At 73.0% G+C, this 55868-nt stretch carries 51 protein-coding genes and 2 pseudogenes (1 of these 53 running past the window's edge); 34 read left to right on the top strand and 19 right to left on the bottom strand.

Annotated elements, in window-relative coordinates; genetic code table 11:
- Positions 1 to 97: 97 nt before the first annotated feature.
- Positions 98 to 730, bottom strand: a complete 633-nt coding sequence (locus ACZ6BG_RS30770) for a TetR family transcriptional regulator (RefSeq protein WP_469007499.1) — start codon at positions 728 to 730, stop codon at positions 98 to 100.
- A 71-nt stretch (positions 731 to 801) separates the two neighbouring features.
- Between ACZ6BG_RS30770 and ACZ6BG_RS30765 the strand changes: the two genes are divergently transcribed.
- A complete protein-coding gene (locus ACZ6BG_RS30765) occupies positions 802 to 1680 on the top strand; it encodes an alpha/beta fold hydrolase (RefSeq protein WP_469007498.1) in 879 nt (292 codons plus the stop codon).
- Positions 1681 to 1778: 98 nt separating this feature from the next.
- On the opposite strand, the gene ACZ6BG_RS30760 is transcribed toward ACZ6BG_RS30765, so the two are convergent.
- The 3 genes from ACZ6BG_RS30760 to ACZ6BG_RS30750 form a co-directional block, all read right to left on the bottom strand.
- Positions 1779 to 2825, bottom strand: coding sequence for a methyltransferase (locus ACZ6BG_RS30760; RefSeq protein WP_469007497.1), 1047 nt, complete (start codon positions 2823 to 2825; stop codon positions 1779 to 1781).
- 126 nt (positions 2826 to 2951) lie between these two features.
- On the bottom strand, positions 2952 to 3599 hold the full coding sequence (locus ACZ6BG_RS30755; protein WP_469007496.1) for a dihydrofolate reductase family protein: 648 nt from the start codon (positions 3597 to 3599) through the stop codon (positions 2952 to 2954).
- Positions 3600 to 3737: 138 nt separating this feature from the next.
- Positions 3738 to 4484, bottom strand: a complete 747-nt coding sequence (locus ACZ6BG_RS30750) for a DUF1838 family protein (RefSeq protein WP_469007495.1) — start codon at positions 4482 to 4484, stop codon at positions 3738 to 3740.
- Between the two features lie 319 nt (positions 4485 to 4803).
- On the opposite strand from ACZ6BG_RS30750, the gene ACZ6BG_RS30745 reads away from it, so the two are divergent.
- Entirely contained in the window at positions 4804 to 5955 is a 1152-nt protein-coding gene (locus ACZ6BG_RS30745) for a hypothetical protein (RefSeq protein ID WP_469007494.1), read from the top strand.
- Between the two features lie 332 nt (positions 5956 to 6287).
- Here the strand turns inward: ACZ6BG_RS30745 and ACZ6BG_RS30740 are convergent, their stop codons facing one another.
- Complete coding sequence (locus tag ACZ6BG_RS30740) at positions 6288 to 7763, bottom strand: amidase (protein WP_469007493.1); 1476 nt, start codon at positions 7761 to 7763, stop codon at positions 6288 to 6290.
- 129 nt (positions 7764 to 7892) lie between these two features.
- Between ACZ6BG_RS30740 and ACZ6BG_RS30735 the strand changes: the two genes are divergently transcribed.
- Together ACZ6BG_RS30735 and ACZ6BG_RS30730 are read left to right on the top strand one after the other, a co-directional pair.
- Positions 7893 to 8495 (top strand): TetR/AcrR family transcriptional regulator, encoded by a 603-nt coding sequence (locus tag ACZ6BG_RS30735; protein WP_469007492.1) that lies wholly within the window; start codon positions 7893 to 7895, stop codon positions 8493 to 8495.
- Between the two features lie 713 nt (positions 8496 to 9208).
- Positions 9209 to 10099, top strand: coding sequence for a glycoside hydrolase family 19 protein (locus ACZ6BG_RS30730; protein ID WP_469007491.1), 891 nt, complete (start codon positions 9209 to 9211; stop codon positions 10097 to 10099).
- A 72-nt stretch (positions 10100 to 10171) separates the two neighbouring features.
- Here ACZ6BG_RS30730 and ACZ6BG_RS30725 read toward each other — a convergent pair.
- Positions 10172 to 10633: pseudogene (locus tag ACZ6BG_RS30725) on the bottom strand (formylglycine-generating enzyme family protein); the annotation flags it as partial.
- Between ACZ6BG_RS30725 and ACZ6BG_RS30720 the strand changes: the two are divergent.
- From ACZ6BG_RS30720 to ACZ6BG_RS30710, 3 genes and pseudogenes are all read left to right on the top strand, one after another.
- Positions 10625 to 10975 (top strand): annotated as a pseudogene (locus ACZ6BG_RS30720) (response regulator transcription factor); the annotation flags it as partial. The pseudogenes ACZ6BG_RS30725 and ACZ6BG_RS30720 overlap by 9 nt on opposite strands.
- Before the next feature lie 65 nt (positions 10976 to 11040).
- On the top strand, positions 11041 to 11949 hold the full coding sequence (locus ACZ6BG_RS30715; protein WP_469007490.1) for a chitosanase: 909 nt from the start codon (positions 11041 to 11043) through the stop codon (positions 11947 to 11949).
- A gap of 158 nt (positions 11950 to 12107) precedes the next feature.
- Positions 12108 to 12443, top strand: a complete 336-nt coding sequence (locus tag ACZ6BG_RS30710) for an MmyB family transcriptional regulator (RefSeq protein ID WP_469007489.1) — start codon at positions 12108 to 12110, stop codon at positions 12441 to 12443.
- Here ACZ6BG_RS30710 and ACZ6BG_RS30705 read toward each other — a convergent pair.
- Positions 12440 to 12907: an RDD family protein gene (locus ACZ6BG_RS30705; protein ID WP_469007488.1), complete on the bottom strand. Its 468-nt coding sequence runs from the start codon at positions 12905 to 12907 to the stop codon at positions 12440 to 12442. The two genes, ACZ6BG_RS30710 and ACZ6BG_RS30705, sit on opposite strands and share 4 nt — an antisense overlap.
- 402 nt (positions 12908 to 13309) lie before the next feature.
- Between ACZ6BG_RS30705 and ACZ6BG_RS30700 the strand changes: the two genes are divergently transcribed.
- The 7 genes from ACZ6BG_RS30700 (at position 13310) to ACZ6BG_RS30670 (ending at position 22424) form a co-directional block, all read left to right on the top strand.
- Positions 13310 to 14764, top strand: a complete 1455-nt coding sequence (locus ACZ6BG_RS30700; protein ID WP_469007487.1) for a glyceraldehyde-3-phosphate dehydrogenase — start codon at positions 13310 to 13312, stop codon at positions 14762 to 14764.
- 162 nt (positions 14765 to 14926) lie between these two features.
- Positions 14927 to 15502: a TetR/AcrR family transcriptional regulator gene (locus ACZ6BG_RS30695; RefSeq protein ID WP_469007486.1), complete on the top strand. Its 576-nt coding sequence runs from the start codon at positions 14927 to 14929 to the stop codon at positions 15500 to 15502.
- Positions 15503 to 15606: 104 nt separating this feature from the next.
- On the top strand, positions 15607 to 16827 hold the full coding sequence (locus ACZ6BG_RS30690) for a GDSL-type esterase/lipase family protein (protein WP_469007485.1): 1221 nt from the start codon (positions 15607 to 15609) through the stop codon (positions 16825 to 16827).
- Positions 16828 to 17085: 258 nt separating this feature from the next.
- A complete protein-coding gene (locus ACZ6BG_RS30685) occupies positions 17086 to 17886 on the top strand; it encodes a GAF domain-containing protein (protein ID WP_469007484.1) in 801 nt (266 codons plus the stop codon).
- A gap of 203 nt (positions 17887 to 18089) precedes the next feature.
- Complete coding sequence (locus ACZ6BG_RS30680; protein ID WP_469007483.1) at positions 18090 to 19649, top strand: alpha/beta hydrolase; 1560 nt, start codon at positions 18090 to 18092, stop codon at positions 19647 to 19649.
- Positions 19646 to 20884, top strand: a complete 1239-nt coding sequence (locus ACZ6BG_RS30675; RefSeq protein WP_469007482.1) for a serine hydrolase domain-containing protein — start codon at positions 19646 to 19648, stop codon at positions 20882 to 20884. The genes ACZ6BG_RS30680 and ACZ6BG_RS30675 overlap by 4 nt, the downstream gene beginning before the upstream one ends.
- 247 nt (positions 20885 to 21131) lie before the next feature.
- A complete protein-coding gene (locus ACZ6BG_RS30670; RefSeq protein ID WP_469007481.1) occupies positions 21132 to 22424 on the top strand; it encodes an aspartate aminotransferase type Ic in 1293 nt (430 codons plus the stop codon).
- 6 nt (positions 22425 to 22430) lie between these two features.
- Here the strand turns inward: ACZ6BG_RS30670 and ACZ6BG_RS30665 are convergent, their stop codons facing one another.
- On the bottom strand, positions 22431 to 22631 hold the full coding sequence (locus tag ACZ6BG_RS30665) for an FAD-dependent monooxygenase (protein ID WP_469007480.1): 201 nt from the start codon (positions 22629 to 22631) through the stop codon (positions 22431 to 22433).
- A gap of 185 nt (positions 22632 to 22816) precedes the next feature.
- Positions 22817 to 23410, bottom strand: coding sequence for a TetR/AcrR family transcriptional regulator (locus ACZ6BG_RS30660; RefSeq protein ID WP_469007478.1), 594 nt, complete (start codon positions 23408 to 23410; stop codon positions 22817 to 22819).
- A 76-nt stretch (positions 23411 to 23486) separates the two neighbouring features.
- Here ACZ6BG_RS30660 and ACZ6BG_RS30655 point away from each other — a divergent pair, with 76 nt between their 5' ends.
- On the top strand, positions 23487 to 24308 hold the full coding sequence (locus tag ACZ6BG_RS30655) for a class I SAM-dependent methyltransferase (RefSeq protein ID WP_469007477.1): 822 nt from the start codon (positions 23487 to 23489) through the stop codon (positions 24306 to 24308).
- Here the strand turns inward: ACZ6BG_RS30655 and ACZ6BG_RS30650 are convergent.
- Positions 24295 to 25113 carry an NAD(P)H-dependent oxidoreductase gene (locus ACZ6BG_RS30650; RefSeq protein WP_469007476.1) on the bottom strand — a complete coding sequence of 273 codons (819 nt, stop codon included), beginning with the start codon at positions 25111 to 25113 and terminating at the stop codon, positions 24295 to 24297. The two genes, ACZ6BG_RS30655 and ACZ6BG_RS30650, sit on opposite strands and share 14 nt — an antisense overlap.
- Before the next feature lie 113 nt (positions 25114 to 25226).
- Here ACZ6BG_RS30650 and ACZ6BG_RS30645 point away from each other — a divergent pair, with 113 nt between their 5' ends.
- Together ACZ6BG_RS30645 and ACZ6BG_RS30640 are read left to right on the top strand one after the other, a co-directional pair.
- On the top strand, positions 25227 to 26243 hold the full coding sequence (locus ACZ6BG_RS30645) for a helix-turn-helix domain-containing protein (protein ID WP_469007475.1): 1017 nt from the start codon (positions 25227 to 25229) through the stop codon (positions 26241 to 26243).
- Between the two features lie 92 nt (positions 26244 to 26335).
- On the top strand, positions 26336 to 26929 hold the full coding sequence (locus ACZ6BG_RS30640; RefSeq protein WP_469007474.1) for a hypothetical protein: 594 nt from the start codon (positions 26336 to 26338) through the stop codon (positions 26927 to 26929).
- 262 nt (positions 26930 to 27191) lie between these two features.
- Here the strand turns inward: ACZ6BG_RS30640 and abc-f are convergent, their stop codons facing one another.
- On the bottom strand, positions 27192 to 28865 hold the full coding sequence (abc-f, locus tag ACZ6BG_RS30635; protein WP_469007473.1) for a ribosomal protection-like ABC-F family protein: 1674 nt from the start codon (positions 28863 to 28865) through the stop codon (positions 27192 to 27194).
- Positions 28866 to 29145: 280 nt separating this feature from the next.
- Between abc-f and ACZ6BG_RS30630 the strand changes: the two genes are divergently transcribed.
- From ACZ6BG_RS30630 to ACZ6BG_RS30620, 3 genes are read left to right on the top strand one after another with little or no spacing between them, the layout of a single operon-like run.
- On the top strand, positions 29146 to 29826 hold the full coding sequence (locus tag ACZ6BG_RS30630; protein ID WP_469007472.1) for an ABC transporter permease: 681 nt from the start codon (positions 29146 to 29148) through the stop codon (positions 29824 to 29826).
- Positions 29823 to 30500, top strand: a complete 678-nt coding sequence (locus tag ACZ6BG_RS30625; RefSeq protein WP_469007471.1) for an ABC transporter permease — start codon at positions 29823 to 29825, stop codon at positions 30498 to 30500. Before ACZ6BG_RS30630 ends, ACZ6BG_RS30625 begins: the two co-directional genes overlap by 4 nt.
- A gap of 59 nt (positions 30501 to 30559) precedes the next feature.
- Positions 30560 to 31522: an ABC transporter substrate-binding protein gene (locus ACZ6BG_RS30620; protein WP_469007689.1), complete on the top strand. Its 963-nt coding sequence runs from the start codon at positions 30560 to 30562 to the stop codon at positions 31520 to 31522.
- A gap of 40 nt (positions 31523 to 31562) precedes the next feature.
- On the opposite strand, the gene ACZ6BG_RS30615 is transcribed toward ACZ6BG_RS30620, so the two are convergent.
- From ACZ6BG_RS30615 to ACZ6BG_RS30595, 5 genes are all read right to left on the bottom strand, one after another.
- Complete coding sequence (locus ACZ6BG_RS30615; RefSeq protein WP_469007470.1) at positions 31563 to 32099, bottom strand: GNAT family N-acetyltransferase; 537 nt, start codon at positions 32097 to 32099, stop codon at positions 31563 to 31565.
- Complete coding sequence (locus tag ACZ6BG_RS30610) at positions 32068 to 33231, bottom strand: ABC transporter ATP-binding protein (protein WP_469007469.1); 1164 nt, start codon at positions 33229 to 33231, stop codon at positions 32068 to 32070. The genes ACZ6BG_RS30615 and ACZ6BG_RS30610 overlap by 32 nt, the downstream gene beginning before the upstream one ends.
- A 94-nt stretch (positions 33232 to 33325) precedes the next feature.
- Positions 33326 to 33982: a LutC/YkgG family protein gene (locus tag ACZ6BG_RS30605; RefSeq protein ID WP_469007468.1), complete on the bottom strand. Its 657-nt coding sequence runs from the start codon at positions 33980 to 33982 to the stop codon at positions 33326 to 33328.
- Complete coding sequence (locus tag ACZ6BG_RS30600) at positions 33979 to 35562, bottom strand: lactate utilization protein B (RefSeq protein ID WP_469007467.1); 1584 nt, start codon at positions 35560 to 35562, stop codon at positions 33979 to 33981. The genes ACZ6BG_RS30605 and ACZ6BG_RS30600 overlap by 4 nt, the downstream gene beginning before the upstream one ends.
- On the bottom strand, positions 35559 to 36314 hold the full coding sequence (locus ACZ6BG_RS30595) for a (Fe-S)-binding protein (RefSeq protein WP_468481917.1): 756 nt from the start codon (positions 36312 to 36314) through the stop codon (positions 35559 to 35561). Before ACZ6BG_RS30595 ends, ACZ6BG_RS30600 begins: the two co-directional genes overlap by 4 nt.
- Positions 36315 to 36529: 215 nt before the next feature.
- Here ACZ6BG_RS30595 and ACZ6BG_RS30590 point away from each other — a divergent pair, with 215 nt between their 5' ends.
- The 3 genes from ACZ6BG_RS30590 to ACZ6BG_RS30580 all read left to right on the top strand — a co-directional run bounded on the left by ACZ6BG_RS30590 (position 36530) and on the right by ACZ6BG_RS30580 (position 39555).
- Entirely contained in the window at positions 36530 to 37831 is a 1302-nt protein-coding gene (locus ACZ6BG_RS30590; RefSeq protein ID WP_469007466.1) for an alpha/beta fold hydrolase, read from the top strand.
- 63 nt (positions 37832 to 37894) lie between these two features.
- Positions 37895 to 38653, top strand: coding sequence for a PIG-L deacetylase family protein (locus ACZ6BG_RS30585; protein ID WP_469007465.1), 759 nt, complete (start codon positions 37895 to 37897; stop codon positions 38651 to 38653).
- Between the two features lie 65 nt (positions 38654 to 38718).
- Positions 38719 to 39555, top strand: a complete 837-nt coding sequence (locus ACZ6BG_RS30580) for an enoyl-CoA hydratase/isomerase family protein (RefSeq protein WP_469007464.1) — start codon at positions 38719 to 38721, stop codon at positions 39553 to 39555.
- 87 nt (positions 39556 to 39642) lie between these two features.
- Here ACZ6BG_RS30580 and ACZ6BG_RS30575 read toward each other — a convergent pair whose 3' ends face one another.
- A complete protein-coding gene (locus ACZ6BG_RS30575; RefSeq protein ID WP_469007463.1) occupies positions 39643 to 40620 on the bottom strand; it encodes an SDR family oxidoreductase in 978 nt (325 codons plus the stop codon).
- A gap of 118 nt (positions 40621 to 40738) precedes the next feature.
- Between ACZ6BG_RS30575 and ACZ6BG_RS30570 the strand changes: the two genes are divergently transcribed.
- From ACZ6BG_RS30570 to ACZ6BG_RS30530, 9 genes are all read left to right on the top strand, one after another.
- The gene (locus ACZ6BG_RS30570; RefSeq protein ID WP_469007462.1) at positions 40739 to 41425 is read left to right on the top strand and encodes a helix-turn-helix domain-containing protein; all 687 of its coding nucleotides are present in this window, start codon (positions 40739 to 40741) and stop codon (positions 41423 to 41425) included.
- Positions 41426 to 41592: 167 nt separating this feature from the next.
- Complete coding sequence (locus ACZ6BG_RS30565; protein WP_469007461.1) at positions 41593 to 42570, top strand: NADPH:quinone oxidoreductase family protein; 978 nt, start codon at positions 41593 to 41595, stop codon at positions 42568 to 42570.
- Positions 42567 to 43748 carry an acyl-CoA dehydrogenase family protein gene (locus ACZ6BG_RS30560; RefSeq protein ID WP_469007460.1) on the top strand — a complete coding sequence of 394 codons (1182 nt, stop codon included), beginning with the start codon at positions 42567 to 42569 and terminating at the stop codon, positions 43746 to 43748. Before ACZ6BG_RS30565 ends, ACZ6BG_RS30560 begins: the two co-directional genes overlap by 4 nt.
- On the top strand, positions 43745 to 44860 hold the full coding sequence (locus ACZ6BG_RS30555) for an acyl-CoA dehydrogenase family protein (RefSeq protein WP_469007459.1): 1116 nt from the start codon (positions 43745 to 43747) through the stop codon (positions 44858 to 44860). The genes ACZ6BG_RS30560 and ACZ6BG_RS30555 overlap by 4 nt, the downstream gene beginning before the upstream one ends.
- Positions 44861 to 44971: 111 nt before the next feature.
- Complete coding sequence (locus ACZ6BG_RS30550) at positions 44972 to 46564, top strand: ABC transporter substrate-binding protein (protein WP_469007458.1); 1593 nt, start codon at positions 44972 to 44974, stop codon at positions 46562 to 46564.
- A 101-nt stretch (positions 46565 to 46665) separates the two neighbouring features.
- The gene (locus tag ACZ6BG_RS30545) at positions 46666 to 47631 is read left to right on the top strand and encodes an ABC transporter permease (RefSeq protein WP_469007688.1); all 966 of its coding nucleotides are present in this window, start codon (positions 46666 to 46668) and stop codon (positions 47629 to 47631) included.
- Positions 47624 to 48562 carry an ABC transporter permease gene (locus ACZ6BG_RS30540; protein WP_469007457.1) on the top strand — a complete coding sequence of 313 codons (939 nt, stop codon included), beginning with the start codon at positions 47624 to 47626 and terminating at the stop codon, positions 48560 to 48562. The genes ACZ6BG_RS30545 and ACZ6BG_RS30540 overlap by 8 nt, the downstream gene beginning before the upstream one ends.
- Positions 48563 to 48756: 194 nt before the next feature.
- On the top strand, positions 48757 to 49683 hold the full coding sequence (locus tag ACZ6BG_RS30535) for an ABC transporter ATP-binding protein (RefSeq protein ID WP_469007687.1): 927 nt from the start codon (positions 48757 to 48759) through the stop codon (positions 49681 to 49683).
- A complete protein-coding gene (locus tag ACZ6BG_RS30530; RefSeq protein WP_469007456.1) occupies positions 49676 to 50395 on the top strand; it encodes an ABC transporter ATP-binding protein in 720 nt (239 codons plus the stop codon). The genes ACZ6BG_RS30535 and ACZ6BG_RS30530 overlap by 8 nt, the downstream gene beginning before the upstream one ends.
- A 316-nt stretch (positions 50396 to 50711) precedes the next feature.
- On the opposite strand, the gene ACZ6BG_RS30525 is transcribed toward ACZ6BG_RS30530, so the two are convergent.
- Together ACZ6BG_RS30525 and ACZ6BG_RS30520 are read right to left on the bottom strand one after the other, a co-directional pair.
- On the bottom strand, positions 50712 to 52226 hold the full coding sequence (locus tag ACZ6BG_RS30525) for a caspase family protein (protein WP_469007455.1): 1515 nt from the start codon (positions 52224 to 52226) through the stop codon (positions 50712 to 50714).
- A gap of 33 nt (positions 52227 to 52259) precedes the next feature.
- Complete coding sequence (locus ACZ6BG_RS30520) at positions 52260 to 53063, bottom strand: DeoR/GlpR family DNA-binding transcription regulator (RefSeq protein ID WP_469007454.1); 804 nt, start codon at positions 53061 to 53063, stop codon at positions 52260 to 52262.
- Between the two features lie 272 nt (positions 53064 to 53335).
- Here ACZ6BG_RS30520 and ACZ6BG_RS30515 point away from each other — a divergent pair, with 272 nt between their 5' ends.
- Positions 53336 to 54640, top strand: a complete 1305-nt coding sequence (locus ACZ6BG_RS30515) for an MFS transporter (RefSeq protein ID WP_469007453.1) — start codon at positions 53336 to 53338, stop codon at positions 54638 to 54640.
- A gap of 5 nt (positions 54641 to 54645) precedes the next feature.
- Positions 54646 to 55868 carry the 5' portion of an FGGY family carbohydrate kinase gene (locus ACZ6BG_RS30510; RefSeq protein WP_469007686.1) on the top strand. The gene runs 331 nt beyond the window's last position, so the window shows 1223 of its 1554 coding nt (coding positions 1–1223); the start codon lies at positions 54646 to 54648; its stop codon lies beyond the right edge, outside the window.

Genomic DNA, 55868 nt, shown 5'->3' with positions numbered 1-55868 from the left:
CACGCCCGAGGACCACCCGACCTTCGCCCGGGTCCCGCCCGGCCGATACGAACGGCGAGGCGTGGTTCGAGGTCCCGCGTCTCCTCGGCGCCGACCGTCACCGGCCCTGCCCGGTGGGCGTGCCGTCCGTTCCGGCGAGGGTGGAACGCAGGGTCTGGGTCCACCAGTGGAGCGTGCGGTCGCGCGCGGCCGCGTCCAGTGCGACGCTCCTGCGGAACTCGGCGCCGAACAGGGGCTCCATCGCGACGGCCTGATGCAGTGCGGCCACCGTGAGCTGGACGGTCTCGCGGGCAGGGGGCGTCCGGCCGGTGTCGGCGCAGGTGGCCCGCGCCTGGGCGTGCAGGCGGTCCACGGTCTCGTCGAGCAGTCCGCTGCCCGCGTCCCGCCAGCCCGACTGGTGCAGCGCGAGGGCCAGTTCGGCGTAGCCGTCGGTGTAGGGCGCGGACAGCGCCCGCACCAGGTCGGCCGGGTCGGCGGGCCCGTCGATCCAGGTGTCCAGGGCGGCGCGCAGCTCGGACTTGAGCTTCTTCCCGCCGAAGCGCAGCAGCGCCGACAGCAACTGCTCGCGGTTGCCGAAGTGGTGGTTGACCGCGGCGTCGGACACCCCGACCGCGGCGGCCACGGCCCGCACCTGCACGGCCGCCGGGCCGCCCGCGGCGAGCAGTTCGCCCGCGGCCTCCAGGATCAGTCGCTTGGCCTCGTCGGGTGTACGTCGTCTACGGGTAGCCACGCCACAAGCTTACCTTGACGGTCCAAGGTAAGAGGCTTACCTTGGGGCCTCAAGGTAAGGGGGGCGGTGCGGTGAACGAACAGACCTCGGTCCCGTCGATGACCGATCTCGCGGCATCGCTGGGCGTACGGATCCACGATCCGGCACCGCCGCGCGACCTCTTCCACTCCCGCGCGGGATGCCGCCTGCACGGATTCGACTGGGGCGGCCCCGGCCCCGAAGTCCTGCTGTTGCACGGCGGCGGACTGAACGCGCACACCTGGGACTTCGTCTGCCTCGGCCTGCGCGGCGCCGCGCGGCTCGTCGCACTGGACCTGCGCGGCCACGGCGACAGCGACTGGTCCGACGACTACCGGATCGGCGCGATGGCCGAGGACGTGGTCGCCGCGGCGGACCACCTCGGCTTCGACCGGGTGCGCCTGGTCGGCATGTCGCTCGGCGGCGTGGTCGCCGCCCACGTCGCCGCCGCGCACCCCGGCCGCGTCGAGCGTCTCGCGCTGATCGACGTCGCACCCGGCGTCGACTTCGAGAGCACGAAGCGGGTACGGACCTTCATGGCGGGTCTCGGCCCGGTCGACGCACTCGACGCCGTGGTGGACGCCGCCCTGCGCGTCAATCCGCGGGCCGACCGCGGATGCGTCACGTACCGGATGCGCGCGCTGTTCCGCCGCGCGCCCGGCGGCGCGTGGGTGCCGAAGAGCGATCCGCGTCCGCCCGACTTCCCCGCCATCCTCGCCGCCATCGACCGGCTCGCCGCCCAGCTCACGGGCCTGCCGGTGCTCCTCGTGCGCGGCGGGCGCAGCAAGGTGCTCCCGCAGTCCACCGCCGAACGCCTCGTCGAGCGCGTACCCGACGGCGAACTCGTGGTGGTGCCGGACGCGGGTCACAACGTGCAGGAGGACAACCCGGCCGCGCTGATCACCGCGCTGCACGCGTTCCTGACGTCCTGACGCCCTGACGCTCTGACGCCCTGACGTCAGGGGGCTCCGAACACCGAGCGGAATGCCGGACTCCGCACGGCGCGCCGCTGTCGGCGACCTCGTGCGAGTCAGCGATCCACCCTGACCGCCTCGATGACACACATGGGGCCCGCAGTCTCGACGGTGCGGGTCAGCTCGAATCCCGCGCCCGCGAGCAGTCCGCGCCAGTCCTCCAAGGTGCGCTCGCGCCCGTCGAGCATGCCCATCATGGTCAGGTCCAGCATGGTCGCGATCTCGGGCGCGGGGCCGCGCCCGAGGACGGTCTCGACGAGCAGGAGCCGGGCGCCGGGGGCCGCCGCCTCGTGGACGCGCTCCAGGATGCGGGTGCTCTGCTCGTCGTTCCAGTCGTGGAGGATGAAGCAGGCGAGATACGCGTCGGCGCCCTCCGGGACGGCCTGGAAGAAGTCGCCGCCCCGGGTGTCGACCCGGTCGGCGACGCCGGCCCGGCTCAGGGTGGCGTGCGCGGCCCGTACGACATGAGGCAGGTCGAAGACGGTGCCGCGCAGGTGCGGATGGCGCCCCGCGAGGGTGGCGAGGCCCGTGCCGTCGGCTCCGCCGATGTCGACCAGGTGGCCGACGCCGGTCAGGTCGAGGGCGTCGATCGCGTCCCGGCGGACGGCGCGCATCAGGTCGCCCATGGCGGAGCTGAAGCCCGCGACCCGGTCCGGGTCCTCGCCGAGCCAGTCGAAGAACGGCTTGCCCAACTCCCGTTCCGCGGCGGGCACTCCGTCGTGCAGCGTGGACCACAGCCGGCCGAAGGGCCGGTAGTGGGTCTCCATCCACATGAGGGCGACGTCGCGGACGGACTCGTCGGTGTCGCTGCGCAGGGTGTGCCCGAGCGCCCCGAGGGCCACGGAGTCCCGCTCCTCGTCGTAGGCGAAGACCTGCTCGGTGGCGAGGGTCCGCAGGAGTCGGCGCAGCAGGTCGGGCCGGAGCCCCGTGGCCTCGGCCACCGCGCCGACCGGCCGGGGCCCGCCGACCAGCTCGTCGGCGACCCCGGCGCGGGCCGCGACGTACAGGGCCTGCGAGATCTGGAAGCCGCCGAGCAGCCGCAGTATGGCGACAGCGGGGGTGCGGGTGGTCGTGCCGGGGGCGGATGCGCTCGTCGCAGTCATGATCACATCCCTACCCGGCAGGAACGCGCATGCCTCGACGGGAAGCCCCTTCCCCGCAGTCGCTCACCACGATCGGCCGAATCACGCCTGCCGCCCCTCACCTCCGCACGCAGTGACCGAGGCGGTTCACAGGCCCGCGCGGGTGAACATCAGGTGCGTGACTCCGCTGGGCGTGGAGACGGCCTCGACCTCGTAGTCCTTCTCCAGGCCCTCAAGACCGTCCCAGAGGCGCACGCCCCGGCCGAGCAGGATCGGGACCACCACGAGGTGCATGTGGTCGACGAGACCGGCGGCGAGGAAGTCGCGAATCATGGTGGGACCGCCGCCGAGGCGCACGTCCAGGCCGCCCGCGGCCTCGCGGGCCTGCTCCAGCGCCTCGGCGGGCGAGGCGTCGATGAAGTGGAACGTCGTGCCGCCCTCCATCTCGATCGAGGGCCGCGTGTGATGGGTGAGGACGAAGACCGGCGTGTGGAACGGCGGGTTGGGGCCCCACCAGCCCTTCCACTCAGGGTCCTCGTGCCAGCCGGGGTGGCCGAACTTCCCGGCCCCCATGATCTCGGCGCCGATCCCGGGAGCGAACAGCCGCACGAGGGCGTCGTCGACGCCGCCCGTGCCGCCAGTCCGGCCCAGCATCCGGCGGCCCCACCGAGTGGCGAACATCCAGTCGTGCAGCCGATCCCCGGCGTGGCCGAACGGCGCGTCGAGGCTCTGGCCCTCACCGGTGGCGAAACCGTCGAGGGAGAGGGAGACGTGCTGGACGCGGGTGAGTGACATGGCGGGTGGTTCCTTTCCTGTTCTGCGGCCGGTTCCTGTTCTGCGGTCGGTCGGAACGGATTCCTGTCCTTGGGGCGGTCGAGTTCCCATGGTCGGCGGAGTTGCGCGGTCAGGGGCGGCGGTGGGGCGGCGCGGCGGCTACTTCGGCGGGTTGAGCTTCCGGAAGTACGTCCAACTGGTCTCGTTCGGCTCGCTCCACTCCCGCGGGGCGCAGGCGAACTTCGGCTGGTGGTCGGCGATGTAGGCGCGGGTGCGCTCGGGGACCTCGGCGTACGAGGCGAGCTTGCGGCCCCGGCAGTGGAAGGTGAGACCGCCGGGCCGCTGCCCCCGGGCCATCCAGGGGAGCCACGGGGACATCCGCGTCCACGACATGGCGGCCGGGACGCCGGGCGCCGGGCCCGCGAGGTCGGCGCGGTCGGCGAAGAACTGGAAGAGCTCAAGGGCCTTGTACGTGTCACCGGCCGAGTGCACGGGATACTGGGCCACCGGCAGGGGCGAGGGGTAGGACAGCGGGATCTCCAGGCTGAAGCAGACCTGGCCGCCGAGCTCGGTCGTCGGTATCGGGAAGGGGCGCCACTTCTGGTTCGCCGGGTCGTTCCAGATGTGCGTCACCGGCAGGTCCTGCCAGGTCTCCAGGATCTCGCGGGTGCCGGGGTCCAGGAAGAAGGCCGCCTCGCGGGTGAGCAGTTGATACGCGTCAGGACCGGCCTCGGCGTCCTGGACCAGGCGGGCGACATTGAGCCCTTCGAAGCCGAACACGCGCTGGTACGGCTCGTCGGGCGCCCAGGAGTGCACATCCCCGGACCACCAGTACGTGACCTCCTCGCCGTCGAGCGAGGCGCGGGTGCGGGCGAAGGAACGGAGCAGCTCTGCGGGAGTCGTCATACGGACCACTCTGCGCGGTCGCGGCAGGGCGGGATCAGCCGGGGCGCGATCGGCCGGAAAGAGTCGGCAAGATCCACAGCACCCCGGCGCACGAGCAGGGGTGCGCGCCCCACGCCGACACTTGCCGCCCCGGTCGGCCGCACGCCCGGGCCCGGGCCGATTTTCGGGCCAAGGCCCCCGACTCCATGAGAGGGTGACTTCTTTGAGGCCGATGTCGGCGGTTTGCTGATCCCCCTTGGGGTGGAAGGGTTCTGACCTGGGAAACTCAAGCGTTCACGGACCATACTGGTCGGGCCCCGATCACCCACAGAACGATTTCATGGCCAAAAACACCACCTCATCGACCACCGCCCCCGACACCGCGTGGCTGGGGCGCGGGCGCCACCTCGGACCCGAGCCCGAGCAGGACGTCCGGCGCAACCTGATCGCCCTCAAGGCGGCCGGGGTGCTCGACGACTTCCTGGACCTCGAACCGGCCGAGGCGGCCCGCGCCACCGTGCTGCACCCCCGGGACGAGTCCGCCGACCCCGGCCCCCTCGCCCGCCGTCTCTTCGAGGCCCGCTGGCGCGTGGACGACGACGTCACGGTGCGCGCCCAGCTCACCACGTACGACCCGGAGAGCCGCCGCAAGGACGGCGACGGCGTCACCTGGATCCTCGCCGCCGAGGCGGAGCGGGCGTGGGACGCGCGTTGGCCCTCGCCCGCCACCATGTTCTGGCCCGACAGCGAGCAGGTCCCCTGGGACCACGACACGGTGCCGGACGTGCGGATGCGGGCGGCGAACCACCTGCCGAAGGACGACGACGAACTGCGCCGCAGGCTGCGGGACTGCACCCGGCAGAGCTGGTTCATCCACGTCGTGGTGCACGAGGCGATGACGCCGGACGCGGTCGGGCAGCAGCCGATCGCGACGTTCCTGCCGCCGGGACTGCGGCACCGGGTGATCGAGCACCGGGGCACGCCGGAGCAGGCGCAGATCGCCGACTTCGCGATGAAGCGGGAGCTGGGCGTGGGGATGCCGCGCGGCGGCGCCGTCGTCCTGTCCATGGTGCCGCGGAGCGAGGACTACGACGCCGACCGCTTCACGGTGCGCAGCGTCTTCCTCGACGGCTCGGAGCCGACCGAACTCCTCGACCGGATCCAGGAGTTCGCCGCCCTGCCGCGGCCGCTGCACGCCGAGGCCGAGCGGGCCCTGACGCGACTGCGCCACGGCTGGCACCTGCTCACCCCGGACGAGGAGCTGGTGCACGCCCAGGGCATGGTCACCAAGTACGCCGAGGCGCTGGACGCCATGACGAAGTCCCGTGACCTGTACCGCGAGGCGGCCGAGGCAGCGCAGGCCGCGCTGGCCGAGGTGACCGGCGGCGACGGCGCGGCCCTGCCGCCCGGCGCGGGGGCCGCCAAGACGGACGGCTCGCCGCTGAAGGCCCTCTCGAAGGCGTTCGGGCGCTTCCGGGACCCGAAGAAGTAGGGCCTGCCGCCACAGGCGGCCGGTGCCAGGGCGCGTTCGCTCCCGTCACGAGCGGCGAGTACGACGGCCGCACCTGTCGCGGCAACGGCGGGTTGAGCGCCGTGTGTTCGGCGGCCGCGTGGACCACGCGGCCGCCCACCACGGTCAGGGCCGACGCCGTCTCCGGGACGCGCTGCGCGGGCACGGTGAGGTAGTCCTCGCGGAGCACGTACCGGCCGGGGAGAGGGTGCCGTTCTCCCAGCCCTTGTCGGCGAGGGCGGCGCTGCCCCGGGGCGGCAGGCGCAGCGCGGTGCAGCATGCGGGTCGACTTGGTGAAGCCGAGGACGTCTTTGTCAGGCGGTGCCGGCCCAGACGGCGGGTGTGCGGTCGGACCAGGGGGCGGCTCGTTCGAGTTGCGAGGCGAGCCGGAACAGGGTGTCCTCGCGGCCGTGGGCGGCGGCGAACTGCAGGCCTACGGGAAGGCCCGTGGTGGGGTCGGCCGCCAGGGGGACGGACATGGCGGGGGTCCCGGCGACGTTGAAGGCCGCGGTGAAGGGGGAGCGGTCGAGGAGCCGGTCGACCCAGCCGAGGCCGTCCAGCTCCTCGACGCCCTCGGCGAACACGCCCAGAAGCGGCGGCAGTTCGGGCAGCGTCGGGGTGAGCAGCACGTCGTACCGGTCGAAGCGGCGGCCGATGGCGCGGGCGACGGTGTTGCGCACGCCGAGCGCGCCGACGAAGTCCGCGCCGGAGACCCGGCGGCCCCAGGCGTGGCTGGCGAGTATCTCGGGCTGGACGGTGGACGCGTCGACGGGCCGGTCGAAGGCGGCGGCCAGGGCGTCGATCCAGGGGACCAGGTTGGCCGTCCAGAGCCGGGCGTTGGCCAGGACGAACTCGTCCCAGCTCACGCCGATGTCGAGGGTGGCCTCCTCGACGTGGTGGCCGAGCGAGGTGAGGAGTTCCGCGGTGCGGGACACGGCGTCGAGGACCGGGGGCGCGGTGCGGCGGCGGCCGTCGCCCTGGGTGAGGACGCCCACGCGGAGGCGGCCCGGGTCGCGGGCGATCTCCTCGGTGTAGGGGCGCTCCGGCTCCGCGGCGAAGTACGGGTCGCCGCTCTCCGGGCCCCGGACCGCGTCGAGCAGCGCCGCGCTGTCCCGTACCGTACGGCTGACGCAGCCCTGGACGGCCAGGCCGTTGAAGATCTCGTCGACATCGGGGCCCATGGACACCCGGCCGCGGGTCGGCTTCAGACCGAACAGGCCGGTGCTCGCCGCCGGAATGCGGATCGAGCCCGCCGCGTCCGTGGCGTGCGCGACCGGGACGACGCCCGCTGCGACGGCGGCCGCCGAACCGCCGCTGGAGCCGCCCGCCGAGCGGTCGGGGTTCCAGGGGTTGCGGGTCGGCCCGTACAGGACGGCCTCGGTGGTGATGCCGTAGGCGAACTCCGGGGTCGCGGTGCGGCCGAAGGTCGCGAGACCGGCCGCGCGGAAGCGCCGCATCAGGTGCGAGTCCCCGGCGGCGACATTGCCCTCGGCGAGGCGGCTGCCCAGCTCCGTCCGCTTTCCGGTCATGGTGACGCCCAGGTCCTTGAGCAGGAAGGGGACTCCTGCCAGCGGCGCCCCGGCCGATGCGCTCCCCGCCGTCGGCGTCCCCTCGCCGGGTGCCACGCCTCCCTCTGCGGGCCAGGTCTCCACCACCGCGTTGAGCAGCGGGTTGACGGCGGCGACCGCCTCCAGCGCGACGCTCTCCAACTCGGCGCCGGTCACCTCGCCGCGGGCGACCAACCCGGCGAGCCCGACGGCGTCATGCGTCACGTACTCCGACAGCTTCATGCGAACCCCTCCGACCTGCGGAACCGATAGGTCCTGGACGATACCGATCGGTATCACCCGAGACTGCTCGGTACCGTAACATGGGGGTGGTGCGGCCTGAACGGCCGGAGCGGCGGGGAAGGATGGGGCATGACGGACACGGTGCGGCCGGGCCGGGCGGAGCGGGTGGCCAAGCTGCCGCCCCGTGAGCGCATCCTCGACGCGGCCGAGGAACTGTTTGGCTCCGAGGGCATCAGGGGCGTCGGCGTGCAGGCCGTCGCGGACCGGGCCGGGACCACGAAGGCCGCCCTGTACCGGCACTTCGGCACCAAGGACGCGCTGGTGGCGGAGTGGCTGCTCATCGTCGCCGCCGAGTACGCCGACGCCTTCGACCGCATCGAGCAACGATGGCGGGACGACCCCCGGGCGCAGATCAGGGGCGTGGCCGCGTTCGTCGCCGACGGCCTGTCGGCGATCTCGCACCGCGGCTGCCCCTTCGTCAACTCCCTCGCCGAACTGCCCGACGCGGCACACCCGGCACGTCAGGTGATCGAGGCGCACAAGGCGCGGCAACTGCGCCGCCTCACCGCCATGTGCGTCGCGGCCGGACTCACCGATCCCGAGGAGGCCGCCGCGGAGATCACCTTCGCGCTGGAGGGCGCGCAGGTCAGCGTGCAGAACGGAAGTGTGGAGCGCGTCGGCGAGCGGGTGGTCGCATTCGTCGACGCGGTGATCGCCTGGCACGGGGGCTGAGCGGGGGCTTGGCGCCGGGCCTTGGTGGTGGGTCGGCGCGGGGTGCGCTCAGCGGAGGCCCGGCGCGGGGTCGGGGTGACGGCCTGGCACGGGACCGGGCCGGCGGGGCGCGAACTCGCTGCTGTCGCCGGGCTTCTGGCTGAGGACTTCGGCGGGCTGGATGGGCGAGCCCGGGCGGCGAAACGTGCGTCCGCCGCGCGCTGCCGAGCGCACGGGCTGCGACGCCGAGTCCGGGGGCGGTGTCGACCGGGTGGAGGGCGCGCCGTCGGTCCACGCCCCGTCCGGGGCGCCCCGGGGGCGACGGCGGCGATGGCCGGGGCGCTGCCAGGTACTGTGCCACGGACGCGGAGGGGGCCGCGTCTTCACCTCGGATCCGCTCACGCGCGTCGAACGCCGTCAACTGGTCCGGTTCGTCCGCCTCTCGGTCGTGGATCACGGCTGTGCGAAGCCCACGCTGCCCCGGTCGGCGGTGCGTTGACCCGGGCGCGGTCGGGTGCCGCCGTGTCCGCCAAACCGCCTACGCGCGGACCGAGTTGACGCCACCGTCGCCCACCCCCAACACCTCCATCGGTCCGGATGATGGACGGATTCCGCGAATTTCGACCTCAGTTTGGTCTAGACCTTGACAGGTCCAGACCATTTTCGCTTGAGTCGCGGCACCCCCGATGGCGGGGCGGGAGACGGCTTCCGCTCTGCCCGTAAGGAGAGTTGGCATGATCAGACGCATCACCAGCTTCATGGCCGCGGTGGCCACGATCGGCGCGTTGATCGTCCTGGGTCCGGGTGCCGCCTCGGCGTCCGCTGCCGAGTGCGCCGCGCCGTGGAGCTCCTCGTCCGTGTACACGGGCGGCAAGTCGGCCTCGTACAACGGGCGCAACTGGACCGCCAAGTGGTGGACGCAGAACGAGACTCCGGGCCGCTCCGACGTGTGGGCGGACCAGGGCGCCTGTGGTGGTGGGACGGACCCGGGCGACCCCGACCCGTCCGGCTTCATCGTCAGCGAGTCGCAGTTCAACAAGATGTTCCCGAACCGGAACCCGTTCTACACGTACAAGGGCCTGACCGACGCGCTCGGCGCCTACCCGGGCTTCACGAACACCGGCAGCGACACCGTCAAGCGGCAGGAGGCGGCGGCGTTCCTCGCCAACGTCAGCCATGAGACGGGCGGTCTTGTCCACATCGTGGAGCAGAACCAGGCGAACTACCCGCACTACTGCGACAAGACCCAGCCCTACGGCTGTCCCGCCGGACAGGCCGCCTACTACGGCCGCGGCCCCATCCAGCTCAGCTGGAACTTCAACTACAAGGCCGCGGGCGACGCACTCGGCATCGACCTCCTGAACAACCCGTACCTGGTGGAGCAGAACCCGGCCATCGCCTGGAAGACAGGCCTTTGGTACTGGAACACCCAGAACGGCCCCGGCACCATGACCCCGCACAACGCCATGGTCAACGGCGCCGGATTCGGCGAGACCATCCGCTCCATCAACGGCGCCCTGGAGTGCAACGGCGGCAACCCCGCCCAGGTCCAGAGCCGCATCGACAAGTACAAGGCCTTCACGCGGATCCTCGGCACGACGCCGGGCTCCAACCTGAGCTGCTGACGCCCCGGCCGCGCGATCCGTCCCCGCGCGCGGCCCCGACCCCACGGGCCCGCCCGGCACGCGTCGCGGAGGTCACCCATGGTGGCCTTCGCCGACGTCCCGCGCGCGGCGGAAGCCGGTGTGGCCGCCCCCGCCGCCGACGGCGTCGGCCGTGCGGGCGGCGACCCGGTAGCGGTTGCAGTGCGAGTCGTGGCACATGTGGGAACCGCCGCGGACGACCTTGACGGTGCCGGTGGGCGGGCCCTTGGGGTTGTGGCCGGGGCGCGCGGCGGCGTGCTCGGTGGACCACCAGTCGGCGCACCGCTCCCAGTCGTTGCCCGACATGTCGTACAGCCCGAAGCCGTTGGGTTCGAAGGCGTCGGCAGGGGCGGTGCCGCGGTAGCCGTCGGCGGCGGTGTTCTTCGTGGGGAAGGCGCCGCGCCAGATGTTGCAGCGGTGCTCCCCGCCCGGGGCCGGTTCGTCGCCCCAGGGGTAGCGCCGCTGTTCCAGGCCGCCCCTGGCCGCGTACTCCCACTCGGTCTCGGTCGGCAGCCGGTCGCGGAAGCACGGGGCCCGCTCACCGAGGCCCTGGAGACCTGCCGTCGCCTGGGCGCCCGCCCGTGGAGCGAGCGCGCTCGGGCCGAGGCGCGCGCCGCCGGCCTCGACGTCACGGCCCCGGCCCCCGACGCGCTGGCCGAACTCTCCCCGCAGCAGCGGCAGATCGTCCAGCTCGCCGCCCGCGGGCTGACCAACCGCGAGATCGGCGAGGAGCTCTTCCTCTCCCCGCGTACGGTCGGCTCGCACCTCTACCGCGGCTGCCCCGAACTGGGCATCACCGCCCGCACCCAGCTGCGCGACCTCATCGAGGGCCCCATCGGGACGGCCGGTCACCAGTAGGTGAGGGGGCAGCCCCCGGAAGGTCCGGATACGCTAGGAGGTCCGGCCGGATCTAGGCTCCTCGTATGGAAGCCCCCGCCCCACCCGCACGCCGCCTCGCCCTGGCCGCCGCCGCTCTCCTCGCCGTCGCCGCCGTCGTCCTTGGCGTGACCCTCACCAGCGGCGACGGCTCGGACAGCGGTGGCCGGGACGGCGCGCGCGCCGCCGCGGACGGCGGGCTCAGCTCCGAGCAGCGCCGCCGGGCGGACCAGATCGTGAGCGTCTTCGAGAACGGCACCACCAAGATCCAGTACGCGTACGCGGAGAACCTCGACGACGGCCGGGGCGTCACCGCAGGCCGGGCGGGCTTCACCACCGACGACGGCGACGCCCTGGAGGTGGTGCGCGCCTACACCGACAAGAAGCCGGCCAACCCGCTCGCCCGCTTCATCCCCGCACTCCAGCGCCTGGCCGACGGGGAAGGCCCGGAAGCCTCGGACGGGGCCGACGCGGGCGGCTCGAACGGCTCCCGCCCCCTGTCCGACGCCGCCTACATCGCCGCGTGGAAGCGCGCCGCCGCCGACCCCGTGTTCCGCGAGGTGCAGGACGCCCAGGTCTACGAGCGCTACTTCACCCCGGCCCTGCGGGCCGCCGACAAGGCAGGCCTCCGCAGCCCGCTGGCCGTCGCCGAGCTGTACGACGCCTCGATCCAGCACGGGAACGGCTCCGACGGCGACGGCCTGCCCGCCCTGGTCCGGCGGACGACGGCGAAGGTCGGCACCCCCGCCGAGGCGGGCGAGAAGGCGTGGCTGGACGCGTTCTTCGACGTACGCGTCCACGATCTGACCCACCCCGTGAACGCCGACACGGCCGACGAGTGGCGCAGGTCCGTCGACCGTGTCGAAGCGCTGCGGCGGCTCGCCAAGAGCGGCCATCAGGAGCTGGACGGCCCGTTCACCGTCACTGCCTTCGGTAGCCGCTACTCCATCCGCTGACTGGCGGCTGCTGCTCCAGTCGCTGACCGGCAGCCGCTACTCCATCAGCTGACCGGCGACCGCGGGGCCGTCAGCCGACCGCCCCCGCTGGGCTCTCAACTGACCTGCGGCCGCTGGGCCGTCGGCCGGGTGGGAGCGCCGGAGAGCAGCGAGGCGACATGAGCCAGGCTGTCCGGGGCGTGCGGCGGCTCCCACCACACCAGATGGGCTGCCGCCTCGGCCGCCAGCTCGCCGCCGCCCCCGACGCCGAACTCACCGCGCTCTACGAGGAGTTGCTGGCCCCCGAAGCCGAGGACGCGGGCCCGCACGTCGAGTCCGACGTCGTGATCCCGATGATCATCCGCTTCGACGGCCGTGAACTGCGGCTCTTCTCGACCATCACCACCTTCGGTACGCCCATGGACATCACCCTGGACGAGGTCGCGATCGAGTCGTACGACCCGGCGGACGCGGAGAGCGCCGCGTACTTCACGGCGCCGGGGGCCGGGAGTTAAGGCTGGCGTGCCGGTCGGCGGACCGTGCGCAGCCCCACCGCGTCCTGCTGCTCCACATCGCTGTCCGCGAGCACGTGGACGGGCACGAACACGACGGCCCAGTAGAACCCGAACAGCCAGCGCCCCAGCAGCCGCCCGAGCCCCGGCCGACCGCCGTCGGCGACCCGGACGATCCGTAGCCCGCACAGCAGCTTGCCCGGACTGGCCCGGGCGACCAGGCCGAGCAGGACGTGATCGACGAAGGACACACCGAACAGTGCGCCGACCGCCCCGCCCCACACGGCGGGCGACCCCGGCCGCAGCTCGACCACGCCGTCCACGATCTCGACCCCCGCCGCCACTCCGGCGGCGAGGCCGCACACCAGGGCGATCAGCGCGTCGACGACCGCCGCGGTGGACCTGCGTGCCGCGGAGGGGGCCGTCTGCGCAGCCGGGGCGGTCGGCCGGACGTGGCTGTCGTTCAAGTGGAACTCCCGGTGGGGCAAGGGGGTGAGAGGGGGCGGCGAGCCACATGAACGTACTGAAAGGGTGCGCGAGTTCGCCACCGTGAACCGTGTGAGCTGTGAAGCAAAGGAGCGAGCCCCGGGCGGGGCAGGGCAGGGCGGAGCAGGGCGCCGATGCCGGGACGGGCGTTCTGCTGCTTCTGCCGCGACAGCACCACTGACTCTTCAAGCGGAAGTGCGAGGGGATGATGCCCGCGGACGGCGGCGGCGTCGTGGACGGGTTCCGCAGGGTTCCGGGGCGGGGCTCCGCCTGGGGTCGGGCGGGCACCGACGGCATCCGGAAGGGCGTCGGCGGCACCCGATGGAAGATCGAACTTGCGTCGGGTTAGCATATGAGCGCCGCCTAGCTCGAAAGATACTCCTGTGACTGTCAATGACGACTCGTTCACCAATTGGAAGAACCGCGAGGAGATCGCGGAGTCGATGATCCCGATCATCGGGAAGCTGCACCGCGAGCGGGACGTCACCGTCCTGCTGCACAGCCGCTCCTTGGTGAACAAGTCGGTGGTCAGCATCCTCAAGACCCACCGATTCGCCCGGCAGATCGCCGGTGAGGAGCTCTCGGTCACCGAGACGCTGCCGTTCCTGCAGGCCCTCACCGCGCTCGACCTCGGCCCTTCGCAGATCGACATCGGCATGCTGGCCGCGACGTACCGGGCCGACGACCGCGGTCTGACGGTGGCGGAGTTCACCGCCGAGGCCGTCGCGGGTGCCACCGGCGCCAACAAGATCGAGTGCCGCGAGGGCCGTGACGTCGTCCTGTACGGCTTCGGCCGCATCGGCCGCCTCGTCGCCCGGCTGCTCATCGAGAAGGCGGGCTCCGGCAACGGCCTGCGGCTGCGCGCCATCGTCGTCCGGCCGGGTGGCGGACGGCCCGCGGACGACCTCGTCAAGCGCGCCTCGCTGCTGCGCCGCGACTCCATCCACGGCCAGTTCCAGGGCACGATCACCGTCGACGAGGCGAACAGCACGATCATCGCCAACGGCAACGAGATCAAGGTGATCTACGCGGGCGATCCGTCGGAGGTCGACTACACGGCGTACGGCATCAAGGACGCCATCCTCATCGACAACACCGGCAAGTGGCGCGACCGCGAGGGCCTCTCCCAGCACCTGCGCCCCGGCATCGACAAGGTCGTCCTGACCGCCCCCGGCAAGGGTGACGTGCCCAACATCGTGCACGGCGTCAACCACGACATGATCAAGCCGGACGAGCGGATCCTGTCCTGCGCGTCCTGCACCACCAACGCGATCGTCCCGCCGCTGAAGGCGATGGCGGACGAGTACGGCGTCCTGCGTGGCCACGTGGAGACCATCCACTCGTTCACCAACGACCAGAACCTCCTGGACAATTACCACAAGGCGGACCGGCGCGGTCGCTCGGCGCCGCTCAACATGGTCATCACCGAGACCGGTGCCGCCTCCGCCGTCGCCAAGGCGCTGCCCGACCTCAAGGCGCCGATCACCGGCAGCTCGATCCGGGTCCCGGTGCCGGACGTCTCGATCGCCATCCTCAGCCTGCGGCTCGGCCGCGAGGCCACCCGCGAGGAGGTCCTCGACCACCTCCGCGACGTCTCGCTGACCTCCCCGCTGCGCCGCCAGATCGACTTCACCAGCGCTCCTGACGCGGTTTCGAACGACTTCATCGGCTCGCGCCACGCGTCGATCGTCGACGCCGGTGCCACCAAGGTCGACGGCGACAACGCGATCCTCTACCTCTGGTACGACAACGAGTTCGGCTACTCGTGCCAGGTGATCCGGGTCGTGCAGTACGTCTCCGGGGTGGAGTACCCGACGTACCCGGCCGTGGCGGTCTGAGTCCACGGGAGCATGTGATCGTCCGGAGTCCCGGGCGGAGGGAAGGCGTGAGCCGTTCCTCCGCCCGGGACTTTTTTGCGGGTCGTCCCCGGAATCTCATTGGTATTAGCCTAAAGGCCTTAGGTATGTGCATAATCGATTCTGTTGAAAGGGGAGAGCATTATGGTGCGCGCAGGACTGACCGTGGAACGGCTGACTCAGGCCGGGGCCGAGCTGGCCGACGAGGTCGGCTTCGAGCAGGTGACCGTCTCGGCAGTCGCCCGACGGTTCGACGTGAAGGTCGCGAGCCTGTACTCGCACCTGAAGAACTCCCACGACCTGAAGACCAGGATCGCCCTGCTCGCCCTGGAGGAACTGGCCGACCGCGGGGCCACCGCCCTGGCCGGACGGGCCGGCAAGGACGCCCTGACCGCCTTCGCCGACGTCTACCGCGACTACGCCCAGGAGCACCCCGGCCGCTACACCGCGGCCCGCTTCCGGCTCGACCCGGAGGCGGCCGCCGCCAGCGCCGGAGCCAGGCACGCCCAGATGATGCGCGCGATCCTGCGGGGCTACGACCTGACGGAGCCGGACCAGACGCACGCCGTCCGACTCCTCGGCAGCGTCTTCCACGGCTACGTCAGCCTGGAGGCCGCCGGAGCCTTCAGCCACAGCGCCCCCGGCACCGAGGAGTCCTGGTCCCGGATCGTGGACGCCCTCGACGCGCTGCTGCGGAACTGGCCGGCGCCCGCGCTCTGACCGTTCCGGGCTCTGACCGGTCCGCGTCCTGACCACGCCGGGTGCCCTGCGGGGCGCCCCCTCCCGCTGCCCCACCCGAAACTCGATCAACAGGCTGAGAAGACATGACCACCCCGCACCCCTCGCCCGCCGACGCGCCCCTCGCCGCGTCCGTATCCACCCTCATATCCACCCCCATCACCGCGGACCTCCTCCACGGCGCCCTCGACCTGGAGCGCACCGCGCACGGCGTCCTTCCGCACCGGCTGCCCGAGCGGGCCCGCGCCCAGAACACCGACGGACAGCTCGCCATGGCCGAGTCCCAGCCCTCCGGCGTCCGCCTCGTCCTGCGCACCCGCGCCACCGCCGTCGAACTGGACACGCTGCCCACCAAGCGCGTCTACGCCGGCGCGCCGCCCCGCCCGGACGGCATGTACGACCTGCTGATCGACGGCCGTCTGACCCAGCAGGCCAGCGCGACCGGCGGCAACACCCTGACCATCGACATGGCGGCAGGGAGCGCCGAGCACCGGCCGGGCCCCGTCGGCACGCTCCGCTTCACCGGGCTGCCGGAGCGGCTGAAGGACGTCGAGATCTGGCTGCCGCACAACGAGACCACCGAACTCGTCGCGCTGCGCACCGACGCCCCCGTCGAGCCCGCGCCGGACCGGGGCCGCAAGGTCTGGCTGCACCACGGCAGTTCGATCAGCCACGGCTCCGACGCCGCGAGCCCCAGCACGACCTGGCCCGCCCTCGCAGCCTCGCTCGGCGGCGTGGAACTGATCAACCTCGGCTTCGGCGGCAGCGCCCTGCTCGACCCGTTCACCGCCCGTGCCCTGCGTGACACCCCCGCCGACCTGATCAGCGTCAAGACCGGCATCAACGTGGTCAACGCCGACCTGATGCGGCTTCGCGCCTTCGGCCCGGCCGTCCACGGCTTCCTCGACACCATCCGCGAGGGCCACCCCACCACCCCGCTCCTCGTGGTCTCGCCCATCCTGTGCCCCATCCACGAGGACACCCCGGGACCCAGCGCCCCGGACTTCGGCGCCCTGAGCGAGGGACGGCTGCGCTTCCTGGCCACGGGCGACCCGGCGGAACGCGCGAGCGGGAAGCTGACCCTGGGCGTCATCCGGGACGAGCTGGCCCGGATCGTGGAGCGGCGCGCGGCCGACGACCCGCACCTGTACTACCTCGACGGCCGCGACCTCTACGGAGAGGCCGACTTCGCCGAACTGCCGCTGCCCGACGAACTGCACCCGGACGCCGCGACGCACCGTCGCATCGGCGAACGCTTCGCGGAACGCGCCTTCGCGGCCAACGGCCCCTTCGGGACGAGCGGTTGAGGTCAGATCTGTCCGTTCCTGTCCGAATCGATGCCATGGTGGACCGCACTCGTGAAGTGCTCGGGGCGCGGGCGGCCCCGGCGCTAGCGTGGGTGGACGGAGGCCAGGTGTGCGGATCAACGCGGATCAACGCGGATCAACAACGCGGATCAACGAGGTCAGGTGCGCGGATCAACGGAGGCCAGGTGTGCGGATCACGCGAATCACAGAGGCCAGGCCCGGTGATTGCGGTCAGCGGATTCAGGGGCGGGGTGGGGCGTGGAGTGGTCCGAGCCGTCGCGGTCCGTATCGGTCGGTGTCGCCAAGGTGGACGGCCGGGTCACCATCCGCGTGGCCGGTGAGCTGGACATCGCCTCCGTGCCGGTGCTGGCCCGCGAACTGCACCGCGCCGTGGAGCGGCCCGTGGGCCGCACACTCCTGGACCTGAGCCGGGTGACGTTCTGCGGCACCGCCGGTGTGGAACTGCTCCTCGACGCCCGGCTGCGGGCCGCCGCCGCGGGCGGCAGCCTGGCGGTGGAGCGGGCCCACAGCTCGGTGCTGCGCCACCTCCGGAGCTGCGGCGACGTGGAGGGCCTGCGGATCGCTCAGGAACTGGCGACGGCGCCGCTGTCGCTGAGCGAGCAGGCCCTGCGGCTTTCCGTGGTGTCGGCGGCGCTGTCGGCGGCTTTCGAGATCACCGGGGCGCCGAAGGGCAATGCCCAGGTGCACGACCCGGCGGGCGGAGTGCTGCGGATCGTGGCCCAACGGGGTTTCCACCACCCGTTCCTGACCTACTTCGAGACGGTGGCCGACCGGGAGACCGCGTGCGGCGTGGCCGCGCAGGACCGCAAACCCGTTCTCGTCGAGGAGGTGACCGCATCCCCGGTCTTCCACGGCACCCCGGCGCTGGACGTCCTGCGGGAGGCCGGTGTCGGCGCGTGTGCCTCGGTGCCGATCACTTCCGGGGACGGCACGCTGATCGGCGTGGTGTCCACGCACCACGAGCAGGCGACGGAGTGGACGGACGAGCAGCGCCGGGCCCTGGAAGGACTCGCCCACGCCGCCCACCTCCTCTGCTGACAGCGGCCACCGGCACTCCTGACAGCGGCCACCGGCACTCCGCCGCCGACACCCGGTGCGACCGCCCCGACCGAACCACGTTTCGCCCACTGTCAATACCGCCCACCCGACGATCGGTGAGCCGGGAAGCCGCATGGTGTCGGCGGGCGGGGTGCTCATAGCGTCGTGACCGACAGAGAGTCGCATTCGACACGAGGAGCACCATGCGCGTCCCGTCAACGGTCGGCCTCGGCCTGGGTCTTGCCGGACTACTCACGGCCGCCGTGCCCGCCGCCGCCACCCCGCAGCAGCCGGCAGGCCGCGACACGGCCCCGCAGCGCCAGCACCTGGCCTGGGGCCCCTGCTCGGCGGCGCAGACCGAGCTGAACGAGGCGGGGGCGCAGTGCGCCAAGGTGACGGTGCCCCTGGACTACGCCGACCCCCGCGGGCGGACCATCCAGATCGCGATCTCCCGGATCAAGGCCGCGTCCCCGAACGCACGGCGCGGCATCCTCCTGTCCAACCCCGGCGGCCCCGGCGGCACCGGCCTCGCCAACACCCTCGCGCTCCGCCCGGCGTTGAGAGACGTCGCCGACCACTACGACCTGATCGGGTTCGACCCGAGGTTCCTCGGCGAGAGCAGCCCCGTGCGCTGCGCCCCGGCGGGACCCCCACGTCCGCCCGGCCCCGTCACCACGCCGCGCGCCGACTTCGACGCGTCCGTCGACTCCGCGCGGGACACGGCCAGGCGCTGCCAGGAGCACGGGGACAACGCCGCGTTGCTGCCGCACGCCTCGACGCGGAACGTCGCCCGGGACATGGACGCGATCCGCGCGGCCCTCGGCGAGCGCCGCCTCTCGTACTACGGCGTCTCCTACGGCGCGGACCTCGGCGCCGTCTTCACACAGATGTTCCCCCGCCGCGCCGACCGCGTGATCATCGACTCCTCCACCGACCCCGCTGCCACCCAGTACGAGCTGTTCCAGCGCGCGGGCGGCCCGCTGGAGGAAGGGCTCGACGAGTGGGCCGCCTGGGCCGCCCGGCAGCACGACCGGTACGGGCTCGGCCGCACCGCCGCCCAGGTGCGGGCGAGTGTGCAGAAGCTGCTCGACGGGGCCGAGCGCCGCCCCGTGGAGGTCGCGGGGCAGCGGATGAACGCCCCGGTCATGCGGCTGCTGCTGCGCCAGCTCGTCCAGCACCAGGAGAGCGACCCCGCGCTGGCCTCCGTGGTGCGCGACCTCGTCGACGCCGCCGCAGGGAAGCTCACCGAGCCCGGTCCTGAGCTGGCCGCCCTGCTGGAACTGCTGAACTCGCCGGACCTGGGCGACAGCATGGTGGGCGGCGCGCTGTTCATGTGCGGTGACGGCGGCTGGCCCGCCGGGGGCTGGCCGAAGGACCCCGAGACGTACTGGCGCAACACCGTGAGCAGCCGGGCCACACAGCCGGTGTTCGGCCCCGTCGTCAACGGCATGATCGCGCCGTGCGCGTTCTGGAAGTCCCCGCCGCGCGAGCCGGGCACGACCATCCGCAACAACGTGCCCGTCCTGATGCTCCAGGCCCGCCGCGACAACAACGTCCCCTACGACGGGGCCCTGGCCCTGCACCGCAAGCTCACCGGATCACGCCTGGTGACGGCCGACATCCGCTCGCACGGCGTGTACGGGCGCGGCACCGAGGGCCACCGGCCCGTCCCGTGCGCCGACGACGCAGTCAACGACTACCTCCGCGACGGGAAGCTGCCCGCCCGCGACCTCACCTGCGCACCCGAGGGAGCGACCCGATGAGTGCCCACGGACCGGTGTTCAGCAGGCGCGGCGGCATGGTCGCCGTAGTTTCCGCCGCCACGGCCGTCATCGCGGGCACCGGCACGGGCCGTGCCGCCGAGCGCCCCGCCGCGCCCCGGGGCCGCGACGCCCTCCAGGCCGACGTCGACGCGATCCGCGCGACCGGGACCACCGGTGTGCTCGCCGAGGTGCAGGGCCCGAGCGGCCGCCTCACCGCACGGGCCGGTGCGGCGGACCTGACGGGGGAGCGGCCGGTGCCCTGGGACGCGTACTACCGCATCGGCAGCGACACGAAGCCCTTCACCGCCACCGTCGTCCTGCAACTGGCCGGTGAGGGCCGCCTCGACCTGAACGACACCGTCGACCGCTGGCTGCCCGGCCTCGTCGACGGCCACGGCAACGACGGCCGCAGGATCACCCTCACCAACCTGCTCCGCCAGACCAGCGGCCTCGACGACTACGTCGCCGTGGCGGGCGGCGCGGACGACTTCACGCCCGAGGGCTACCTCAAGGGACGCTTCCGGGTCACCTCGGCCCGCCGGCAGGTGGAGGCCGCCATGAGCCGCCCGCCGCTGTGGCTGCCGGACGCCGCCGACCCGGCGCGCGAACAGCGCTGGAGCTACTCCAACACCAACTACGTCCTCCTCGGCCTCGTCGTCGAGAAGGTCACCGGCCACCCCTGGGCCCAGGAGATCCACGAACGCGTCATCGCCCCGCTCGGCCTCAGGCACACCCTCGTCCCCGGCACCTCGGCGTACGTACCGCAGCCGACCGCGACCGCCTACACCCAGTTCCCCGGCAGCACCCGGCTGACCGACACCTCCCTCGCCACCGGCGGCGGCGCGGACGGCGGCATCATCAGCACCACCCACGACCTCGCCGTGTTCCTGCGCGCACTGCTCGGCGGCCGACTCCTGCACCGCGCCCAACTGGCCGCGATGAAGCAGACCGTGGCGGCCCCCGACTGGATCCAGGCCGACGGCGTGCGCTACGGGATGGGCATCGCCTGGCGGCCGGGTGGGAGCGGGTCTGGTGGCGCCGGGTCCGCGCGGCGTCGGGACGAGGGTGTCTGGTTCCACGGCGGCACCCACCTCGGGATCGTCTCCGAGAGCGGCGTCACCGCGGACGGCAGTCGCGCCGCGACCGTCGCCGCCTTCACCCTGCGGACCGACGAACGAGGGGACGCGCAGGCCAGGGCCGCGCTCCGGCTGGTGGACCGCGCGCTGCGGCGGTGACGGCGGTGGTCCGGGACGCCAGGTCCGCCCGGGGCGCGGGTGGGCCGTCCGGTCCCTGGAAGCCGTCCGGTCCTCGGAACAGGAGTCCACCTCCGCCGGACAAGGGCCATCATGGGACCGACGAGGGGCGGCGCCCGCGCGGCGCCGCCCGCGGAGAACGGTTTCCTCCGCCGACCCGTCGGCCCCGGCGGCCCGCCGGTGCCCCTGGTGCTCCCGATGCCGTACCCCAGTCCCTGAGGAAGTCCGCATGACCACGACCGCGCAGGTGCCCGCCGACTCCGTTCCCCCGGCCGTACGCCTGGAGGAGGCCCGGCGCGACTACGCCGACCTGCTCGGCCAGGGGCTCGCCCTCGACCTGACGCGCGGCAAGCCCTCGCCCCGGCAGCTCGACCTCGCCGCGGACCTCCTGAGCCTGCCCGGCGACCGGTACACCGCGGCCGACGGAACCGACTGCCGCAACTACGGCAGCCCCGACGGACTGCGCGAACTGCGCGAGATCTTCAGCGGCTTCCTCCAGACGCCGGTCGACCAGCTCCTCGCCGTCGGCAACTCCAGCCTGGAGCTGATGCACGACTGCATCGTGCACGCCCTCCTCGGCACCCTGCCCGGCGCGTCGCGGCGCTGGGCCGACGAGGAGCGGGTCGCGTTCCTGTGCCCGGTCCCCGGCTACGACCGGCACTTCGCGCTGTGCGAGCGCTACGGCATCGACATGATCCCCGTCCCGATGACCCCCGCGGGCCCCGACCTCGCCGAGGTGGAGCGGCTCGTGGCCGCCGACCCCGCGATCAAGGGCATCTGGTGCGTGCCCAAGTACAGCAACCCCGACGGCACCTGCTACAGCGACGAGGTCGTCCGCGGGCTCGCCTCGATGCCCACCGCCGCACCGGACTTCCGGATCTTCTGGGACAACGCCTACGCGGTGCACCACCTCACCGACGAGGAGCCCGAGGTCGCCGACGTCCTCGCCGCCTGCGCCGAGGCCGGTCACCCGGACCGGGCGTTCGTCTTCGGCTCCACCTCGAAGATCACCCTGGCCGGCGCCGGAGTCGCCTTCTTCGGCTCGTCCCCGGCCAACACCGCCTGGCTGCGCGGCCGCAACGCCAAGCGCTCCATCGGCCCCGACAAGATCAACCAGCTCCGCCACGCGCTGTTCCTGCGGGACGCCGACGGCGTGCGCGCCCACATGCGCGAGCACCGCGCGCTGCTGCGCCCCAAGTTCGACGCCGTGCTGCGCGGCTTCGCCGAAGAGCTCGGCGGCACCGGCCTCGCCACCTGGTCCACGCCCAAGGGCGGCTACTTCATCGTCCTGAACGTCCCCGACGGCTGCGCCCGCGAAGTGGTGCGCCGCGCCAAGGCGGCGGGCATCGCCCTGACGCCCGCGGGCGCCACGCACCCGTACGGGCAGGACCCGGACGACAGCGTCATCCGCATCAGCCCCAGCTACCCGGACCTGGCGGAGGTCGAGCAGATCATTCGCGGGGTCGCCACCTGCGTACGCCTCGTCGGGTACGAGAAGCTGGTCGCCGACGCCGCCGCGTGAGCGCCGTCATGCGGTGCGCGCGGCGAGGGCCCCGGCCAGGTCCGCTCCGTCGACCATGGCGAGGTCGGCGCCCTCGCCCGTGAACGGGGACATCAGGGGCGCGGCGTCGCCGATGAGGGTGACGGCCGGGGGCGGCTGTCGGCGGTGGCCGACCGGGCGGGCGTGGAGGGGGCGGGCCGCCAGTGACCCCTCGGCCTCGCTGATCATGGGCGGGCACGACGACGTACACGTGCGGCAGGCCTACGGCGTCGCGGTGCCGGAGCGAGCCCTGCCTCGACCTGGTCCGGGCGTTCCTGGCCGTCGACGGCGGGGGAGCGGGCGGCCTGGGCCGTCGACCTGTTCCGGTAGTTCGCCACGACGACCGCGGCGGAACACGGCACCCGCGCCCTCTGCTACGGCGCCACGACCGCCCCGGCCATGACCGTCGCCACGACCCTGTGAACGGCCGTCGCCTCCGGCGGGGTGCCCGTGCGGTCGGCGAACAGCAGGTGTGCCGCGCCGATCAGGGTCGGGGCGAGCGCGTCGATGTCGGCGTCCGCCGCGACGCGGCCCAGGTCCCGCTCGGCGGCGAGGTAGGCGGCGATCATCGCTGCCGCCTGGGTCAGGAGCGGGACACCGGTCGGCAGGGTTCGGCGCAGCCGGGCGCGGAGTTCGTCCCGGGACGTGACGAGGCCGACGATCGCCACGGCGACGGAGCCGAACAGGTCCGTCAGGGCGTCGGCGAGGTGGTCGGTGACGGTGCCGGTCCCGGCGGCCGCGCGCAGGGCGGCGGCGCGCGCGTCGACCCGGGCGACGCGGTCGAGGACGAGTTCGGCGAGGAAGGCGTCGAAGTCGGAGAAGTGCCGGTGCAGGACGCCCTTGGCGCAGCCCGCCTCCGTGGTCACCGCCCGGCTGGTCAGCGCGCTCGGCCCGTCCCGGAGCAGGATGCGCTCGGCGGCGTCGAAGAGCTGTTCGCGCGCGTCGCGCAGGGCCACCCCAGTCGGCAACGTTCCTCCTTGATCGCACCCTGGTCCGGCCCGCCGTCTCTTGACGAGTGGGCGTTCGCCCATTCAGAGTGGGCGCATGCCCACTCTACCGTCGTCAGGTGCCGCCCACCCCGGCGGCGAGCCCCATCAGGACCGCGGACTGGCCGAGTCGTTCGGCGCGGACGCCGGGCGCTACGACCGGGCCAGGCCCGGCTACCCCCGGGCGCTGGTGGACCGCGTCGTCGCCGAGAGCCCAGGACCCGACGTCCTTGATGTGGGCGTCGGTACCGGCATCGCCGCCCGGCAGCTCCAGGCGGCGGGCTGTCGGGTGCTCGGCGTGGACGTCGACGCGCGGATGGCCGACGCGGCGCGGGCGTCCGGCGTCGAGACCGAGGTGGCGGCCTTCGAGACCTGGGACGCGGCCGGGCGGACCTTCGACGCGGTGGTCTCCGCCCAGGCCTGGCACTGGGTGGACGCAGTCGCGGGGGCGGCGCGCGCGGGGCAGGTGCTGCGCCCGGGCGGTCGGCTCGCCGTGTTCTGGAACGTGTTCGTGCTCGCCCCGGACATCCGCGAGGCCTTCTCCGACGTACACCGGCGGGTGCTGCCCGGCGCGCCGCTCAACCCCTGGGCGACCGCTCCGCTCGACGCGTACGACCCGCTGTCCGCGAAGGCGGCCGACGGGATGCGGCAGGCGGCCGGGTTCGACGCCCCGGAACAGTGGCGCTTCGACTGGGAGCGGGAGTACACGCGCGAGCAGTGGCTCGACCAACTCCCCACACACGGCGGCGCGGGCCGACTGCCCCCGGCCCTGCTGGCGGAACTGCTCTCCGGCATCGGCGCCGTGATCGACAAGTTCGGGGGCGGCTTCACGATGGGGTACGCGACGGTGGCGGTCACCGCTCGGTTCAGCTCGTCCTGACATGCAGGTCCAGGCCACCGGTCCCCGGCGCCTCCACCCCCGGAAGCAGCCGCATGTCGTGATCGTAGTCGCCGCCCACCAGCGTGCGGAACGGCACCGGCTCGTCCGTGAACAGGCCGTCCAGGCGGCGCGCGTACTCCTGCTTGGCCGCCTCGAACCGCTCCGCGGGCAGGTTGTTCGCGCCGTACACCGCGAACGGCTCGACGGGCGCCATGCCGGTGAACCAGAACAGCCCGTGCTGCAGCGGGTAGAGCACGTCCGCGAGACGGCCGTGGATGCCCCGGTCGGAGAACGACGTCTCCCGCGCCCCTGCCGTCACCGACACCAGCGCGCGCCGTCCCGCCAGGGGGCCCTCGCTGTAGGGCGGGGGCACCTTCGGGCCGTAGCCGAACCCGGCGGTGAACACCCGGTCGATCCAGCCCTTGAGGATGGCCGGGGGGCTGAACCACCACATCGGGAACTGCAGGATGACGGCGTCCGCCCAGCGCACCTTCTCCTGCTCGGCGGCGATGTCCGCCGAGAGCCGTCCCGCGAGCGTGGCGTCCTCGGAAGCCGCCATCACGTGCAGCCGCTCGTCCGCGGCGAGGTCGGGGAAGTCGTCGGCGTCGACGATCGCCTTCCACTTCATCGCGTACAGGTCGGAGACCCGCACCTCGTGCCCCGCCGCGCGGAGATGGCCGACCGCGAAGTCGGTGAGGGCGGCGTTGAGCGAGTCGCCCTCCGGGTGGGCGCTGACGATGAGGATGTTCTGCGGCGAAGACGGTGCGGACGGCGTGGACGGCGTGGACGGCGTGGTTGCGTTCATGAGGCTACGGTGCCCCGGGCGCGGCGGGGCGGCCAGAACCCTGTTCATCCAGCGGATTCGTTGTCCTGGTACTGGGAGGACCACGTTGGGGCGCGACGCGCATACTTGATCGCATGGACAGGGTGGAGGAACGCGTCCGCGGCGGTGCGGAGGCCGACGGTCGCGAAGCGGGGGCCGGCGTGGGTGCTGTGAAGGCCGTGGACACCGTGAGTGCCGCGGGCGCCGGGAGCGCCGTGGGGCAGGGGCGGGGCGGCCCCGACCGGACCGACCGGATCGACGGGGTAGGTGACTCCGAGCGGGCGCTCGGCGGCTTTCTGCGGGCCCGCCGGGGGCGGATCGCGCCCGAGCACGTCGGGATCTCCGGCGGCCGCCGTCGACGGGTCCGCGGGCTGCGCCGCGAGGAGTTGGCCCAGCTCGCCGGGATCAGCGTCGACTACTACGTACGCCTGGAACAGGGCCGGGCCACCCAGCCGTCGCCCGAGGTCCTCGACGCGCTCGCCGGAGCGCTCGGCCTCGACACGGCGGAGCGCAGGCACCTCGACACCCTCGCCGGTGCCCGGCGCGGGCCCGCGCCGAAGGCCCGGGTCAGCCCGCTGCTCCAGCGGGTCCTCGACTCCCTCACCCACTACCCGGTGTTCGCCACGAACCACCGCCTCGACGTGGTGGCCTTCAACGCCCTCGGCGCCGAACTCGTCGGCGGCCTCGGCGACCCGGAGCGCCGGGACCCGAACAACGCCAGGTTCCTCTTCCTCGACCCCGCGTCCCAGACCGTGCACCCCGAGTGGGAGGACCGCGCGGCCGAGGCCGTGGGCCAGCTCCGGGTCGCCGCCGGGCGCTACCCCGACGACGCGGCACTCGCCGCGCTGATCTCCGAACTGTCCGAGCGGAGCGCCGACTTCCGCCGCATCTGGGGCACCGGCGAGGTCGTGATGTGCGCGGCGGGCCGCAAACGACTCCGTCACCCGCGGGCCGGGCTCCTGACCCTGGACTTCGAAACCCTGCACGTACCGGCCGAGCCCGGCGAGACGGGCCTCGTGGTGCATGTGTTCAGCGCGGACGAGGGCAGCGACGAGGCGGCGGCCCTGGCGGCGCTGGCGAGGGACGTGGCGGAGCGCGGCGACCCGCGGTAGCCACGGGGCGGGCGGTGACGTGCCGTCAGACACCATCGGGCGGGTGAATGCACAGGTCAGAGCACGGCAAGGTAGAAGGTAGGGTCGCGCTGGTGATTCGACCTTTCCGTACGGCCGCGACCGCAGCCCTCGCCCTGTCACTGACCGCCGTGGCCTGCACGGCGGACGGCAACGACGGCGACGGGAGCCGGGCGGCTCAGCCGCGGCCCGTGCCCCTGCGGAAGCTGCCGGAGATCTCGGTGAGCGGCGACCCCCTCGGCGAGAGGGGCGACGTTGATCCTGCGGTGGGGACACGCCCCGTCGCGGAGGTGCGGCTCGGGGGAGACCGCCTTGTCGCGTATGTGGACGCCGAGGCCTGCGCTCTGGTCGTCGACGCCCCCAAGGCGGGGCGCTTCAGCCTGAAGACCGCGTGGCCGAAGGACGGCGGCGACGCGGGGACGGACAGCCTTCCTGGTGGGCCCTACGCCCAGTCGTCCATGTCCGGTCATGAACGCCGCTCGGCCAGGGCCCGGTTGTCGTGCGGCGAGCGCGCCATGGTCGTCAGGTACGACGTCCCGGGCGCCGACGACGTGTCCGGTGCCCGAGGGGCGATGTCCGTGGTGCGGTCCCGGACGGGGAACGCCACGTTCGTGGTGGTCGGACCCGAGGACGCGCGGTCCGGGATCGTGCGGGAGCTGTCGGCCTGAGCGGTACGAGGCGCAGCGGCCAGTTTGCGTGAACGGTGACTGGCCGCTCCGCCTCGTACGCGCCACCACTTGCGCAGGCTCACCAGCTCGCGCGGCGGCGTGAGCTCGCTGCCGATCCCGGTGTGCGGCACCTCCGCCGCGTAGCTGCTGCCTTCGGAGTCGACGGCGACGGAGGTGGCCTCCCTCAGCCACACCCCGTGCGGGATCCTGGCCCAGAAGGGCACGGGTTCGTGGACGGATTCAGCGGGCGCGGGTCCGACAGCTACGGGACGCCGGGGAACCAGTGCCCACGGCCGGCACGCAGCTCCAGTTCCTCCCCGTCGAAGCGCGCGCGAAAGCCGCGGTCGTGCGAGACCGCGACCACCGCCCCCGGGTACGCCGCGAGCGCGGCCTGAAGGTCCTCGACCAGGTCGAGTGCGATGTGGTTGGTCGGCTCGTCGAGGACGAGGAGGTCCGCGGGCCGGGTCACCAGGGTCGCGAGCTGCAACCGCCGCTGCTGTCCCACGGACAGGGCGGCAACCGGAACATGCAGGTCCTCCTCGCGGAACAGGCCAAGGGCCAAGAGCTGTTCGGCGTACTCGTCCGGCAGTCCGGGCCGCCCGGCAGCGAACGCGGCGAGCAGCGGGAGCCGAGCGGATCGCGCGGGCAGTTCCTGCGCGAGGTAGCCGATCCGGGCGGGGCGGCGGGCCGTGCCCGCGTCCGGCTCCAGGTCGCCCGCCAGGACGCGGAGCAGCGTCGTCTTGCCCGCGCCGTTCGCGCCCCCGACCAGCAGCCGCTGTCCGGGCGCGATCGCCAGGATTCCGTCCAGGCGCAGGCGTTCGCCGACCTGTACGTGGTCGAGCTCGGCGAGGGGGCCCTGGGCCGGGCCGCCGTCCGCCGCCGACAGCGCCGTCGTGAAACGGAGCGGTGCCGGCGGCTCCGCCACCGGGTTGCGCCGCAGCTCGGCCAGGCGCTCCCGGACGGAGCGGACCTGCCCGCCGAGCTTCGCCTCGCTGGACCGGCGGTGCTTGCCGAAACCCTGCTTCGGGTCGCGGCCGGTGGTGGCGAGCCGCCTCCCCGCGGCCTCGAGCAGCTCCTCCGCGCGGGCCACCTCCTCGACCCAGTCCGCGTACCGCTGCGCCGCGCCGCGCCGAGCGGCGGCCTTCGCGGCGCGGTAGCCGGCCCAGCCGTCGCCGTACCGGAGCACCGTGCGCGCGTCCCGGTCGACCTCGAGGATCGTGGTGGCGACGCGCTCCAGGAAGCCGCGGTCGTGGGTGACCGCGACGACGGTGCCGCGGTGCGCGCGCAGATGCTCCTCCAGCCAGCGCACGGCCGCCGTGTCGAGGTGGTTCGTCGGTTCGTCCAGGAGCAGCAGTTCGGGGGCGGCGGCCAGGACGCAGGCGAGCGCGAGCCGCGACTGCTCGCCGCCGGACAGCGAGCCGAGCAGACGGTCACGGGTGATCCGTGCCAGCCCGAGTCCGTGCATCGCGGCATTCACGCGGGCGTCCGCCTCGTATCCGCCGCGTTCCTCGTACGCGGTCAGCAGTTCGCCGTACGCGGCGAGTCCCTCTTCCGTCGCCTCACCGAGGGCCTCCTCCGCCACCCGCAACCGGCACTCCATGTCGCGCAGTTCGGCGAGGGCGACATCGACGGCGTCCTGCACGGTGCGGTCCGCGTCGAGGTCGAGGGTCTGGGTGAGGTGGCCGGTGCCGCCGGGGAAGCTGACGGTGATCTCCCCGGCGTCCGGCGTCTCGGCTGCGGTGAGCAGCCGCAGCAGGGTTGATTTGCCGGAACCGTTCTCGCCGATGACGGCGGCCTTCTCGCCCGGACGGACGGTGAAGGAGACCTGGTCGAGGACGGTCCGGGTGTCGTAGGACTTGGTGACGTCCTTGACGGACAGCTGCGCCACGGCAGCGGGGGCGGCGGTGGGCACGGTGGTAGGGGCGCGGTCGCGCATATGACTTTCCCTGGGCATGCGGAGGGTCGGCGGGCAGCAGAAACGGCGGCATCGGCCGTGCCCGGGCTCAGACGAAGAAGAGGAAAGCCATGCCCCCACCATAACAAGACGAGCCGTCTCGCCTCAATGCGCCGGTGCTCCGCGCTCGGCCGGGCGGCGTCCGCCGAGGTCCAGTTCTCGACGTCACGCCTCGGCGCGAGCCCCGCGGCCCACGTGGCGCCCCACCCCGTACGGTCCAGCACCAGGTGCCGACCCCCGCGAGGCCCGCTGGAATGGACAGGTGACCGCGCCTCCGGACGACTGCCTCGCGCGCAACGAGTGGATCTGCGGCGAGTATCTGAGCACCCGCCGCGAGATCCTCACCGACGCCGTGCTGCAGCACCTGGAGCTGACCGCGCTCTCCGTCCTGATCGCGCTCGCCATCGCCCTGCCCCTGGCCGTCCTGGCGCGCCGCTGGGGCCTCGCCGCGGGACCGGTGCTCGCGCTCACCACCGTCCTGTACACGATCCCCTCCCTCGCGATGTTCTCGCTGCTGCTTCCGGTGTACGGCCTGTCGGAGACGCTGGTCGTCGCGGGCCTCGTCCTGTACTCCCTGACGCTGCTCGTCCGGAACATCCTGGCCGGGCTGCGCGCCGTGCCCGAGGACACCCGGCAGGCCGCACGCGGCATGGGCTACGGCCCGATCCGGCTGCTCCTGACCGTCGAACTGCCGCTCGCCCTGCCCGCCGCCATGGCGGGCCTGCGCATCGCCACGGTCTCGGCGGTCTCGCTGGCCACCGTCGGCGCGATCGTCGGCTTCGGCGGCCTCGGCAACCTCATCTACTCCGGCATGAACACCTACTTCAAGGCCCAGGTCCTCACCGCCTCCGTGCTCTGCGTGGTCATCGCCGTCCTCGCCGACCTGCTGCTGCTCGGCGTACAGCGACTCCTCACGCCCTGGACGAGGGCGGCCCGCGCGTGAAGACCCTCATCGACGCCTGGGACTGGCTCACCGACTCCGCGCACTGGGCGGGCGACGACGGCATCTGGCACCGGCTCACCCAGCACCTCGTCCTCACCGTCGTCTGCCTCCTGATCAGTTGCCTCATCGCGCTGCCCATCGCGCTCGTCCTCGGCCACCTAGGCAAGGGCGGCGCGCTCGCCGTGAACATCTCCAACGTCGGCCGCGCCGTGCCGACCTTCGCGGTCCTCGTGCTGCTGCTCCTCACTCCGCTCGGGGACTGGGGCGAGGGCCCCACGGTCGTCGCCCTGGTGCTGTTCGCCGTGCCGCCGCTGCTCACCAATGCCTACGTCGGCATGCGCGGCGTGGACCGCGGCGTCGTGCAGGCCGCGCGCGGGATGGGCATGACGGGGCGGCAGATGCTGTGGCGGGTCGAGGCGCCGCTCGCGCTGCCCCTGATCATGAGCGGCGTACGCATCGCCGCCGTCCAACTCGTCGCCACCGCGACGATCGCCGCGCTCGCGGGCGGCGGCGGGCTCGGCCGCATCATCACGGCGGGCTTCAACCTGGCCAGCACGCCGCAGGTGGTGGCGGGCGCGGTGCTCGTCGCCGTGTTCGCCCTCCTGGTCGAGGGCGTCTTCGAGGCCGTCGAGCGGCTGGCGCCCGGGTGGGCGCGGAAGACGGGGAAGGGGTGAGCGGCGTGACCGGCAAGCGCGGGGCCGGGCGGGGCGCGGCTCTCCCACCGACCCCGTCCATGGCCGTGCGCGGCAGGAAGTGGCGCACCAGATGCGGCGTGCTGCTCGCGGCCGCCGCCCTCCTCGCCTCCGGCTGCGACTCCGGCCCCTCCCTGGAGACCCAGAACGAGGTCACCGCGCCACCCGGCGACAGCAAGCACCTCGTCATCGGCTCCGCAGGCTTCACGGAGAGCGACCTGCTCGCGCAGATGTACGCGTTGCTCCTGGACAAGGCCGGATACGACACCGAGATCCTGTCCGTCGCCAACCGCGAACTGTACGAACCTGCCCTGGAGTCCGGGCAGATCGACGTCGTGCCCGAGTACGCGGCCACGTTCGCGGACTGGCTCAACGCCAAGGTCAACGGCGCCGACGCGAAGCCCGTCGGCTCGCCCGACCTGGACGCCACCATGAAGGCCCTGCGCGCGCTGGCCGCGCCACGCGGCCTGACGGTCCTCGACCCGGGCAAGGCCGTGGACCAGAACGCGTTCGCGGTGGCGTCGTCGTACGCCCGGAGGCACGGCCTGAAGACCCTCACCGACCTCGGCAAGTCAGGCCTGAAGGTCCGACTCGCCGCGGGCGACGAATGCGTACAACGCCCCTACTGCGAACCGGGCCTGAAGAAGGTCTACGGCATCGACATCACCGGCGTGGACCCCAAGGGCGTCGGCACCACCCAGGCCAAGAAGGCCGTCCAGAGCGGCCAGGACCAGATGGTCCTCACCACCACGACGGACGCCACCCTGGACGAGTTCGGCCTCGTCCTCCTCACCGACGACAAGCACCTCCAGAACGCCGACTACATCGTCCCCGTAGTCAACCGCTCCCGAGCGGGCAGCAAGGGCGTCTCCCGATCCCTGGCCCGCCTCAACACGGTCCTGACGACAGCGGACCTGGCAGACCTCAACCGCCAGGTGGACAGCTGGCGGCGGTTGCCGGAGGACGTGGCGAAGAAGTATTTGGAGGAGAAGGGGATGCTGTAGGCGGGGCGGGGGGAGGGGCTCAGCGGACGTGTCCCCCTGGCTACGCGCCCTCCGTCTCCGTGGTCGGCCCGCAGGCCTTCTCCATGAGGGTGAAGGACTTGGACGCGCCGCCCGGCTGCGGCTTGCCTGCCTTGTGGCCGGCGACCCGGTGGCAGGCGTCCAGGTCGTAGTTGTTGAGGCACGTGTTGCCGGCCAGACAGTCCAGGCGTACGAACGTGCGTCCCGCCGCCGTGACGCGGTGCTCCGCGGCACGCAGCAGAGACCGGCCCGTACCGGGCGGTGCGCTGGCGCGGTCGACCATCAGCCGGTGCACATAGTCGGCCACCGGCGGTTGCGGGCCCCAGGCGTCCTGGTCTTCCCACCACAGCTCCCATGCCCCGGCCACGCGGCCGTCGGTCTCGGCGAGCCAGGCCTCTGCACTCGCCATGGCCTTGCGGAAGTGGTCCTCGGCCAGTTGGCCGGGCTGCCACTGGCCGGTGATGCCCTGGGCCAGCATCCAGCGGGCTGTCCCGCCCAGAACCCCGCCACCCCGCGCCGGAAAGGAGCTACGCGTCGGCCACCGAGTCGAACTCCACATCCCCCCGCCCCACCCCGTGCGCATCCGCGTCCACCGACCGCCGCAGCGCCTCGTGCAGCTTCGCCGGGGTGAGGACGCCGACGAAGCGGGCGCCGTCCACGACGGCCACCCAGCCCGCGTCGTGCTGGAGCATCACGCCGAACGCCTGCTTCAGGGGTGCGCCGACAGGTACCCAGGCGTTCATGCGGTGGGCGAGGTCGCCGACGGTGGCGTCGTCCCCGGCCAGGGCGACCTCGTCGACGCCGACCCAGCCGTGCAGGTCGCCGCCCTCGTCGAGGACCATCGCCCAACGGGCGTCGTCCGCGCGCAGCCGGGCCGCGGCCTGCGCGGCGGACTCGTCGAGGCGGGCGACGGGCGGCTGCTCCAGGTCGTCGACCTCGATCTCGGTGACCGAGAGCCGTTTGAGTCCGCGGTCGGCTCCGACGAACCTGGCCACGTACGGCGTCGCGGGCGTGCCGAGCACCGAACCCGGCGTGTCGAACTGTTCGATGCGCCCCTGCCCGTACACCGCGACGCGGTCGCCGAGCCGGACTGCCTCCTCGATGTCGTGCGTGACCATCAGGACGGTCTTGCGCACGGTCCGCTGGAGGTTCAGGAACTCGTTCTGCAGCCGCTCCCGCACCACCGGGTCCACGGCGCCGAACGGCTCGTCCATCAGGAGCACCGGCGGGTCCGCGGCGAGCGCGCGGGCCACGCCGACGCGCTGGCGCTGCCCGCCGGAGAGCTGCTCGGGGTAGCGCGGTCCGTACGTCTTCGGGTCGAGCCCCACCAGGTCGAGCAGTTCGGCGGCGCGCGCCCGCGCCTTGGCCCGCTTCCAGCCGACGAGCGCGGGCACGGTGGCGGTGTTGTCGAGGACGGTGCGGTGCGGGAAGAGGCCGACCTGCTGGATGACGTAGCCGATGCGACGCCGCAGCCGTACGGGGTCGACGGCCGCGATGTCCTCGCCGTTGACGTAGATACGGCCCGACGTCGGCTCGATCAGCCGGTTCACCATCATCATCGTGGTGGTCTTGCCGCAGCCGGACGGGCCGACGAGCGTGACCAGCTCTCCCTCGGCGACCTCGAAGGAGAGGTCGTCCACGGCCGTCGTGCCGTCCGGGTAGCGCTTGGTCACCTGCTCGAACCGGATCATTCCCTCACGCTAACCGTGCGTGATCCCGCCCGCACACGCTCAGCGCCCGCCGCGCACACGCTCGGCGGCCGACCCGCAGCCACTCAGCGCCCACTCACGCGCCCCGCCCCGGGCTCCCGCTCACCAGCACCACCTCCAGGGTGCGCGGCCCGTGCACGCCCTCGACGCGGTCGAGTTCGATGTCGCTGGTCGCCGACGGACCGGAGATCCAGGTGAGCGGGCGCCCGGGGTCGAGCCGTTCGAGGGCCTGCGGGACGGAGGAGACGACCTGGTCGGGGACGCGGACGACGCAGATGTGGTGGTCGGGGACCAGGGTGATGCGGCGGCGGCCCTGGTCGGGGGAGCCGTCCAGGACGAGGGTGCCGGTCTCGGCGAGGGCGACCGCGCAGCCGGTGACCACGCTGTCGGCCCGGTCCAGCTCCGCGGTCGTGCACGCGGCCCGGTCGTGGATGCGGACCGGATCGGCGGCGGCCAGCCACCCCGGCGGCAGCGCGGGCGGCACGAGGATGTGCTGGGCGCCGCGCCGGGCCAGGAGCCGCATCAGCAGGTCCGGCAGCTCGTCCCGGTCCGTGCGGTGCACGACCGCCCGGTAGTCGGCGAGGTTCTCGGCGAGCAGGTCGACGGTCTGCCCGGTGGTGCGCTCGCCGTGCACGCGCGCGTAGTCCCGGTCGACGGCCGTCTCGTACGGCTCGTCGGGGACCGGCCCGAGCGCCCGGCCGATCCGCCCCAGGATGATGTCCTTGGTACTCATGCGCCCGCCTTCCCGTCCTCGGTAGGTCCTTCGGTGGATGCCGGGCCGGCCGGCCTCGCAGGTCCCGCGGTACGCCCCCCGGCGGACACCGCACCGGACGCCCCCGCGGATCCCGCGCCACGTCCCTGAGTGCGCTGCCACCAGTCGCGGAACGGCTCCTTGGGCACCGTCGGCAGATCCCGCGTCGCGCTCCACGCCCGGCCGGGCCCCGGCAGCGTCCGGGGGTGTACGCGGCGGGTGCGGGCGGCGAGGCGCTGTCCGGCCCGCAGCAGGCCGGGCCGGGCGAACACCAGGCCCGCCGCGCGCATGGCGGCCCGCTCGGCCGCGTGGCCGCGGGCGGGCCTGAGGGTCGTCTTCGCGCCGTGCCGGGTGAACTCGCCGCCCTGGACGACGCGTTCGCGCAGGTGCACCAGGACTTCGGGGATGTCGATGGCGACCGGGCACACCTCGTAGCAGGCACCGCAGAGGCTGGAGGCGTAGGGGAGCGAGGCGTCGATCTCGCTGGCGGTGCCGCGCAGTTGGGGGCTGAGGATGGCGCCGATGGGGCCCGGGTAGACGGAGCCGTAGGCGTGCCCTCCGGCCCGCTCGTAGACGGGGCAGACGTTCAGGCAGGCCGAGCAGCGGATGCAGCGCAGGGCCTGGCGGCCGACGTCGTCGGCGAGGGTGTCGGTGCGGCCGTTGTCGAGGAGGACGAGGTGGAAGGCGGTGGGCCCGTCGCCGTCCGTGGTGCCGGTCCACATCGACGTGTACGGGTTCATGCGCTCGGCCGTCGAGGAGCGCGGCAGGGTCTGCAGGAACACCTCCAGGTCCCGCCACGTCGGCACGACCTTCTCGATGCCGACCACGGAGATCAGCGTCTCGGGCAGCGTCAGGCACATCCGCCCGTTGCCCTCGGACTCCACGACCACCATGGTGCCGGTCTCGGCGACCATGAAGTTCGCCCCCGAGACGCCGACCTTGGCGCGCAGGAACTTCTCCCGCAGATGCAGCCGGGCGGCCTCGGCGAGCTCGGCGGGCGAGTCCGTCAGGCCGTCCGGGGCGGGGCGGCCCCAGTGCGCCATCTCCCGCGCGAAGATGTCGCGGATCTCGCCGCGGTTGCGGTGGATGGCTGGTACGAGGATGTGCGACGGTCGGTCCTTGCCGAGTTGCACGATGAGCTCGGCCAGGTCGGTCTCGTACGCGTGGATGCCCGCGGCCTCCAGGGCTTCGTTGAGGCCGATCTCCTGCGTGGCCATCGACTTGACCTTGACCACCTCGCGCTCGCCGGTGGCCCGGACCAGATCGGTGACGATCCGGTTGGCCTCGTCCGCGTCGGCCGCCCAGTGCACGGTGCCGCCCGCCGCCGTCACCGCCTCCTCCAGGCGCACCAGATGGTCGCCGAGGTGGCGCAGCGTGTGGTCCTTGATCTGCCGTCCGGCCTCGCGCAGCCGCGCCCAGTCGTCGAGTTCCGCGACGGCCTTCGCGCGTTTGTCGCGGATGGTGTGGGTGGCGTGGCGCAGATTGGCGCGCAGGGTCGTATCGCGCACGGCGTCGCGCGCCGCCGCGGGGAAGGCCGGCATCCCGAGATACGTGCCGCTCATGACCAGGGCTCCTTCTCCGTGCTCGCCAGGATCTCCGCGAGGTGCACCGGCCGCATCGCCGTGCGCAGCCGCGCCATCGTGCCGCCGAGGTGCATCAGGCAGGAGTTGTCCGCCGCGCACAGCACCTCCGCGCCCGTCGACTCGGCGGCGCGCACCTTGTCCGTCCCCATCGCCGCCGACACGTCGGAGTTCTTCACCGCGAACGTCCCGCCGAAGCCGCAGCACTCCCGCGCGCCCGGCAGCTCCACCAGATCGAGCCCCTCGACGGCCGCGAGCAGCCGCGTGGGCCGGTCGCCGAGGCCGAGGGAGCGCAGACCATGACAGGTCGGGTGGTACGTCACCGTGTGCGGGTAGTACGCGCCCACGTCGGTCACGCCGAGCACGTCCACCAGGAACTCGGTCAGCTCGTACGTCTTCGGCACCACCGGCGCCAGAGCGCGGGCGAGCCCGTCGCCGCGGCCCTCGGCGCGCGCCCGCTCGCCCATGCGCGGATACAGCTCGCGCACCATCGACCCGCATGATCCGGACGGCGTCACGATGGCGTCGTACTCACCGAATACATCGGAGAAATGCCGGGCGAGCGGCTCGGCCTGGTGTCGGTAACCCGTGTTGTAGTGGGCCTGCCCGCAACAGGTCTGCGCCGCCGGGAAGTCCACGTCCACACCCAGCCTGGTCAGGAGTTTCACCACGGCGCGGCCCGTGTCGGGATACAGCGTGTCGTTGACACACGTCAGGAAGAGAGCGACGCGCAACGCGGGTTCCTCCTTGTCGATCATCGGTGCTTTCCCCGGCAGCGTAATCTGGCGGGGGCGCCCTGGGGAGGGGGTGGCCTGGGCTTTGTCCTCGGCCTGGACAAGGCTGCTTTGTCCCTGGCCTGGACGGGGCTGAAGAGATCGCCTCAAGGGCTCGTCCTCAAACGCCGGACGGGCTGTGTGGTTGCCGGAGCGTTGACCCTGAAGGAGTTGTGTTGAGCCAGTCGTACCGTCAGCCCGGAGTCGTGCTCACTGACCGGCGGTTCAGTGTGCCGTTGGACCATGACGTGCCCGGTGGTGAGCGGATCGAGTTGTTCGCCCGGGAGTGTGTCGCGGCGGGGCGCGAGGGCGCGGAGCTGCCGTGGCTGGTGTACCTCCAGGGCGGTCCCGGCTTCGGCGCCAACCGGTTCACGGGCAAGCAGGCGTGGCTCGGCCGCGCCCTGCGCGACTACCGCGTGCTGCTGCTCGACCAGCGCGGCACCGGCAGCTCCACCCCCGCCAACCGCCAGACGCTGCCGCTGCGCGGCGGGCCGCGCGAACAGGCCGACTACCTCGCGCACTTCCGCGCCGACGCGATCGTGCGCGACTGCGAGGCGATCCGGACCGAGGTCACCGGCGGCGCGCCCTGGACCGTCCTCGGCCAGAGCTTCGGCGGCTTCTGCGCCACCCACTACCTGTCGACCGCGCCCGAAGGCCTCGCGGCGGCCCTGATCACCGGCGGGCTCCCGACCCTCGACGGCCACGCCGACGACGTGTACCGCGCCGCGTACCCGCGCATGGAGCGCAAGTCCCTCGCCCACTACGCGCGTTACCCCCAGGACGCCGAGCGGGCCCGCCGCATCGCCGAGCACGTGGCCGAGCACGAGCCCGTCCTGCCCGGCGGCTACCGGTTCACCACCGAGGCCTTCCAGTCCCTCGGCATCCTGCTCGGCACCGGCGACGGCACCCACCGGCTGCACTACCTCCTGGAGGACGCCTTCGTGCGGACCCCGGCGGGCCACGCCCTGTCCGACGCCTTCCAGGAGGCCGTCCTCGGCATCCTGTCGTACGCCGGAGCACCGCTGTACGCCCTGCTGCACGAGGCCTGTTACGCCCAGGGCGGGCGGCCCACCGCCTGGTCGTCCGAGCGGGTGCGGGCCGAGTTCCCGCGCTTCGAGGCGGGCAAGAGCCTCGCGGACGGCGCCCCGCCGCTGTTCACCGGCGAGGCGGTGCAGCGCTGGATGTTCGACTCCGACCCCGCCCTGCGCCCGCTGCGCGAGACGGCCGACCTCCTCGCCGAACGCGTCGACTGGCCCGCGCTGTACGACCCTTCGCGCCTCGCCGCGAACGAGGTGCCGGTGGCCGCGGCCGTGTACCACGACGACATGTTCGTCGACACCGAGCACGCGCTGGGCACCGCCCGCGCGATCCGGGGGCTGCGCACCTGGGTCACGGACGAGTACGAGCACGACGGCCTGCGGGCGAGCGGGCCGCGGGTCCTTGACCGGCTCATCGGCCTGGCGCGCGGCGAACTCTGACCCGCAGATGTGAGGTGGAGAGGTGACCTCGTGGTGCCCGGCGCGCGCGGTTAGGCTGCGGCCATGACCGACCAGCAGAACAGCGCCGCCGAGCCCACGCAGCTCGCCCCCATGCCCGAGGACTGGCAGCGGGCCCTCGCCGCCGTCGCCCACCCGGACGACCTGGAGTACGGCTGCGCCGGTGCGATCGCCGCGTGGACCGACGCCGGGCGCGAGGTGGTCTACGTGCTGGCCACGCGCGGCGAGGCGGGCATCGACACCCTCGCGCCCGCCGAGGCGGCGCCGCTGCGCGAGCGGGAGCAGCGGGCAAGCGCCGCCGTCGTCGGCGTGGACACCGTCGAGTTCCTCGACCACAAGGACGGGGTGATCGAGTACGGCACGGCGCTGCGCCGCGACATCGCCGCCGCCATCCGCAGGCACAAGCCCGAGCTGGTCATCACCCTCAACCACCGCGACACCTGGGGCGGTGTCGCCTGGAACACCCCCGACCACGTCGCCGTCGGCCGCGCCACGCTCGACGCCGCGTCCGACGCGGGCAACCGCTGGATCTTCCCCGAGCTGACCGAGCAGGGCCTCGAACCGTGGAACGGCGTGCGCTGGGTCGCCGTCGCGGGCACCGACGCGCCGACCCACGCGGTGGACGCGACCCCCGGCCTGGAGCGGGCCATCCAGTCCCTGCTCGAACACCGCGCGTACATCGAGGCCCTCACCGACGAGGACCCCGAGAAGTACTGCCGCACCTTCCTCGGCGGCTTCGCCGAGCAGCTCGCGCCCCGCTTCGGCGGGAAGCCCGCCGTGGCGTTCGAGGTCTTCAGCCGCTGAGCCGCCGCCCGTAGGCTGACGGTACGTCAGATACGTACCGTCGGCGCGGGAAGAGGGTCGGACCGGTGATCGACACCGTCAGCACGGACATCCCGGAGGGCATGGAGCGGCGGCTGCGCCTCGACGTCGAGGACGGCGTCGGCGTCCTCACCCTGTGCCGCCCCGCCCGGCTCAACGCCTGGAGCTGGGAGTCCACCCGCCAACTCGGCCTGTACGCCGACCGCGTCCGCTTCGACGAATCGATCCGCGTGGTCCTGCTGCGGGCCGAGGGCAGGGCGTTCTGCGCGGGCATCGACATCACCGCGCCGGGCGGCGCCATCACCGGCCGTTCGGCCGCGGAGCGCACCGGCAACTACTACGAGGGCATCCGCTGGGCGCACGAGCGCTTCCGGGCCTTCGCGGGCCTGCCGCAGCCCGTGGTCGCCGCCGTGCAGGGCTACTGCCTGGGCTTCGGCTTCGAACTCGCCCTCATGGCGGACGTCCGGATCGCCGCCGACGACGCGGTGTTCGCCCTGCCCGAGGCCCAGCTCGGCGTCACCGTCGACGCGGGCGGCGACCTGCGCGTCGCACGGGAGGCGGGCGCGGGCTGGGCCAAGTACCTCGCGCTCACCGGCCGCCGCGTCGACGCCGCCACCGCGGAACGCCTCCACCTCGCCCAACTCGTCGTGCCCCGCGCCGACCTGGAATCGACCGCGCGGGAAGTCGCCGCCGAGATCGCCGCGAACGCGCCCCTCGCCGTACGCGGCGTCAAACGGGACATCGACGCCTACGCCGACGCGGGCCTCGGCCGGGCGCTCGACCGCGTGGCGATGAACGCGGCGGTCACGCTGACGTCGGAGGACGTGGGGGAGGGATTCGCGGCGAAGGCGGGTGGGCGGGCAGCGGAGTTCGAGGGGAAGTGAGGTGTGGGGAGTGCGCGTGCCCGCGCCGGGGTGGGACAGCGCGCGTCCCCCCCCGCCGGGTAGGGAGGGTGCGCGTCCCGTGCCGGGTCAGGTCGGTGCGCGTCCGCCCCGGTCGGCCGGGGGCGCCTGGCAGACCGGGGACGTGCGGCCCAACTGCTCCCGCACCGGCACCACGGGCGGGTTCACCAGGGCCCGCCGCTGCCAGTTCGCGCCGTCGACCACCAGGGTGTGGCCGGTGATGAAGCGGGCGTAGGGGGAGGCCAGGAACGTGGCCGCCCAGCCGAGTTCGCGGGGCGCGCCGACGCGGAGGGCGGGCTGGCGGGCGGGCAGGGCGTGATCGGGGCCGAGGCCGTCGCGGATGTCCTGCGGCAGGTCCTCGTGCGGCATCAGGCCCGGCACCAGGCCGTTGACCTGGATCCCGTATGGCCCCCACTCCACCGCCAGCGTCTCGACCAGGCTCCGCACGCCCGCCTTCGCCGCCGCGCTGTGCGCGAAGCCGGGGCCGCCCGTCCAGGCGTAGGACGCGCCGATGTTGATGATCGAGGCGGGCGTGCCCGCCGCGAGGTGGCGGCGGGCGAACTCCCGGGTCATGAAGAAGGTGCCGGTCAGCGTCGCGTCGACGACCGCGCGCCAGGCGTTGGGGGACATCTCCTCCGCGGGCACGGGGAAGTTCGCCGCCGCGTTGTTCACCAGGACGCCGGGCAGGCCGTACGCGGCCTCGGCGGCCTCGAACGCCGCGGTGACCCGGTCCGGGTCGCGGATGTCGCACACCGCCGTCGCCACGCGCCCGCCCAGCGCCGCAAGTTCCGCGCGGGCCGCGGCGAGACGGGGCGCGCTCCGGCTCGCGATCACCAAGTCCGCGCCGAGCCGGGCGAATTCGGCCGCGATGGCGAGGCCCAGGCCGCTGCCGCCGCCGGTGACGAGGGCGACGGCGCCGTGGAAGGTGCCGGGGGGCAAGGCGCTCGCGCCAGGTGGGGGAGGGGCGGGGAGGCCGGGAGGTGGAGGTGTGGTGTCGTCGGATGATGTCTTGCCGGGGGCGGGCAGCCGTGTGCCGTCGCTCGTCATGGACGCATCGATAGCGCGGCGGCCCGCAAAGCTCCAGAGGCGGTGCGGGGCAGTGCGGGGCGGGGTACGACGAAGGTGCTGGATTGACATATCGGCTTGCTGATTCTGCAATGGACGCATGGGAAGCGCAAAGAAGTCCGCCGCCGAAACGCACGACTCCGCCCACTCGCCTCACGCTGATCGATTCTCCGATCCCGCCGACCCGGTTGATTCCGGTGACGACACCGACAAGGTCCTCACCGCAGTCGGCCCCCGCCTGCGCAAGATCCGCAAGGAGCGCGGCGCCACCCTCGCCGGGCTCTCCGAGGCCACCGGCATCTCCGTCAGCACCCTGTCCCGCCTGGAGTCGGGCGGCCGCAGGCCGAGCCTCGAACTGCTCCTGCCCATCGCCCGCGCCCACCAGGTGCCCCTCGACGAGCTCGTCGGCGCCCCGCCGGTGGGCGACCCGCGGGTGCGGGCCAAGCCGATCGTCCGGCACGGGCGGACGATGGTGCCCCTGACCCGGCAGCCCGGCGGGCTCCAGGCGTACAAGGTCATCGAGCCCCCGCGCTCCGTCCAGCCCGACCCGCGGACCCACGAGGGGTACGAGTGGCTGTACGTCCTTTCGGGGCGGCTGCGCCTCGTGCTCGCCGAGCACGACGTGGTGCTCGGTCCCGGCGAGGCGGCGGAGTTCGACACGCGCGTGCCGCACTGGTTCGGGTCGACGGGGGAGGGCCCGGTGGAGTTCCTGAGCCTCTTCGGGCCGCAGGGGGAGCGCATGCACGTACGGGCGCGGCCCGCCGCGAAGGGCGGCAAGGGGGATTAGAGGAGAGCAGGGGCGAGCAGGGGCGAGCAGGGGGGCAGGGGGGAGTAGGGGGCGAGGCGGACCAGACGGAGTGGTCGCCGCCGGGAAGGGGCGCACTGTTCCCTTCTGGGCAAGCGACCGCTTAGTATGCGCGTGGAGCACGGTCGACTACAGCGTGGAGGCCCCGCATGCGCGCATGGCACGTACACCGCAACGGCGAGCCGGGCGAGGTGATGCGGCTCGAAGAGGCGGAGCGGCCCGTGCCCGGCGACGGGCAGGTGCTCCTGAAGGTCCGCGCCGCGAACATCAACTTCCCCGACGCGCTGCTGTGCCGGGGGCAGTACCAGATCACCCCGCCGCTGCCGTTCACGCCGGGCGTGGAGATCTGCGGCGAGACCGAGGACGGGCGGCGCGTCATCGCCACCCCGGCGCTGCCGCACGGCGGTCTCGCCGAGTACGCCGTCGCGGACGCCGCCGCCCTGCTGCCCGCGCCGGACGCCCTCGACGACGCGGAGGCCGCCGCGCTGCACATCGGCTACCAGACCGGCTGGTTCGGCCTGCACCGGCGCGCGCACCTCAAGGAGGGCGAGACGCTGCTCGTGCACGCGGCCGCGGGCGGTGTCGGCAGCGCGGCCGTGCAACTCGGCAAGGCGGCGGGCGCCCGCGTCATCGGCGTCGTCGGCGGCCCGGACAAGGCCGAGGTCGCGCGCGGGCTCGGCTGCGACCTGGTCGTCGACCGGCGCGCGGACGACATCGTGGGCGTCGTGAAGGAGGCCACCGGCGGCCGCGGCGCCGACGTCGTGTACGACCCGGTCGGCGGCGACGCCTACGCCAAGTCCACCAAGTGCGTGGCCTTCGAGGGCCGCATCCTCGTCGTCGGCTTCGCGAGCGGCACCATCCCGACGCCCGCCCTCAACCACGCCCTGGTGAAGAACTACTCGATCGTCGGCCTGCACTGGGGCCTGTACAACACCAAGGACCCGCGCGCCGTCCGGGAGTGCCACGAACACCTCACCGAACTGGCCGCGAAGGGCGCCGTCAAGCCCCTGGTGAGCGAGCGCGTGCCGCTCGGCCGGGCCGCGGCGGCCGTCCAGCGCGTCGCCGACGGCACCACCACCGGCCGCGTGACCGTGCTGCCCGCCCTCCCCGAGGAGGCCGCCGCATGACCGACGCAGCCGAACTCCGCCGCCGCACGAAGGACCTGCTCGCCGCGCACCCTCCGGCGACCACGGACCGCACCGACTTCCTCAAGGCCCGCTTCGACGCCGGACTCGCCTGGGTGCACTACCCCGAAGGCCTCGGCGGCCTGGGCGCCCCGCGCACCCTGCAGGCCGTGGTGGACGCCGAGCTTGAGGCCGCGGGCGCGCCCGACAACGACCCGCGCCGCATCGGCATCGGCCTCGGCATGGCCGCGCCCACCATCCTCGGCTTCGGCACGGACGAACAGAAGCGCCGCTTCCTGCGGCCCTTGTGGGTCGGCGAGGAGGTGTGGTGCCAGCTGTTCAGCGAACCCGGCGCCGGATCCGACCTCGCGGCGCTCGGCACCCGCGCCGTCCGCGACGGCGAGAGCTGGGCCGTGGACGGGCAGAAGGTGTGGACGTCCAGCGCGCACGTCGCCCGCTGGGGCATCCTCATCGCCCGCACCGACCCGGACGTGCCCAAGCACCGCGGCATCACGTACTTCATCTGCGACATGACCGACCCCGGCGTCGAGGTGCGGCCGCTGCGGCAGATCACCGGCGAGGCCGAGTTCAACGAGGTCTTCCTCACCGGCGTGCGCATCCCCGACAGCCGCCGCCTCGGCGCGGTCGGGGACGGCTGGAAGGTCGCGCAGACCACCCTCATGAACGAGCGCGTCTCCATCGGCGGCATGCGCGTCCCCCGTGAGGGCGGCATGATCGGCCCCGTCGCCAAGGCCTGGCGCGAGCGCCCCGAACTGCGCACCCACGACCTGCACCAGCGCCTGCTCACCCTCTGGGTGGAGGCGGAGGTCGCCCGGCTCACCGGCGACCGCCTTCGCCAGCAGCTCGTCGCGGGACAGCCGGGACCCGAGGGTTCCGGCATGAAGCTCGGCTTCGCCCGCCTCAACCAGGAGATCAGCGGCCTGGAGGTGGAACTCCTCGGCGACGAGGGCCTGTTGTACGACGACTGGACGATGCGCCGGCCCGACCTGGTCGACTTCACCGGGCGCGAGGCGGGCTACCGCTATCTGCGCTCCAAGGGCAACAGCATCGAGGGCGGGACCAGCGAGGTGCTGCTCAACATCGTCGCCGAGCGCGTCCTCGGCCTCCCGCCGGAACCGCGCACCGACAAGGACGTCGCCTGGAAGGACCTGACCCGATGACGACGCAGAGTGACCTGCTGTACACGGAGGAAGAGGAGGCGGTGCGCTCCGCCGTGCGCTCCCTCCTCGCCGACCGCTGCGCCCCGGCCGACGTCCTCGCCCGCGCCGAGTCGGAGCAGCCGCACGACCACGAACTGTGGAAGACCCTCGCCGACGGCATGGGCCTCGCCGGGCTCCTGGTGCCCGAGGGCCGCGGCGGTCAGGGCGCCTCGCACCGCGAAGCGGCCGTGGTCCTGGAGGAGTTGGGGCGCGCGCTGGCGCCGGTGCCGTATCTGACGAGCGCCGTCATCGCCACCGAGACGCTGCTGGCCTGCACCGGCGACGCGGCGGCGGAACTCCTCGCCGCGCTCGCGTCCGGCCGCACGGTCGGCGCGCTCGCCGTGCCGTTCGCCACGGCCCCGGAGGCCGACCGCCCGCGGGCGCGGTTCGACCGGGGCGCCCTGCACGGCGAGGTGCGGGGCGTCGCGGACGCGGCCGCCGCCGACGTCCTGCTCGTCCCGGCGGACGGCGGACTGTACGCCGTCGACACCGAGCGGGACGGCGTCACCGTCACCCCGCAGACCTCCCTCGACCGCACCCGCCCGCTCGCCGTGGTCACCCTCGACGGGGCTCCCGCCCGCCTGCTCGCCGAGGGCACGGAAGCGGAGACGGCCGTACGCCTCGGTCTGCGCTCCGGAGCCGGACTGCTCGCCTCCGAGCAACTCGGCATCGCCGAATGGTGCTTGACGGAAACCGTGGCCTATCTGAAGGAGCGCCACCAGTTCAACCGGCCCGTCGGCTCCTTCCAGGCCCTCAAGCACCGCCTCGCCGAGCTCTGGCTGCGCGTGGTCAACACCCGCGCCGCCGCCCGGCACGCCGCCGACGCCCTCGCCACCGGCAGCGACGAGCCGCACCTCGCGGCCGCCCTGGCCCAGGCCTACGCGGCCCCCGTGGCGGTGCGCGCCGCCGAGGAGGCGCTCCAACTGCACGGCGGGATCGGCATGACGTGGGAGCACCCCGTCCATCTGTACCTGAAGCGGGCCAAGACCGACTCGATCGCCCTGGGCACGGCCGGACAGCACCGGGCGGAATTGGCCGACCTGGTCGACCTCCCCGCACCCGCAACGCCCTGACCTGGGCGTAGTCCCCAGGTCGTATAGGACCCCGCCATTGCCCGCCCATTACATGAGGCATAATTGCGAGTCGTTCGCAATAACTCTTGATCTTGTGTAGGGGTGTGGAGCATGAGGGCCGGATCGATACGTGGCACCGGTGCCGTCGCGGCGGCGGCCGCACTGGCGGTCGCCGCCACGGCCTGCTCGGCGCCGGACGACGGCAAGGGCGGCGGCGCCAAGACGTCGGCGGTCGTCGGCATCGCGTACGAGCCAGAGACCCTGAGCCCGCTCCTCGGCTACGGCAAGGACGGCAACTCCAAGATCTTCGACGGGCTGCTCACGCACGACGCGGACATGAAGCTGAGGCCCGCGCTCGCCGCGAAGCTGCCGAAGGTCAGCGACGACGGCAAGACCTACACGTATCAGCTGCGCAAGGGCGTCAAGTTCAGCGACGGCAAGCCGTTCACGGCCAAGGACGTCGTCTTCACGTACGAGACCATCCTCGACAAGAAGACGAACAACGCCTCCAAGACCGAGCTGGACGCCCTCAAGAGCGTCGAGGCCAAGGGGGACGACGCCGTCGTCTTCCACCTCAAGTACCCCTACGCGCCGTTCGCCGAGCGCACCGTCCTGCCCATCGCGCCCCAGCACATCGCGGGCAAGCAGGACGTGAACACCGGCGCCTTCACCACCAAGCCCGTCGGCACCGGACCGTACGAGCTGGTGAAGTGGTCCAAGGGCGAGAAGCTGGTCTTCAAGGCCAACCCCGGCTACTGGGGCGGCGCGCCGAAGGTCAAGAACTTCACCATGGCCATCGTCAAGGACGACGACCTGCGCGCCACCCGGCTGCGCACCGGCGACCTCGACGGCGCCATCCTGCCGCCCAACCTCGCCAAGACCTTCGAGTCCGACGGCGGCAAGCAGACGTACGCCGCCAAGACCTTCGACTACCGCGTCGTGACCCTGCCGACCGGCAACAAGGTCGCGGGCGACACCGCCGTGCGGCGCGCCCTCGACATCGGCGTGGACCGCAAGACGATGGTCGACCAGATCCTGGAGGGCGCGGGCAAGGAGGCCTACGGCCCGGTGCCGACGGACAGCCCCTGGTTCACCAAGGGCACCGAGCGGAAGTTCGACGTCGAGAAGGCCAAGAAGATCCTCGACGACGCCGGCTGGAAGCCCGGCAAGGACGGCGTCCGCGAGAAGGACGGCGTCCAGGCGAAGTTCCCCCTCTGGTACCTCACCGGCGACAAGCTCCGCCAGGACCACGCCCTCGCCTACGCCTCCGACGCCAAGAAGCTCGGCATCAAGGCCGAGGTGCAGTCCGGCACCTGGGAGGTCATCGAGCCCCGCATGGCCAAGGACGCGGTCCTCGCGGGCGGCGGCTCCCCGGCCGACCCGGACTTCGACCAGTACACGCTCCTGAACTCCGCGCTCGCCGGTGACGGCTTCAACAACATGGCGCACTACGACAACCCCAAGGTCGACAAGGCCCTTGAGGACGCCCGCAAGAGCGGCGACCACGCGAAGCGCCAGGCCGCGTACGACACGATCCAGCGTGAGCTGGTCAAGAACCCCGGCTACACCTTCCTCACGCACATCGACCACCTGTACGTGGTGAACAAGTCCTTCGGCGACCTCTCCACGCAGGTCGAGCCGCACGACCACGGCCTGGCCTCCGGCCCGTGGTGGAACGTCGAGGACTGGCAGCCGAGCAAGTGACGTCGGCTCCCAGCAAGCCCGCCCACCCCGCCGAGTCCGCCGCGCCCGCCGAGGCGGCCCCGGCGGCCGGGCGGGGGCGGCGGGCGCTGCCCTGGGGTCCGATGGCGCGGCTCGTGGGACGGCGGGCGGTGTTCGCCGTCCCCGTCCTGCTCATCGTCACCTTCGGCGTCTTCGCCGTCGCCGCGGCCTCGCCCTTCGACCCCGTCAAGGCGTACGCGGGCACGGCCGGGCTCACCGCGTCCCAGGAGAACCTCGACCAGCTGCGCGCCAACCTCGGCGTCGACAAGCCGCTCGTCGAGCGCTGGTGGGACTGGCTGACCGCCGCGCTCCGCGGCGACCTCGGGGACTCCCACACGCTGCGCCAGCCCGTCGCCGACGCCATCGGCGAGCGCATCGGCTGGTCGGTGCTGCTCGCCGCGACCGCCTTCGTCCTCGCGATCCTGCTCGGCTCGGCCCTCGGCGTGCTCGCCGCGCGCCGCCCCGGCGGCTGGATCGACCGGGGCGTGACCTCGCTCGCGTACACCCTGGAGGCGGCGCCGCCGTTCTGGCTCGGCCTGCTCGCCGTGTGGCTGTTCGCCCTCAAGCTGGGCGTGCTGCCCGCGGGCGGTCTCACCGACACCTCCAGCACGGTGGTGACGGCCGGGCAGGTGACCCACCACCTCGTCCTGCCCGCCGCCGTCCTCGCCGTCTCGCAGCTTCCCTGGTTCGTCCTCTACGTACGCCAGGGCGTCGGCGACGCGCTCGGCGACGACCCCGTCCGGGGCGCCCGTGCGCGGGGCCTCGCCGAGCGGACCGTGCTCCTCAAGCACGCCTTCCGCTCCGGCATGCTGCCCGTGCTCACCCTCGTCGGCTCCCGCGTGCCCGAACTCATCACCGGCGCGCTCCTCGTCGAGACCGTCTTCAGCTGGCCCGGCATCGCCGCCGCGACCGTGCAGGCCGCCACCTCCGTGGACTTCCCCCTGCTCGCCGCGCTGACCGCGCTCGCCACCGTCGCCGTGCTGCTCGGCAACCTCCTCGCGGACCTGCTGTACGGGCTCGCCGACCCGAGGGTGGGATTCGATGGCTGACACCCGCAGTCCACAGGCCGAGGCGCCGAAGGCCGACGCCGCCGCCCAGGTGACCTGGCGTTCCGCGACCGGCCGCGCCGCCGCGGGCACGCGCAGGCTGTCCCGCTCCACGCGCGCGTGGCGGGTCTGGAGCTCCGCCGCGATCGTTGCGGCCGTCGTGCTCGCCGTGCTGATCGTGCCGCCGCTCGTCGACCTCGACGAACAGGCCGTGCACCTCGCCGACAAGCTCCTTCCGCCGTGCCTGGAGCACCCGTTCGGCACCGACGACGTGGGCCGCGACCTGCTACTCCGGTGCGTGTACGGGCTGCGTGTGTCCCTGCTCGTCGGCGTGGTCGCCGCCGTCGTGGCCACCGTCATCGGCACCGCCGTCGGTGCGCTCGCCGCCGCGTCCGGCGGCTGGGTGGACCGCGTCGTGATGCGCCTCGTGGACGTCTTCTCCTCCGTGCCGCACCTGCTGCTCGGCATCTTCATCGTGGCGATGTTCCGGCCCGGCGTCTGGCCCGTCGTGATCTCCGTGGCCCTCACGCACTGGCTGTCGACGGCCCGCATCGTGCGCGCCGAGGTCCTCTCGCTGCGCTCGCGCCCGTACATCGACGCCGCCGTCTCCGGCGGCGCGTCCCGCTGGCGCGTGACCGTGCGGCACCTGCTCCCCGGCGTCCTGCCCCAGGCCGGGCTCGCCGCCGTCCTCATGGTCCCGCACGCCATCTGGCACGAGTCCGCCCTGTCCTTCCTCGGCCTCGGCCTGCCCACCCACCAGGCCAGCCTCGGCACCCTCGTCCAGGGCGCCCGCAGCTCCCTCCTGGCCGGCGACTGGTGGCCGACGCTCTTCCCCGGCCTCTTCATCATCGTGCCGACCCTGGCCATCGCGGGCCTCGCGGGCGCCTGGCGCGACCGGATCAACCCGCGCCGCCGATCGGAGCTGATGCTGTGACTGGGTTGTCGAATGGGGCCGACGCCGAGCCCGAGGTGAGTGATCGGACGGCGGCGGGGGAGACCGCGCGTGAGGCGGTGGACGGGACCGGACGTGAGGCGATCGGCGAGTCCGCCCCGGCCGCCCGGCCTGCCCTGTCCGTCCCACCTGCCCCGCCCGTCCTCTCCGTACGCGGCCTCTCCGTCCGCTTCCGCATGCGCGGCGGCGCCCACGTGGCCGCCGTCACCGACGCGCGGTTCGACCTCGCCGCGGGCGAGTGCCTCGCGCTCGTCGGCGAGAGCGGGTGCGGCAAGTCCGTGCTCGCCTCCGCACTGCTCGGCCTCCTGCCGGAGAACGCCCAGACGGCCGGGTCCGCGCTCCTCGGTAACGGCACCGACCTGCTCACCGCCGACGAGCGCACCCTCGCCCGCACCGTGCGCGGGCGGCGCGTCGGCCTCGTACCGCAGAGCCCCGCGGCGCATCTGACCCCCGTACGTACCGTGCGCTCCCAACTGGAGGAAACCCTCAGGGAGTTGGCGGGCGTGCGCAGGCCCGCGCTGCGGAAGGCGGGTGAGGCCGCCGCCGAGCGTGCCGCGTTCCCGATCGGGCACCTCGACCGCTACCCGCACGAGCTGTCCGGCGGGCTCGCCCAGCGCGCCGCCACCGCCCTCGCGCTCATCGGCGACGCCCCGCTGCTCCTCGCGGACGAGCCCACCACCGGCCTCGACCGCGAGCTGGTCGACCGCACCGTCGACGAACTGCGGCGGCACGTCGGAGACGACCGGGCGCTGCTGATGATCACCCACGACCTGGCGGCGGCCGAGCGGATCGCCGACCGCGTCGCCGTGATGTACGCGAGCCGCATCGTCGAGATCGCCGACGCCGCCGACTTCTTCGGCGAGCCTGGGCCACGCCACCCCTACGCGCGCGGGCTGCTCGACGCGCTGCCCGACCGGGAGTTCAGGCCCGTCCCCGGCATGCCGCCCGAGCTGTCCGCGCTCCCCGAGGGGTGCGCGTTCGCCGCGCGCTGCGAGCGGGCCGACGAGGCCTGTGCGGTCGTACCCGCGCTGCCGGCGGAGCCTTCATCGGGCGCCGCCTGCCACCACCCGGTCGCCGCCGCCCTGGAGGCGTCCCGTGCTTGAACTGCGTTCCCTGACCGCCGGATACGACCGCCGCGACCCCGTCGTCCGCGATGTGAGCCTGACCGTCGAGCCGGGCGAGTCCGTCGGTCTGCTCGGCCCCAGCGGCTGCGGCAAGTCGACGCTCGCGCGCGTCGCGGCACTGCTGCACCGGCCCGACCGGGGCCAGGTCGTCATCGACGGCGAGCCCGCACGCGGCTGGCGCCACCGCGCGCCGCGCGCCCAGCGCACCGCGTTCGGCGTCGTCTTCCAGCAGCCCCGGCTCTCCGCCGACCCGCGCCTCACCCTCACCCAGCTCGTCGCCGAGCCCCTGCGGGCCACCGGCCGCGCGACCGAAGCCACGGACCGCGTACGAGAGTTGGCGCGCACCGTCGGCCTCGGCGAGGACCTGCTCGGCCGCCGCCCGCACGAGGTCAGCGACGGTCAACTCCAGCGCGCCTGCCTGGCCCGCGCACTGGTTCTGCGCCCGCGCTGGCTGATCTGCGACGAGATGACGGCGATGCTGGACGCGTCGACGACGGCGGCGCTGGTGACGGCGGTGGAGGGCTACCGGGCGGACAGCGGCGCGGGGTTGCTGGCCGTGGGCCATGACAGGGTGCTGCTTGAGCGGTGGTGCGACCGGACGGTGGAGTGGGGCGAGCTGACGCGGCCTGAGAGGGCGGTACGAGATTCAATGTCCGATCTGCCGCTGCGTCCCGGGGGAGCGGACAGGTAGCGGGGTGTGCCCGCGCTTCGCGCGAACGACGGGGGTTCAAGGACAGGCTCTGATCGGCCCCGGCCAAGGGTCCCGCGTTCGACGAACCGCTTGAGCCTCGGGCGGGTTCTGCTGACGGTGTCAGGCACGATCTCCAGGCCCATCGCCTCGTACACCTGCCGTGCCCGCGGCGGGCGTCAGCCGTGGCGAACACCGCCACGATCCGCACCTGGCCGCATCGGCCTGCGCGGCGATCTCCCGTTCCCGCTCCTCCAGCCGTGCCGGCGCTGCGCCGAGGCTTTGTGCCGGTGTCAGGCGTCAGTGACTCGGCTGGAGACTACCTCGCGCTCCGATTCAGGTACGCCCACAACAAGGTGGGCAAGGCGGCAGTGGCCAGCCCCAGCCAGAGGTATTGGGCATGCGCGGTGGAGGGAGCAAAGCTCCAGAACGAGATCTCTTGGTGCAGCATCACGGCCAGCCAGCCACCCACGAGCCCACACGCCAACTCGATGGGCCGGACGAAGAGCGCGGCGAGTGGTACCGCGCCCGCGAGGATGCCGGTAACCACCCACATCGACACCACGTTCCATCCGAGCGCCTCGAAGCCCAGACGGGACGAGACGTACAAGCCGACCACGGCCAGCGTCAGAGCGGTCGCAGCGGCGGGCGCCCGCCATCGCGCGGGATGCTGTAGCCGCAGCGGCGGTCCCGTCCGGACGATCGCGATGGCTACGGCGGCCAGGACGACACCCATGAGGACAAAACCAGTGGTTTCCACCTCCCGGTCCCACCCGGAAAGCTCCAGTGTCCGGGGTGCGTAGTCCGAGAGCCGGTGCGGAGCCGTTCCGGCCATGTCGAGGCCGTACACCATCAGTAGTGCAGCACCGGACCACGCGGCCTTCCCGCGCAGAGCACACAGCCGCCATGTGACCACACCGGCCAGCAGGTGGAACGTCGGCACCGTGATGTCGGCGAGGTACATCACGGTCGAGCCCGGGTACCTCCGCCACTCCTCGACGCTCGTCACCAGGCTGTACTCACCCACCGCGGCGAGGTAGACCGAGGCGGCCAATCGCGGAAGCGCGCAGAGAAACATCGCCAACAGGAACAGCCGCCCCGCCATCCGCAGGAGTCGGGGGTCACTGTCTCGCACCTCGGTATCGCCAGGTGGAGACGACCAGGACGGCACCGGCAGGGGCGCCACGGGCCTGGGCCGGGACGGCGGCGCGACCGGCCGGATGCTGGTTGTGGCCGTACACACGGCGGGGTTCCGGCTCAGTGCCAGCAGGTCGGCAGTCCCCGTCCCGCGCTGCCGCGGAACGGGCAGGCCGCGGGTCGTCGCGGTGCGCAGGAGTCGGCGGTAGATCTCGCCGTACGTGAGGAATTCCGGTCCGGACGGGATGCCGGTGTGCAGCAGGTGCAACAGTTCGCCGGTGAAGGCCGTGTGGGCGGCCCCGGCAGGGGCGAGTGCCACAGTGTTGACCGGGGTCGAGGTCAGGACGTACGTGCCCTCGATGCCGACCTGGCCGAGGACGGCTGCCTCATCGTCGGCCATGTCTTGGATGGCACGCCCGCTGAAGCAGCAGTCGAGGATGACAACGCGGTTGGCGGCCGGACAGTCGGAGAGCACGTCGCGCAACAGGTCGAATGGCAGGGCGCTGACCCTGAGTTCGTCCGGGACGGTCTCCGCGAGACTCAGGTAGAGCTCGTTACGGGGCCCGGTCTGGCCGTGGCCGGTGAAGTACACGAGGAAGGTGTCCTCGGCAGGGAAGACCTGCTGGTCCGCCTCGGCGCCCGACTGGAGGAAGCGATGCCCTGGGCGGACCGGACGCCCGCCTTCGTGGGCGGCCACTGAGCCCCACCCTCAGCTCTGCCCTGCTGCCCTTCAGGTCCGCTCCACCACCAACACCTCCACCCCCCGCTCCCGCATCCCCCGCAGTTCCTCCCGCGCCACGCCCTCGTCGACGACCACCACATCGAAGTCCGTCAGCGGCGCGAGCGCGTACAGGCCGTCGCGGGTGAACTTCGTGTGGTCGGCCAGGAGCACGCGGCGTGTGGCCGCCGCCATCATCGCCCGCTTGACCTGCACGGTCTCCGGTGACGTGTGATAGCAGCGGCCGCGGGTCACCGCCGTCGTCGACATGAAGAGGACGTCCGCGCGGAACGCCGCCACGCTGTCCGCGGTGTGCAGGCCCATGAACGCGTCGTACGCGGGGAAGTAGGCGCCGCCGAGCGCGATGAGGGAGACGCCGGGCTCCTTGGCGAGTGCCGTGATCGCGGGCAGCGAGTTCGTGAGGACCGTCAGCGGGGTGTGCCCGGCCAGCTCGCGGGTCAGGTGCAGGCACGTCGTGCTGTCGTCGAGGAGAACCGTCTGGCCGGGGACGAGGAGCCGGGCCGCGGCGCGGGCGAGCTGTTGCTTCGTCTGGGCCATGGTCGTCATGCGCTCGGCGACGCTGCCGTGGAACTGCGCCGAGGGCAGGGCGGTCGCCCCGCCGCGCACCTTGCGGAGCCACCCCTGCGACTGGAGGAAGTCCAGGTCGCGGTGGACGGTCATCAGGCTCACGTCGAACGTGTCGGCGAGGTCGGCCGCGCGCACGAAGCCGCCCGCCACCACCTGCTCCCGGATGCGGCGCCTGCGCTGCTCGCGCACCTCGACTCGGTCCGCCGCGCCGCCTTCGCCCTCGGCCATGGCTCTGCCTTCCCGGTCCCATCAGTGTGAAGTGCCCGAGTGATGATCTCACGTACTTCACTCGGTGAGGGAGCGTGGATCCCGGCTCGACCGGCAGTGGACGCGGGCGCCGCGCGGCATCTCACGCAGCCCGCCGCCCCCTCCGCGTGAGGATTCGCGAAGTGTTTGACGTGCCTTTTCGGCCAGCTGTTTGCTCTCTCCAGCCCAGTCGATGCCGACCCGCGCAAGGGGCGGCCGACCCTCTCCATCCCACGCCCTCTGGGGGAGCTTCGATGACGAACAGCCCCGTGCCGCGTTCGCTCTTCACACGCGCCGGTATCCCGCAGCCCCTGTCCTGGGGCTACCTCGGACTCCTGGTCTTCATGACGGGCGTCGGCATCGAGGCCGGTTTCCTCTCGCCGTACCTGGAGGACCTCGGCATCCCGTCGTCGCAGGTCGCGATGGTGTTCACCGTGTACGGAGTGACGGGCGCCGTCGCCGGATGGCTGTCCGCCGCGCTCTCCGACCTGTGGGGCCCGCGCAAGGTCATGTGGCTCGGCCTCGGAGCCTTCGTCGCCACGCACGTCTTCTTCCTCGCGGTCGCCGTCCCCAGCGAGGCGTATCCGCTGCTCCTGCTCGGCTACGGCCTGCGCGGCCTCGCCTATCCGCTGTTCGCCTACGCGTTCCTCGTGTGGATCGCCGCGGTCGCGCCGCCGAAGCAGATGGGCAGCGCGATGGGCTGGTTCTGGTCGGCGTTCTCCGCGGGCCTGCCGACGCTCGGCTCGCTCACCGCGAGCCTGCTCATCCCGATGGTGGGGGAGCGCGGCACGCTGTGGGCCGCCCTCGGCGTGGTGGCGGTCGGCGGGCTGCTCGCGCTGCTCATGGTCCGGGAGCCCACCGGCGCGGCGCGGCTCGCCCCGGCGGGGGAGAGCCCCCTGTCCGGACTCACCGGCAGCCTCACCATCCTCGTCAGGGAGCCGCGCGTCGGCGCCGGGGCCGTGGTGCGGATGCTCAACACCGCCTCGCAGTTCGGCTTTCTGGTGATGCTTCCGGCGTGGTTCATGCACGAGGTCGGGCTCTCCAACGCCCAGTGGCTCAGACTCCTAGCCATCATGTTCGCCACGAACATCGTCACGAACCTGCTGTTCGGCGTCGTCGGGGACAAGGTCGGCTGGCGCGCGACGGTCGCGTGGTGCGGCGGCGTCGGCTGTACGGTCTCGACGCTGCTCCTGTACTACGTCCCGGCGGCGGCCGGCGCGCAGTACGCGCTGTGCGTCCTGGTCGCCGTGCTGTACGGCGCCACCCTCTCCGGGTACGTGCCGCTGTCCGCCCTCATGACCGCCATCGCGCCCGCCCACAAGGGCCAGGCCATGGCCGCCCTGAACCTCGGGGCCGGTGCCTCCACGTTCGTCGGGCCGCTCGTCGTCAGCATCTTCCGGGGGCCGCTCGGCGTGGGCGGCGTCGTCTGGATCTTCGCGGGGTTCCACGCGGTGAGCGCCGCCCTCACCCTCGTACTGAGGACCACGGCCGCGGACAGCGGCCCCGCACCCAACGCCGTCGCGCACGCCGTCGCCACCCCCGCCACGAAGGGTCTGTGACCACCATGTCGGTACTCGCCATCGACGTCGGCACCACCATGATCAAGTCGGTCGTCTTCGACGACCAGGGCGGCGAACTCGCCGTCTCCCGGCTCGCCACCGAGGTGCAGCGCCGCCACCCCGGCTGGGCCGAGCAGGACATGGACACCGTGTGGAACGCCGTCGTCTACACCGTCCGCACCGCCCTGTCCGCCCTCGCCGAACGGCCCGGGGCCGCCGACCCCGTGTGGCTGGTGACGTTCACCGCGCAGGGCGACGGCGCCTGGCTCGTGGACACGGCGGGGCGGCCCACCGGGCCCGCGGTCCTGTGGTCCGACGGGCGCGCGGGCGACATCCTCACGCGCTGGGAGCGGGAGGGCGTGCTGCGCGAGGCGTTCCGCCGCAACGGCTCGCTGACGTGCAGCGGCATGCCGAACGCCGTGTTCAGCTGGCTCGCCGCCCACGACCCGGACCGCCTGGCCCGCTCCAGCGCCTCCCTGACGGCGGCGGGCTGGCTCTTCCTCAAGCTCACCGGCGTGACCGCGATCGACGAGTCCGACGCGTCGGCGCCGTTCCTCGACCACGCGACCGGCGACTACGACCCGGGGATCGTGGACCTGTTCGGCCTCGGCGAATACGCCCGGCTCCTGCCGAAGGTCCTCGGCGAGAACGAGCGGATCGCCGAGATCACCGGTGACGCGGCCGCCCAACTCGGCGTGCAGCCGGGCCTCCCGGTGGTGATGGCCCCGTACGACATCGCCTCCACCGCGCGCGGCGTCGGCGTCGTCAACCCCGGCCAGGCGTGCGGCATCCTCGGCACGACGCTGTGCACGGAGATCGTCCGCAAGGACGTCGACGCCACCGGGGAGCCGTCCGGCATCAACATCGCCTACCGGGGCCGCGAGCGCGTCCTGCGCGCCTTCCCGACCCTGAGCGGCGTCGAGGTGCTGTCCTGGGCGGCGCGCACCCTCCAGCTCGAAGGGCCGCCGGAACTGGGCGAGTTGGCGTTCTCCGCGCCGCCCGGAGCGCACGGCCTGATGTTCCTGCCATACCTGTCCCCGGCCGGTGAGCGCGCGCCGTTCCTCGACCCGCGCGCCCGCGGCGCCTTCTGGGGCCTGTCCCTGGAGCACACCCCGGCCGACCTCGCCCGCGCCGTCTTCGACGGCCTCTCCCTCGTCGTCCGCGACTCCCTCGCCGCGTCCCGTACGACCGTGACGGAGCTGAGGCTGTGCGGCGGCGGCGCCAACAA

Source organism: Streptomyces sp. NPDC041205 (assembly GCF_055591765.1).
Note: the sequence above shows the minus strand (reverse complement) of the source record. Positions and strands in the feature narration are given on the sequence as shown.

Coding starts and splice junctions, on each gene's coding strand:
- ACZ6BG_RS30760 (WP_469007497.1), bottom strand. CDS start 2,825: ATGACTGCGACGAGCGCATCCGCCCCCGGCACGACCACCCGCACCCCC.
- ACZ6BG_RS30755 (WP_469007496.1), bottom strand. CDS start 3,599: ATGTCACTCACCCGCGTCCAGCACGTCTCCCTCTCCCTCGACGGTTTC.
- ACZ6BG_RS30750 (WP_469007495.1), bottom strand. CDS start 4,484: ATGACGACTCCCGCAGAGCTGCTCCGTTCCTTCGCCCGCACCCGCGCC.
- ACZ6BG_RS30745 (WP_469007494.1), top strand. CDS start 4,804: ATGGCCAAAAACACCACCTCATCGACCACCGCCCCCGACACCGCGTGG.
- ACZ6BG_RS30740 (WP_469007493.1), bottom strand. CDS start 7,763: ATGAAGCTGTCGGAGTACGTGACGCATGACGCCGTCGGGCTCGCCGGG.
- ACZ6BG_RS30735 (WP_469007492.1), top strand. CDS start 7,893: ATGACGGACACGGTGCGGCCGGGCCGGGCGGAGCGGGTGGCCAAGCTG.
- ACZ6BG_RS30730 (WP_469007491.1), top strand. CDS start 9,209: ATGATCAGACGCATCACCAGCTTCATGGCCGCGGTGGCCACGATCGGC.
- ACZ6BG_RS30715 (WP_469007490.1), top strand. CDS start 11,041: ATGGAAGCCCCCGCCCCACCCGCACGCCGCCTCGCCCTGGCCGCCGCC.
- ACZ6BG_RS30710 (WP_469007489.1), top strand. CDS start 12,108: ATGAGCCAGGCTGTCCGGGGCGTGCGGCGGCTCCCACCACACCAGATG.
- ACZ6BG_RS30695 (WP_469007486.1), top strand. CDS start 14,927: ATGGTGCGCGCAGGACTGACCGTGGAACGGCTGACTCAGGCCGGGGCC.
- ACZ6BG_RS30690 (WP_469007485.1), top strand. CDS start 15,607: ATGACCACCCCGCACCCCTCGCCCGCCGACGCGCCCCTCGCCGCGTCC.
- ACZ6BG_RS30680 (WP_469007483.1), top strand. CDS start 18,090: ATGCGCGTCCCGTCAACGGTCGGCCTCGGCCTGGGTCTTGCCGGACTA.
- ACZ6BG_RS30675 (WP_469007482.1), top strand. CDS start 19,646: ATGAGTGCCCACGGACCGGTGTTCAGCAGGCGCGGCGGCATGGTCGCC.
- ACZ6BG_RS30670 (WP_469007481.1), top strand. CDS start 21,132: ATGACCACGACCGCGCAGGTGCCCGCCGACTCCGTTCCCCCGGCCGTA.
- ACZ6BG_RS30665 (WP_469007480.1), bottom strand. CDS start 22,631: ATGATCAGCGAGGCCGAGGGGTCACTGGCGGCCCGCCCCCTCCACGCC.
- ACZ6BG_RS30655 (WP_469007477.1), top strand. CDS start 23,487: ATGCCCACTCTACCGTCGTCAGGTGCCGCCCACCCCGGCGGCGAGCCC.
- ACZ6BG_RS30650 (WP_469007476.1), bottom strand. CDS start 25,113: ATGAACGCAACCACGCCGTCCACGCCGTCCACGCCGTCCGCACCGTCT.
- ACZ6BG_RS30645 (WP_469007475.1), top strand. CDS start 25,227: ATGGACAGGGTGGAGGAACGCGTCCGCGGCGGTGCGGAGGCCGACGGT.
- abc-f (WP_469007473.1), bottom strand. CDS start 28,865: ATGCGCGACCGCGCCCCTACCACCGTGCCCACCGCCGCCCCCGCTGCC.
- ACZ6BG_RS30620 (WP_469007689.1), top strand. CDS start 30,560: ATGGCCGTGCGCGGCAGGAAGTGGCGCACCAGATGCGGCGTGCTGCTC.
- ACZ6BG_RS30615 (WP_469007470.1), bottom strand. CDS start 32,099: ATGTGGAGTTCGACTCGGTGGCCGACGCGTAGCTCCTTTCCGGCGCGG.
- ACZ6BG_RS30610 (WP_469007469.1), bottom strand. CDS start 33,231: ATGATCCGGTTCGAGCAGGTGACCAAGCGCTACCCGGACGGCACGACG.
- ACZ6BG_RS30605 (WP_469007468.1), bottom strand. CDS start 33,982: ATGAGTACCAAGGACATCATCCTGGGGCGGATCGGCCGGGCGCTCGGG.
- ACZ6BG_RS30600 (WP_469007467.1), bottom strand. CDS start 35,562: ATGAGCGGCACGTATCTCGGGATGCCGGCCTTCCCCGCGGCGGCGCGC.
- ACZ6BG_RS30585 (WP_469007465.1), top strand. CDS start 37,895: ATGACCGACCAGCAGAACAGCGCCGCCGAGCCCACGCAGCTCGCCCCC.
- ACZ6BG_RS30575 (WP_469007463.1), bottom strand. CDS start 40,620: ATGACGAGCGACGGCACACGGCTGCCCGCCCCCGGCAAGACATCATCC.
- ACZ6BG_RS30570 (WP_469007462.1), top strand. CDS start 40,739: ATGGGAAGCGCAAAGAAGTCCGCCGCCGAAACGCACGACTCCGCCCAC.
- ACZ6BG_RS30565 (WP_469007461.1), top strand. CDS start 41,593: ATGCGCGCATGGCACGTACACCGCAACGGCGAGCCGGGCGAGGTGATG.
- ACZ6BG_RS30560 (WP_469007460.1), top strand. CDS start 42,567: ATGACCGACGCAGCCGAACTCCGCCGCCGCACGAAGGACCTGCTCGCC.
- ACZ6BG_RS30555 (WP_469007459.1), top strand. CDS start 43,745: ATGACGACGCAGAGTGACCTGCTGTACACGGAGGAAGAGGAGGCGGTG.
- ACZ6BG_RS30550 (WP_469007458.1), top strand. CDS start 44,972: ATGAGGGCCGGATCGATACGTGGCACCGGTGCCGTCGCGGCGGCGGCC.
- ACZ6BG_RS30545 (WP_469007688.1), top strand. CDS start 46,666: ATGGCGCGGCTCGTGGGACGGCGGGCGGTGTTCGCCGTCCCCGTCCTG.
- ACZ6BG_RS30540 (WP_469007457.1), top strand. CDS start 47,624: ATGGCTGACACCCGCAGTCCACAGGCCGAGGCGCCGAAGGCCGACGCC.
- ACZ6BG_RS30535 (WP_469007687.1), top strand. CDS start 48,757: ATGCGCGGCGGCGCCCACGTGGCCGCCGTCACCGACGCGCGGTTCGAC.
- ACZ6BG_RS30520 (WP_469007454.1), bottom strand. CDS start 53,063: ATGGCCGAGGGCGAAGGCGGCGCGGCGGACCGAGTCGAGGTGCGCGAG.
- ACZ6BG_RS30515 (WP_469007453.1), top strand. CDS start 53,336: ATGACGAACAGCCCCGTGCCGCGTTCGCTCTTCACACGCGCCGGTATC.